General features: G+C 73.5%; 53 protein-coding genes and 1 pseudogene (2 of these 54 cut by a window edge). 40 read left to right on the top strand and 14 right to left on the bottom strand.

Features of this window, described 5'->3' with window-relative positions; all coding sequences use genetic code 11:
* The 3 genes in view from CLT72_RS15065 to CLT72_RS15055 are tightly spaced (each overlapping or abutting the next) and all read left to right on the top strand, a layout consistent with a single transcriptional unit that may run on beyond the window.
* Positions 1–1,202, top strand: the 3' end of a protein-coding gene (locus CLT72_RS15065; RefSeq protein WP_101412403.1) for a valine--tRNA ligase. 1,417 nt of this gene lie to the left of the window's left edge; the window shows 1,202 of its 2,619 coding nt (coding positions 1,418–2,619); its start codon lies beyond the left edge, outside the window; it ends in the stop codon at positions 1,200–1,202.
* Positions 1,199–2,533: a bifunctional folylpolyglutamate synthase/dihydrofolate synthase gene (locus CLT72_RS15060; RefSeq protein WP_101412402.1), complete on the top strand. Its 1,335-nt coding sequence runs from the start codon at positions 1,199–1,201 to the stop codon at positions 2,531–2,533. Before CLT72_RS15065 ends, CLT72_RS15060 begins: the two co-directional genes overlap by 4 nt.
* Positions 2,530–2,916, top strand: a complete 387-nt coding sequence (locus CLT72_RS15055; protein WP_101412401.1) for a DUF4233 domain-containing protein — start codon at positions 2,530–2,532, stop codon at positions 2,914–2,916. Before CLT72_RS15060 ends, CLT72_RS15055 begins: the two co-directional genes overlap by 4 nt.
* A 4-nt stretch (positions 2,917–2,920) precedes the next feature.
* Here CLT72_RS15055 and CLT72_RS15050 read toward each other — a convergent pair whose 3' ends face one another.
* Positions 2,921–4,318 (bottom strand): VOC family protein, encoded by a 1,398-nt coding sequence (locus CLT72_RS15050; RefSeq protein WP_101412400.1) that lies wholly within the window; start codon positions 4,316–4,318, stop codon positions 2,921–2,923.
* 143 nt (positions 4,319–4,461) lie between these two features.
* Between CLT72_RS15050 and ndk the strand changes: the two genes are divergently transcribed.
* Positions 4,462–4,887 carry a nucleoside-diphosphate kinase gene (gene ndk, locus CLT72_RS15045; protein WP_088998851.1) on the top strand — a complete coding sequence of 142 codons (426 nt, stop codon included), beginning with the start codon at positions 4,462–4,464 and terminating at the stop codon, positions 4,885–4,887.
* 89 nt (positions 4,888–4,976) lie between these two features.
* On the opposite strand, the gene CLT72_RS15040 is transcribed toward ndk, so the two are convergent.
* On the bottom strand, positions 4,977–5,417 hold the full coding sequence (locus tag CLT72_RS15040; protein WP_101412399.1) for a carboxymuconolactone decarboxylase family protein: 441 nt from the start codon (positions 5,415–5,417) through the stop codon (positions 4,977–4,979).
* Between the two features lie 517 nt (positions 5,418–5,934).
* Here CLT72_RS15040 and ileS point away from each other — a divergent pair.
* Both ileS and CLT72_RS15030 read left to right on the top strand, forming a co-directional pair.
* Positions 5,935–9,150 (top strand): isoleucine--tRNA ligase, encoded by a 3,216-nt coding sequence (gene ileS / locus CLT72_RS15035; protein ID WP_101412398.1) that lies wholly within the window; start codon positions 5,935–5,937, stop codon positions 9,148–9,150.
* Between the two features lie 154 nt (positions 9,151–9,304).
* Positions 9,305–10,000 carry a lysophospholipid acyltransferase family protein gene (locus CLT72_RS15030; protein ID WP_101412397.1) on the top strand — a complete coding sequence of 232 codons (696 nt, stop codon included), beginning with the start codon at positions 9,305–9,307 and terminating at the stop codon, positions 9,998–10,000.
* A 76-nt stretch (positions 10,001–10,076) separates the two neighbouring features.
* Here the strand turns inward: CLT72_RS15030 and CLT72_RS32830 are convergent, their stop codons facing one another.
* Positions 10,077–11,189 carry a hypothetical protein gene (locus CLT72_RS32830; protein WP_486484379.1) on the bottom strand — a complete coding sequence of 371 codons (1,113 nt, stop codon included), beginning with the start codon at positions 11,187–11,189 and terminating at the stop codon, positions 10,077–10,079.
* 583 nt (positions 11,190–11,772) lie between these two features.
* Here CLT72_RS32830 and CLT72_RS15020 point away from each other — a divergent pair.
* From CLT72_RS15020 to CLT72_RS14985, 8 genes are all read left to right on the top strand, one after another.
* Positions 11,773–13,758, top strand: coding sequence for a TIGR03960 family B12-binding radical SAM protein (locus CLT72_RS15020; RefSeq protein WP_101412396.1), 1,986 nt, complete (start codon positions 11,773–11,775; stop codon positions 13,756–13,758).
* A gap of 170 nt (positions 13,759–13,928) precedes the next feature.
* Positions 13,929–14,663 (top strand): TIGR03936 family radical SAM-associated protein, encoded by a 735-nt coding sequence (locus CLT72_RS15015; protein ID WP_199184571.1) that lies wholly within the window; start codon positions 13,929–13,931, stop codon positions 14,661–14,663.
* 131 nt (positions 14,664–14,794) lie between these two features.
* On the top strand, positions 14,795–17,968 hold the full coding sequence (locus tag CLT72_RS15010; RefSeq protein ID WP_101412395.1) for an Rne/Rng family ribonuclease: 3,174 nt from the start codon (positions 14,795–14,797) through the stop codon (positions 17,966–17,968).
* A 118-nt stretch (positions 17,969–18,086) separates the two neighbouring features.
* Positions 18,087–18,599, top strand: a complete 513-nt coding sequence (locus CLT72_RS15005; protein WP_101412394.1) for a hypothetical protein — start codon at positions 18,087–18,089, stop codon at positions 18,597–18,599.
* 188 nt (positions 18,600–18,787) lie between these two features.
* Entirely contained in the window at positions 18,788–19,102 is a 315-nt protein-coding gene (gene rplU / locus CLT72_RS15000; RefSeq protein ID WP_088975625.1) for a 50S ribosomal protein L21, read from the top strand.
* Between the two features lie 11 nt (positions 19,103–19,113).
* Positions 19,114–19,368, top strand: coding sequence for a 50S ribosomal protein L27 (rpmA, locus tag CLT72_RS14995; RefSeq protein WP_101412393.1), 255 nt, complete (start codon positions 19,114–19,116; stop codon positions 19,366–19,368).
* A 91-nt stretch (positions 19,369–19,459) separates the two neighbouring features.
* Positions 19,460–21,028 (top strand): GTPase ObgE, encoded by a 1,569-nt coding sequence (gene obgE, locus CLT72_RS14990; RefSeq protein WP_250102073.1) that lies wholly within the window; start codon positions 19,460–19,462, stop codon positions 21,026–21,028.
* A gap of 181 nt (positions 21,029–21,209) precedes the next feature.
* On the top strand, positions 21,210–21,659 hold the full coding sequence (locus tag CLT72_RS14985) for a GNAT family N-acetyltransferase (RefSeq protein WP_101412392.1): 450 nt from the start codon (positions 21,210–21,212) through the stop codon (positions 21,657–21,659).
* 12 nt (positions 21,660–21,671) lie between these two features.
* Here CLT72_RS14985 and CLT72_RS14980 read toward each other — a convergent pair whose 3' ends face one another.
* Both CLT72_RS14980 and CLT72_RS14975 read right to left on the bottom strand, forming a co-directional pair.
* On the bottom strand, positions 21,672–21,977 hold the full coding sequence (locus CLT72_RS14980; protein ID WP_250102074.1) for a DUF6766 family protein: 306 nt from the start codon (positions 21,975–21,977) through the stop codon (positions 21,672–21,674).
* Positions 21,978–22,054: 77 nt separating this feature from the next.
* Complete coding sequence (locus CLT72_RS14975; protein WP_101412391.1) at positions 22,055–22,534, bottom strand: DUF4383 domain-containing protein; 480 nt, start codon at positions 22,532–22,534, stop codon at positions 22,055–22,057.
* Between the two features lie 260 nt (positions 22,535–22,794).
* Between CLT72_RS14975 and CLT72_RS14970 the strand changes: the two genes are divergently transcribed.
* The 3 genes from CLT72_RS14970 to CLT72_RS14960 are packed head-to-tail and all read left to right on the top strand — an operon-like array spanning position 22,795 to position 24,738.
* Complete coding sequence (locus CLT72_RS14970) at positions 22,795–23,574, top strand: hypothetical protein (protein ID WP_101412390.1); 780 nt, start codon at positions 22,795–22,797, stop codon at positions 23,572–23,574.
* Positions 23,575–23,605: 31 nt separating this feature from the next.
* Positions 23,606–24,058: a phage holin family protein gene (locus tag CLT72_RS14965; RefSeq protein WP_088998863.1), complete on the top strand. Its 453-nt coding sequence runs from the start codon at positions 23,606–23,608 to the stop codon at positions 24,056–24,058.
* Complete coding sequence (locus CLT72_RS14960; protein ID WP_101412389.1) at positions 24,055–24,738, top strand: DUF3618 domain-containing protein; 684 nt, start codon at positions 24,055–24,057, stop codon at positions 24,736–24,738. The genes CLT72_RS14965 and CLT72_RS14960 overlap by 4 nt, the downstream gene beginning before the upstream one ends.
* Positions 24,739–24,844: 106 nt before the next feature.
* On the opposite strand, the gene CLT72_RS14955 is transcribed toward CLT72_RS14960, so the two are convergent.
* From CLT72_RS14955 to CLT72_RS14945, 3 genes are all read right to left on the bottom strand, one after another.
* Positions 24,845–25,945, bottom strand: coding sequence for a glycosyltransferase family 2 protein (locus CLT72_RS14955; protein WP_486484265.1), 1,101 nt, complete (start codon positions 25,943–25,945; stop codon positions 24,845–24,847).
* Entirely contained in the window at positions 25,942–26,676 is a 735-nt protein-coding gene (locus CLT72_RS14950; RefSeq protein WP_101412388.1) for a class I SAM-dependent methyltransferase, read from the bottom strand. The genes CLT72_RS14955 and CLT72_RS14950 overlap by 4 nt, the downstream gene beginning before the upstream one ends.
* 93 nt (positions 26,677–26,769) lie before the next feature.
* The gene (locus tag CLT72_RS14945) at positions 26,770–28,017 is read right to left on the bottom strand and encodes a cytochrome P450 (protein ID WP_101412387.1); all 1,248 of its coding nucleotides are present in this window, start codon (positions 28,015–28,017) and stop codon (positions 26,770–26,772) included.
* 432 nt (positions 28,018–28,449) lie between these two features.
* Between CLT72_RS14945 and CLT72_RS14940 the strand changes: the two genes are divergently transcribed.
* Both CLT72_RS14940 and CLT72_RS14935 read left to right on the top strand, forming a co-directional pair.
* Positions 28,450–28,842, top strand: coding sequence for a hypothetical protein (locus CLT72_RS14940; RefSeq protein WP_101412386.1), 393 nt, complete (start codon positions 28,450–28,452; stop codon positions 28,840–28,842).
* A gap of 368 nt (positions 28,843–29,210) precedes the next feature.
* Entirely contained in the window at positions 29,211–31,106 is a 1,896-nt protein-coding gene (locus CLT72_RS14935; protein WP_101412385.1) for a hypothetical protein, read from the top strand.
* Between the two features lie 62 nt (positions 31,107–31,168).
* Here CLT72_RS14935 and CLT72_RS14930 read toward each other — a convergent pair whose 3' ends face one another.
* The gene (locus CLT72_RS14930; RefSeq protein ID WP_088992395.1) at positions 31,169–31,387 is read right to left on the bottom strand and encodes a DUF397 domain-containing protein; all 219 of its coding nucleotides are present in this window, start codon (positions 31,385–31,387) and stop codon (positions 31,169–31,171) included.
* Positions 31,388–31,457: 70 nt separating this feature from the next.
* Here CLT72_RS14930 and pepN point away from each other — a divergent pair, with 70 nt between their 5' ends.
* The 8 genes and pseudogenes from pepN to CLT72_RS14890 all read left to right on the top strand — a co-directional run.
* Positions 31,458–33,974 carry an aminopeptidase N gene (pepN, locus tag CLT72_RS14925; protein WP_101412384.1) on the top strand — a complete coding sequence of 839 codons (2,517 nt, stop codon included), beginning with the start codon at positions 31,458–31,460 and terminating at the stop codon, positions 33,972–33,974.
* A 71-nt stretch (positions 33,975–34,045) separates the two neighbouring features.
* A complete protein-coding gene (gene nadD, locus CLT72_RS14920; protein WP_088998869.1) occupies positions 34,046–34,642 on the top strand; it encodes a nicotinate-nucleotide adenylyltransferase in 597 nt (198 codons plus the stop codon).
* Between the two features lie 110 nt (positions 34,643–34,752).
* Positions 34,753–35,163, top strand: coding sequence for a ribosome silencing factor (rsfS, locus tag CLT72_RS14915; RefSeq protein WP_101412383.1), 411 nt, complete (start codon positions 34,753–34,755; stop codon positions 35,161–35,163).
* Positions 35,160–35,786, top strand: a complete 627-nt coding sequence (locus CLT72_RS14910; RefSeq protein ID WP_101412382.1) for a histidine phosphatase family protein — start codon at positions 35,160–35,162, stop codon at positions 35,784–35,786. Before rsfS ends, CLT72_RS14910 begins: the two co-directional genes overlap by 4 nt.
* 39 nt (positions 35,787–35,825) lie before the next feature.
* Entirely contained in the window at positions 35,826–36,686 is an 861-nt protein-coding gene (locus tag CLT72_RS14905) for a DegV family protein (RefSeq protein WP_101415175.1), read from the top strand.
* Positions 36,687–36,760: 74 nt separating this feature from the next.
* Positions 36,761–37,330 carry a DinB family protein gene (locus CLT72_RS14900; protein ID WP_101412381.1) on the top strand — a complete coding sequence of 190 codons (570 nt, stop codon included), beginning with the start codon at positions 36,761–36,763 and terminating at the stop codon, positions 37,328–37,330.
* Positions 37,331–37,474: 144 nt separating this feature from the next.
* Positions 37,475–38,452, top strand: a complete 978-nt coding sequence (locus CLT72_RS14895) for a ComEA family DNA-binding protein (RefSeq protein ID WP_101412380.1) — start codon at positions 37,475–37,477, stop codon at positions 38,450–38,452.
* Positions 38,449–39,069, top strand: a pseudogene (locus CLT72_RS14890) (ComEC/Rec2 family competence protein); the annotation flags it as partial. The gene CLT72_RS14895 and the pseudogene CLT72_RS14890, both read left to right, overlap by 4 nt.
* On the opposite strand, the gene CLT72_RS14885 reads toward CLT72_RS14890, so the two are convergent.
* Positions 39,008–39,787 carry a hypothetical protein gene (locus CLT72_RS14885; protein ID WP_101412378.1) on the bottom strand — a complete coding sequence of 260 codons (780 nt, stop codon included), beginning with the start codon at positions 39,785–39,787 and terminating at the stop codon, positions 39,008–39,010. The pseudogene CLT72_RS14890 and the gene CLT72_RS14885 sit on opposite strands and share 62 nt — an antisense overlap.
* Before the next feature lie 65 nt (positions 39,788–39,852).
* On the opposite strand from CLT72_RS14885, the gene CLT72_RS31950 reads away from it, so the two are divergent.
* From CLT72_RS31950 to CLT72_RS14865, 5 genes are all read left to right on the top strand, one after another.
* Positions 39,853–39,999, top strand: coding sequence for a hypothetical protein (locus tag CLT72_RS31950; protein ID WP_158242032.1), 147 nt, complete (start codon positions 39,853–39,855; stop codon positions 39,997–39,999).
* A 473-nt stretch (positions 40,000–40,472) separates the two neighbouring features.
* Positions 40,473–41,045, top strand: a complete 573-nt coding sequence (locus CLT72_RS14880; protein WP_101412377.1) for a ComEA family DNA-binding protein — start codon at positions 40,473–40,475, stop codon at positions 41,043–41,045.
* 20 nt (positions 41,046–41,065) lie between these two features.
* On the top strand, positions 41,066–43,501 hold the full coding sequence (locus CLT72_RS14875; RefSeq protein ID WP_486484378.1) for a ComEC/Rec2 family competence protein: 2,436 nt from the start codon (positions 41,066–41,068) through the stop codon (positions 43,499–43,501).
* Positions 43,502–43,624: 123 nt separating this feature from the next.
* The gene (gene holA, locus CLT72_RS14870) at positions 43,625–44,605 is read left to right on the top strand and encodes a DNA polymerase III subunit delta (RefSeq protein ID WP_101412376.1); all 981 of its coding nucleotides are present in this window, start codon (positions 43,625–43,627) and stop codon (positions 44,603–44,605) included.
* Positions 44,602–45,123, top strand: a complete 522-nt coding sequence (locus tag CLT72_RS14865; protein WP_250102081.1) for a hypothetical protein — start codon at positions 44,602–44,604, stop codon at positions 45,121–45,123. Before holA ends, CLT72_RS14865 begins: the two co-directional genes overlap by 4 nt.
* 348 nt (positions 45,124–45,471) lie before the next feature.
* On the opposite strand, the gene rpsT is transcribed toward CLT72_RS14865, so the two are convergent.
* Together rpsT and CLT72_RS14855 are read right to left on the bottom strand one after the other, a co-directional pair.
* A complete protein-coding gene (rpsT, locus tag CLT72_RS14860; protein ID WP_101412375.1) occupies positions 45,472–45,738 on the bottom strand; it encodes a 30S ribosomal protein S20 in 267 nt (88 codons plus the stop codon).
* A gap of 144 nt (positions 45,739–45,882) precedes the next feature.
* Entirely contained in the window at positions 45,883–46,869 is a 987-nt protein-coding gene (locus CLT72_RS14855) for a phosphotransferase (protein ID WP_101412374.1), read from the bottom strand.
* A 204-nt stretch (positions 46,870–47,073) separates the two neighbouring features.
* On the opposite strand from CLT72_RS14855, the gene CLT72_RS14850 reads away from it, so the two are divergent.
* From CLT72_RS14850 to CLT72_RS14815, 8 genes are all read left to right on the top strand, one after another.
* A complete protein-coding gene (locus CLT72_RS14850) occupies positions 47,074–47,610 on the top strand; it encodes a DUF4240 domain-containing protein (RefSeq protein ID WP_101412373.1) in 537 nt (178 codons plus the stop codon).
* Positions 47,611–47,779: 169 nt separating this feature from the next.
* Entirely contained in the window at positions 47,780–49,657 is a 1,878-nt protein-coding gene (lepA, locus tag CLT72_RS14845) for a translation elongation factor 4 (protein WP_101412372.1), read from the top strand.
* 335 nt (positions 49,658–49,992) lie between these two features.
* Positions 49,993–50,280: a GlsB/YeaQ/YmgE family stress response membrane protein gene (locus tag CLT72_RS14840; RefSeq protein ID WP_088998878.1), complete on the top strand. Its 288-nt coding sequence runs from the start codon at positions 49,993–49,995 to the stop codon at positions 50,278–50,280.
* Positions 50,281–50,550: 270 nt separating this feature from the next.
* Positions 50,551–50,838, top strand: coding sequence for a GlsB/YeaQ/YmgE family stress response membrane protein (locus CLT72_RS14835; RefSeq protein ID WP_088998878.1), 288 nt, complete (start codon positions 50,551–50,553; stop codon positions 50,836–50,838).
* Between the two features lie 228 nt (positions 50,839–51,066).
* On the top strand, positions 51,067–52,356 hold the full coding sequence (locus CLT72_RS14830; RefSeq protein ID WP_101412371.1) for a sugar ABC transporter substrate-binding protein: 1,290 nt from the start codon (positions 51,067–51,069) through the stop codon (positions 52,354–52,356).
* Positions 52,353–53,339, top strand: a complete 987-nt coding sequence (locus CLT72_RS14825) for a carbohydrate ABC transporter permease (protein WP_101412370.1) — start codon at positions 52,353–52,355, stop codon at positions 53,337–53,339. Before CLT72_RS14830 ends, CLT72_RS14825 begins: the two co-directional genes overlap by 4 nt.
* Complete coding sequence (locus CLT72_RS14820) at positions 53,336–54,193, top strand: carbohydrate ABC transporter permease (protein WP_101412369.1); 858 nt, start codon at positions 53,336–53,338, stop codon at positions 54,191–54,193. Before CLT72_RS14825 ends, CLT72_RS14820 begins: the two co-directional genes overlap by 4 nt.
* Before the next feature lie 156 nt (positions 54,194–54,349).
* Complete coding sequence (locus tag CLT72_RS14815) at positions 54,350–54,991, top strand: MOSC domain-containing protein (protein WP_101412368.1); 642 nt, start codon at positions 54,350–54,352, stop codon at positions 54,989–54,991.
* Between the two features lie 85 nt (positions 54,992–55,076).
* On the opposite strand, the gene CLT72_RS14810 is transcribed toward CLT72_RS14815, so the two are convergent.
* Entirely contained in the window at positions 55,077–56,012 is a 936-nt protein-coding gene (locus tag CLT72_RS14810) for a phytanoyl-CoA dioxygenase family protein (protein ID WP_101412367.1), read from the bottom strand.
* A 189-nt stretch (positions 56,013–56,201) separates the two neighbouring features.
* Positions 56,202–56,995, bottom strand: the 3' portion of a protein-coding gene (locus CLT72_RS14805; protein WP_101412366.1) for a hypothetical protein. 67 nt of this gene lie beyond the right edge of the window; 794 of the gene's 861 nt are visible here — the last part of the coding sequence; the start codon falls outside the window, past its right edge; its stop codon occupies positions 56,202–56,204.

The following is a 56,995-nucleotide window of genomic DNA, read 5'->3' as shown; positions in this document are numbered from 1 at the left end:
ACCTGGCGAAGTTCTACCCCACCAGCGTCCTGGTGACCGGCTACGACATCCTCTTCTTCTGGGTCGCCCGGATGATGATGTTCGGCCTGTACGCGATGGACGGCCGGCAGCCGTTCGACACGGTTGCCCTGCACGGCATGGTCCGCGACCAGTTCGGCAAGAAGATGTCGAAGTCGTTCGGCAACGTGGTCGACCCGCTGGACTGGATCGACCGCTACGGCGCCGACGCCACCCGGTTCACCCTCGCCCGGGGTGCCAACCCCGGCGGGGACGTGCCGGTCAGCGAGGAGTGGTGCCAGGGCTCGCGCAACTTCTGCAACAAGCTGTGGAACGCCACCCGGTTCGCGCTGCTCAACGGCGCGCACACCGAGGGGCCGCTGCCGGCGGCCGAGACGCTCTCGACGGTCGACCGGTGGATCCTGTCCCGGCTGGCGCACGTCACCGCCGAGGTCGACGAGCAGTTCGAGGCGTACGAGTTCGCGAAGGTCTGCGACCTGCTCTACCACTTCGCCTGGGACGACGTCTGCGACTGGTACGTGGAGCTGACCAAGCCGGTGCTCGCCGAGGGCGGTCCGGCCGCCGAGGCGACCCGCCGGGTGCTCGGGCACGTGCTGGACCAGCTGCTGCGGCTGCTGCACCCGGTCATCCCGTTCGTCACCGAGGAGTTGTGGACCGCCCTCACCGGCGGCGAGACGGTCATGACTGCCGCCTGGCCGGTGGCCGACCGTACCGGAGTCGACGACGCCGCGGAGGTCGAGGTCGGCACCCTCCAGCGGGTCGTCACCGAGATCCGGCGGTTCCGCTCGGACCAGGGGCTGCGCCCGACGCAGCGGGTCGCCGCGCGGCTCGACGGCCTGGCCGCCGCCGGCATCGCCGCGCACGAGCCGCTGATCCGGTCGCTGGTGCGCCTCGACGCGGCCGGCGACGACTTCCAGGCCAGCGCGACGCTCGCCATGCCCGGCGAGGTGAGCGTCGCCCTGGACACCCGGGGGACGATCGACGTGGCCGCCGAGCGGGCCCGGCTGACCAAGGACCGGGCGGCCGCCGAGAAGGAGGCCGCGCAGGCGCGGGCGAAGCTCGGCAACCCGGCGTTCGTCGACAAGGCGCCGGAGCCGGTGGTCGCCAAGATCCGCGACCGGCTCGCCGTCGCCGAGGCCGACCTCGTCCGCATCGACGCCGCTCTGGAGGCGCTGCCCTCGTGACCGACCGCACCGATTTCGCCGCCGTCGAGGCCGAGCTGGCCGGCCGCGGCTTCACCCGCATGGCCTTCGAGCTGGACAAGATCGAGTCGCTGCTGGACCTGCTCGGCAGCCCACAGCGGGCGTACCCGTCGATCCACCTGACCGGGACCAACGGCAAGACGTCGACGGCCCGGATGATCGACTCGCTGCTGCGGGCGTTCGGGCTGCACACCGGCCGCTACACGAGTCCGCACCTGGAGAGCGTCCGGGAGCGGATCAGCCTGGACGGCGAGCCGGTGGACGAGGGGCGGTTCGTCGCCACGTACCGGGAGATCGAGCCGCTGGCCCGGCTGGTCGACGAGCGTTCGGCGGAGCCGCTGACGTACTTCGACATGACCACCGCGCTGGCCTTCGCCACGTTCGCCGACGCCCCGGTGGACGTGGCGGTGGTCGAGGTGGGCCTGGGCGGGGCCGAGGACGCGACCAACGTGATCCAGGCCGGGGTGTGCGTGCTCACCCCGGTCGGGCTGGACCACACCGAGTGGCTGGGCGACACCATCCAGGACATCGCGCTGGCCAAGGCGGGGATCATCCACAAGGGCGCGACGGTGATCTCGGCGGCCCAGGAGGAGGAGGCCGCCGGGCCGATCCTGGAGCGCTGCGCCGAGGTCGGCGCGACCATCGCCCGGGAGGGCGCCGAGTTCGGGGCGCTGCGGCGGGCGGTCGCCGTCGGCGGGCAGGTGCTCACCCTCCAGGGCCTCGGCGGCGTCTACGAGGAGGTGTTCATCCCGCTGCACGGCGCCCACCAGGCGCAGAACGCGGCGGTGGCGCTGGCGGCGGTCGAGGCGTTCCTCGGCGCCGGGGCGAAGCGGCAGCTCGACGTCGAGGCGGTCCGGGAGGGCTTCGCCACCGCCAGCTCGCCGGGGCGGCTGGAGCGCGTACGCAGCGCGCCCACCATCCTGCTCGACGGGGCGCACAACCCGCACGGGATGGCCGCCACGGTGACGGCCCTCCAGGAGGAGTTCGCGTTCAGCAAGCTCGTCGCCGTGGTCGGCGTCCTCGCGGACAAGGACGCGGCCAGCCTGCTGGAACTGTTGGAGCCGGTGGTCGACCAGGTCGTGGTGACCCGCAACAGCTCGCCCCGGGCGCTCCCGGCCGATGAGCTGGCCGCGCTGGCGGCCGAGGTCTTCGGGCCCGACCGGGTGGAGGTGGCCGAGGAGATGCCGGACGCGATCGAGGCGGCGGTGGCGCTGGCCGAGGAGGACGTACCGGGGGAGCTGAGCGGGGTCGGGGTGCTGGTCACCGGATCGGTGGTGACCGTGGCCGACGCCCGCCGGCTGCTGAAGCGATGAGCGGGCCGCACCGGCCGGGCGGCACCCCCGGCGGGCGGCCGCCGCGACGCTCCGGGCTGCGGAACCCGGAGCGGGCGGTCCGTGGCCTCGGCGCCGGCACGCTGAGCCTGGAAGCGCTGGTGCTGGTGCTGGCCATCCAGCCCATCCGGGTCGTCGGCGGCGACCTGGGTGGCGCGGCGATCGGGGTGGTCGTGGCGCTGGCCGTGGCGGCGGTGCTGTTGGCCGGCATGATGCGCCGGCCGTGGGCCTGGCACGCCGGCACCGTCCTTCAGGGGCTGCTGATGCTGGCCGGCCTGCTGCACTGGTCGCTGTTCGTGCTGGGCGTCGTCTTCGCCCTGGTGTGGGCGTACGCCCTGCACGTGCGCCGGGTCATCCTGGGCTGACGGGTCAGGCCTCGGCGCGTTCCCGCCACTGGGTCAGGGCGATGCCGTGGCCGTCCGGGTCGCGGAACGCCGCCGCCCACACCTCCAGCTTCGTGCCCCGGTTGACCACCCGGGGGGCGTACGTGAACCGGACGCCCGTCCCGCGCAGCCGCTCGTAGGCGGAGCCGATGTCGTCGACCTCGAGGTTGACGTGCACCAGGCGGCGGCTGATCGGCGCCGCCTCGGTCACCTCCCGCAGCACCAGGCGGGTCGTGCCCGAGGAGAGGACCGCGTTGCCCGAACCCCGGTCGACCTCGGCGAAGCCCAGGTCCCGGTAGAAGTCGAGCGAGCGGGGCAGGTCGGTGACCAGCAGGGTCAGGCCCACCCCGGCGATCGGCGCCCCGAACTCGTCGCCGGCGGCGGTCTCCCCGTCGTCGGCGCCGGTCGCCGGCCCGGGGCCGAAGATCGCCTCGTCCAGTTCCTCCGGGCTGATCCGCTGGTCGCGGACCCGGTCGCGTGGCGGGGCGGGATCGTCCAGGGGCAGGTCGATCGGGTCCGCCGGCGGGGGCGGGTCGAGGCGCTCCCTGGGTGTGTCGAACCGCTCCTCGGCGGGCGGGCGGGGCGTCGGGGTGGCCCGGCGCGGCAGGGTGCCGGCGGCGGGCTGCTCGACGAGCGTGCCCTCCAGCACGACCGGCCCACCCGGGCGCTGGTGCACCACGACGGGCTCGCGCTCCTCGGGCTGCCTGCCCCGGTCGTCGCCGAGCGGGTCGCCCAGCGGGTCCCCGACGGGGTCACCCAGGGGATCGCCGGCCGGGGGCCGGAAGTCGTCGCGGAAGTCCTCCCGGAAGTCGCCGCGGAAGTCGTCCCGCAAGTCGTCGTCCGGCGCCCGGTCCGCCCACGGCGGGGCCTCCTGCTGGATCAGCACGTCGTCCAGCGGCTCGGCGCCCGCGTACTCCGGCGGCAGGTCGGCCGCGACGGCGGCGGCGGCGGTCTCGGCGTGGGTGGGCACGTCGTCCCAGAGCACCCGGACGTGCCGCTGGTCGTCCAGGGCCACCCGGATCGGCAGCGTCTGGCCCAGCGAGGGCCACTTCGCCACCGGCACCCGCGGCTCGATGATCTTCTTGGACCGGGGCGGCAGCCCCGGGGCGTCGATCACGAGCTGGAGCTCGCAGCGGCCGAAGGCGTACTGGGTGGGCGGCTCGGAGGCGCTGTGCACGTGGCCCTCGCCGACCACCCAGGTGCGCCCGCCCCCGCGCACCGTGGCCAGCGCGATGGCCAGCACCAGCAGGGCGACCCCCAGCGCCACGATCGCCCAGCTGGTCATGCCGAGGCCGAAGAGGACGACGAAGGTGGCCACGGTGCCCAGCACCGCGGCGATCAGCTTGCGTACCGGCGCGATGGGTCGGTTCCCGCCATTCGCCACAGTGGACCTCCCGAGGGTCAAGGGCCAGGCTAGGCCGGATCGGCCGCCGGAGGAAGGACCGACCGCCGCGCCGGCGCCGGGACCGGGTCGCTAGGCTGACCGTACCCAGCCCGACCGTCTTGTGCGCACAGGAGGAACCCAGCGTGTCCAGCAGCAGCCCCGATGAGCGCACCCTCGTACTGATCAAGCCCGACGCGGTCCGCCGTGGGCTGGTCGGCGAGGTGATCTCCCGTTTCGAGCGCAAGGGGCTGCGGATCGACGCCATGCAGGCGCGCACGCTGGACGGCGACTTCGCCGACCAGCACTACGCCGAGCACGTGGACAAGCCGTTCTACCCGCCGCTGAAGGACTTCATGACCGGTGGCCCGCTGGTGGCGCTGGTGCTCTCCGGCGACCAGGTGATCGAGGTCGTACGCGGCATGATCGGCGCGACCGACGGCCGCAAGGCCGCTGCCGGCACGATCCGCGGCGACCTCTCCCTGTCCAACCGGGAGAACCTGGTGCACGCCTCCGACTCGCCCGACAGCGCCAAGCGCGAGATCGCGCTCTGGTTCCCCGAGCTGGGCTGATCCACCCGGGAGCGCGGCACCGGCCGGTGCGCGTCGCGCACCGGCCGGTGCGCGTCGCGCACCGGCCGTCGGCGTCGCGTCGGTGACCGTCACGCCTCCGCGGGCAGTTCGGTGCGGCAGGTCACGGCGATGCGGTTCCACACGTTGATGGTGGCGATCGCCATCAGCAGGTCCGCGAGTTCCTTCTCCGGCCACACCTTCGCCGCCGCGTCCCAGACGTCGTCGGGCACGCCGTGCTCGCCGAGCCGGGTCACCGCGTCGGTGAGCGCCAGCGCGGTCCGCTCCCGCTCGTCGAAGAAGGGCGCCTCCCGCCACGCGGCGACGGCGAAGAGCCGCCGGTCCGACTCGCCCGCCGCGAGCGCGTCCCGGCTGTGCATGTCGACGCAGAACGCGCAGCCGTTCAGCATCGACGCCCGCAGCTTCACCAGCTCCAGCACGGTGTGCCCGACGTTCGCCCGGACGTACTTCTCCAGCCCCAGCACGGCCTGGTACGCCTGCGGTGCCACCTCGGCCACGTTGATCCGTTGCATGACGGCCCTCCTCGGTCCGGTCTGTCTCGACACCCACACGACGGCGCGCCCAGGCGCGGCGTGACAGCGGCGGACGTGAGCCCGGTCACGCCGTTCGGCGGCGGGTCGGCTCCGCCGGACGGCCAGGAGAGCCCAGCGGCGGAACCGGCCGCGACGGAGCTGCCCCGAGCCGCCGGCGGACCTCGTGGGCCTGCCGGACGGCGTCGGGGCAGATCCCGACCCCGCCCGGGCGGGTTTACTCGGCGGCGATCTTTCGGGGTGGTCGGGTAACCTTGGCGGTCGTAAGGCGATGACCCGGCCATCACCGGTGAGCCTCCGGAAGAACAGCCGGCTGACGCCGGCCCAGTAGAACCGGACGGGTCCGGCCCGTCACAGCCGGCCAACGAGCGGGCGGTCGATCCTGACCGTCAAGCGGGGTGGTACCGCGGGCCTGCCCGGGGGCGCCGTCGAGGCGCGTCCGAGAAGGCTCGTCCTCGCAGACCACATGACCAGTGAGCTGCGAGGAGAACGACCCGCGATGGCCTATCCGTTGCACGACCCGACCGCCGCCGGCGTCCCGGCGAGCCCGGACCTGCCCGCGGTCGAGCGCCGGGTCCTGGAGCACTGGACGGCCGACAAGACCTTCGAGGCCTCGGTCGAGGCCAGGCCGGCCTCCGGCCGGCGACCGGAGACCACGGACGCAGCCGGAGGCGGCGTCGCAGGCGACGCCGACAACGAGTACGTCTTCTACGACGGCCCGCCGTTCGCCAACGGCCTGCCGCACTACGGGCACCTCTTCACCGGCTACGTCAAGGACGTGGTGCCGCGCTACCAGACGATGCGCGGTCGCCGGGTCGAGCGGCGCTTCGGCTGGGACTGCCACGGCCTGCCCGCCGAGGTGGTCGCCGAGAAGCAGCTCGGCATCACCAGCAAGGCGGAGATCCTCGACCTCGGCGTGGCCCGGTTCAACGAGGCGTGCCGCAGCTCCGTGCTGGAGTTCACCCACGACTGGGAGCGCTACGTCACGCGCCAGGCCCGCTGGGTCGACTTCGCCAACGACTACAAGACCCTCGACCTGGACTACATGGAAAGCGTCATGTGGGCCTTCAAGACCCTGCACGACAAGGGCCTGGTCTACGAGGGCTTCCGGGTGCTGGCGTACTGCTGGCGGTGCGAGACGCCGCTGTCGAACACCGAGACCCGGATGGACGACGTCTACCGGGACCGGCACGACCCGACGCTGTCGGTGTGGTTCGCGCTCACCCCCGACGAGGACGCGCCGGAGCTGGTACGCGGGCCGGTACGCCTCGGCGTCTGGACCACCACGCCGTGGACCCTGCCGTCCAACCTCGCGCTCGCCGTCGGCCCCGACATCGAGTACGCGGTGCTGGAGCGCGACGGGCAGCGCCACGTCGTCGGGGCGGCGCGGCTGGCCGCGTACGCCAAGGAGCTGGAGGGCTACGAGCAGGTCGGCACCGTCTCCGGCCGGGACCTGGTCGGGCGCCGCTACACCCCGCTGTTCGACTTCCTCGTCGAGCAGGCGGGCCCGAACGCCTACCAGGTGCTCGGCGCGGAGTTCGTCACCACCGAGGACGGCACCGGGATCGTCCACCTGGCTCCGGCCTTCGGCGAGGACGACCAGAACGTCTGCAACGCGGCCGGCATCCCCACCATCGTCACGGTGGACGACCACACCCGGTTCACCGCGCTGGTGCCGCCGTACGAGGGTGAGCAGGTCTTCGACGTCAACAAGCCGGTGATCCGGGAGCTGAAGGAGCGGGGGGTGGTGCTCAAGCAGGACACCTACACCCACTCCTACCCGCACTGCTGGCGCTGCGACACCCCGCTGGTCTACAAGGCGGTGTCGTCGTGGTTCGTCGCGGTGACGCAGTTCAAGGACCGGATGGTCGAGCTCAACCAGCAGATCAACTGGACGCCGGGGCACATCAAGGACGGCTCGTTCGGCAAGTGGCTGGCCAACGCCCGCGACTGGTCGATCAGCCGGAACCGGTTCTGGGGCTCGCCGATCCCGGTGTGGAAGTCCGACGACCCCAACCACCCGCGGGTCGACGTCTACGGCTCGCTGGCGGAGATCGAGCGGGACTTCGGCGTACGCCTGGGCGACCTGCACCGGCCGGCGGTGGACGAGCTGGTCCGCCCCAACCCGGACGACCCGACGGGGAAGTCGACGATGCGCCGGGTGCCGGAGGTGCTGGACTGCTGGTTCGAGTCCGGCTCGATGCCGTTCGCCCAGGTGCACTACCCGTTCGAGAACCGCGAGTGGTTCGAGCACCACTACCCGGGCGACTTCATCGTGGAGTACATCGGCCAGACCCGCGGCTGGTTCTACACCATGCACGTGCTGGCCACCGCGCTGTTCGACCGGCCGGCGTTCCGCAACTGCCTGAGCCACGGCATCCTGCTCGGCTCCGACGGGCGCAAGATGTCCAAGAGCCTGCGCAACTACCCGGACGTCTACCACGTGTTCGACTCGTACGGTTCGGACGCGATGCGCTGGATGCTGATGTCCTCGCCGGTGCTGCGCGGCGGGGACATGGCGGTGACCGAGGGGAACATCCGCGACTCGGTGCGCCAGGTGCTGCTGCCGCTGTGGAACGTCTGGTACTTCTTCTCGCTCTACGCCAACGCCGACGGGTACCGGGCCAAGCGGAAGACGGACGCGGCGCCGACGGGCGGCGCAGCCGCCGGCCACCTGCTCGACCGGTACGTGCTGGCGAAGACCAACGAGCTGGTGTCGACGGTCCAGGAGCAGATGGACGCGTACGACATCTCGGGCGCCTGCGCCACCGTCCGGTCCTACCTGGACGCGCTGACCAACTGGTACGTCCGGCGGTCCCGGGACCGGTTCTGGTCCGGTGACGCGGAGGCGTTCGACACCCTGTGGACGGTGCTGGAGACGCTGTGCCGGGTGGTGGCGCCGCTGGCGCCGCTGACGGCGGAGGAGATCTGGCGCGGCCTGACCGGCGAGCGGTCGGTGCACCTGACCGACTGGCCGTCGGCGGAGGACTTCCCGGCCGACCACGAGCTGGTCGCCGCGATGGACGCCACCCGGGAGGTCTGCTCGGCGGCGTTGTCGCTGCGCAAGGCCAAGGGCCTGCGGGTGCGGCTGCCGCTGGCGAGGCTCACCGTCGCCTCGCCTGTGGCGGTGCAGCTGCGCCCCTTCGGCGACCTGGTCGCCGACGAGGTCAACGTGAAGGCGGTGGAGTTCACCGACGAGGTGTCGGCGTACTGCCAGCAGGTGCTGACCGTGGTGCCGCGCGCGCTCGGCCCCCGGGTCGGCAAGCAGGTGCAGCAGGTCATCAAGGCGGTCAAGGCGGGGCAGTGGGAGCTGGTCGACGGCGCCCCGGTCGCCGCCGGCGTCACCCTCGCCGAGGGCGAGTACGAGCTGCGCCTGGTCGCCGCCGACGCCGAGCACTCCGCGCCGCTGCCCGGCGGGGAGGGCGTGGTCGTGCTGGACACCGAGGTCACCCCCGAGCTGGCCGCCGAGGGTCTGGCCCGCGACGTCGTCCGGGTGGTGCAGCAGGCCCGCCGCGACGCCGACCTGGACGTCTCGGACCGGGTCGTGGTGGCGCTGTCGGCCGGCGAGGAGGTGCGCGCGGCGGTGGCGGCGTACACCGACTTCGTGGCCCGGGAGGTGCTGGCCGACTCCGTCGACTTCGCCGACGGGGTCGACGGCTTCACCGGTGAGGTCGGCGAGGGCGAACGGGTGACGGTGGCCGTCCGCAGGGTATGAGTCCGTGCGGTGGGGGGGGCGGTCCGCCGGACCGCCCCCCACCAGCCCCGACACGCCCGCTCACCTGGCGGTCGACCCGCCACCCCGACGACGCCGCGTGGACCCGTCGGTTACCGTGACACCGCCTGTTCGCACACACTCCGCCGGAGGACCAGTGCCCCTGCTCTACACCATCGGCAAGCTCACCGTGGCGCCCGCGCTCCGGCTGGCCTTCCGTCCGACCGTGGAGGGGTTGGAGCACATTCCGGGCACGGGGGGTGCGATCTTCGCGGGCAACCACCTCTCGGTCGCCGACGAGCTGTTCCTCGGCACCGTGGTCCCCCGGCACCTGGCGTTCTGGGCGAAGTCGGAGTACTTCAAGGGCACCGGCCCGAAGGGCGCCCTCTCCAAGCACGTGCTCACCGGCCTGGGCGCCATCCCGGTCGAGCGGGCCGGCGGGCGCGCGGCGCTGTCCGCGTTCGACGCCGCCATCCCGGTGCTCAAGGCCGGCGACCTGGTCGCGGTCTATCCGGAGGGGACCCGGTCGCCGGACGGCCGGCTCTACCGGGGGCGCACCGGGGCGGCCCGGCTGGCGGTGGCGGCCGGCGTGCCGATCATCCCGGTCGGCATGACCGGCACCGACAAGGCCCAGCCCATCGGGACCCGGGTGCCCCGCCCTGGCCGCGCCAAGATCACCATCCGGTTCGGCAAGCCGCTCGACTTCACCGGCCGGCCGGACGACCGCACGTCGCTGCGCGAGATGACCGACGAGGTCATGGCCGAGATCCAGAAGCTCACCGGCCAGGAGTACGTGCCACGCTACGCCCCGCCGCGCGCGCACTCCGCCACCCCCGGTGACACCCCGGCCTGAGCCGGTCACGGGGGGCGGCCGAGCCGCGCCGCTGCTCCAGCGTCGACGGCGTGGAGCCGGTCGAGCCGCGAAGACCCTACTTCTGGTTGGTCGTGACCACCTGCTCGCGCAGGGTGCCGAGCAGGGTGGCGCTGTCGTCGAGGGAGAGCCGGGTGAAGACCGCGGTGGCGATGCTGCCGTGGTCGACCGAGGTGCACACCACCACGTCCTGGCCATCGGCCCGGCCCACCGCGCAGCGCTGGTGGCGGCCGCGTACGCCGGTGTCGACGACCTGTGCCTCGCCGAGGGAGTACTGCCCGGTGAGGCGGGTCATCTCGTCCTCCGCGTCGGACTCGGGGGTGAACCGGAAGCCGGTGCCGCCGAAGACCGTCACCCGCTTGCCGGCGGGCGTGGCGTAGACGCCGGCGAAGGTGTCCTCGGCCAGCCAGTGTGCCTTGCGCACCTCCGTCTCCAGTTGCTTGGCGGTCGCCTTGCTGGTGTTGTCGTCGCGCAGCCGCAGGTCGGCCACCTCGGCGGGCAGGGCGGCGTCGGCCGGGTACTGCGACGCCATCGGCACGCCGTAGTAGGCCGGGCAGCCGCAGCAGCAGGCCAGCATGAGCAGCATGATCCACGGCCACCGGCGCCGCTTGCGGGTGGGCTTCGGGGCGTACCCCTGGGGGGCCTGCGGTCCGGCCGGCGGCGCGGACGCCTGACGCTGCTGGGGCGGCGCGGGCGGCGTCGGTGGGGGCGGCGCCGGACGGGCGGGCGCCGGCGGCCGGGAGGCCGGCGGCGGCGAGACGGGGTAGGCCACGGGCGGCGGCGAGACGGGGTACGCCGGCGGCGCGGCGGCCGGGTAGGCGACCCGGGGCGGCGCGGGCCGCGGCGGCTCCGGCGGCGCGGGGGAGTGCACGGGTGCGGCCGGCGGCCCGGAGTGGGGCCGGGGCGACGGCGCCACGGGGTAGGGCAGCGTCGGTGTCGGCGGCGGGGGTGGCGGCAGGTCCCACCCGCCGGTGTCCGCGCCCGCCCACGGGTCGACCGGGGTGAGGTGCTCGGGTTGCTCCGGCGGGGGCGGGGGCGCCGGTGCCGGCACCGGGGGGAGCACGGCCGATTCGCCCCAGGCCCGCTTGCGTGGCTTCGGCGGGGGGACCGCCGCCGAACCGCTCCACCGGGGCGCGGGCGGCTCGGCCGGCTGCTCGTCGGCGGGGAACATCCGGGTGCCCTGCGGGCCGACGGCCGGCGGACCGTCGCCGGGCAGGAGCCGGGTGCCCTCCGGGCCGACACCGGCCGGGTGCTCGGGCGCGGCGGCGCGCGTGTCGTCCGACCCGGCGCCGTCGGCGTCCCTCGGCCCGCTGCCGTCCGTGCCCCGCCCGGCGTCGCCGGAGCCCCGCGACCCGGCGTCCGCGTCGTGCGGGACGTCGGCGGTCGCGGTCGACCCGGGGTCGTCGGTGGGCAGCTCACGGGTGCCCTCCGGGCCCGTGCCGCCGGTGGGGGCGGGTGCTGCGGGGGAGGTCGGGGGCTCCTCGGTGACCGCCGGATCCTGAACCTGGTCCTGACCCGGGGGGCTCCCGTCGGCCGGCCGGTCCGTGCCCGGCTGCGGCTGCGGCATCGCGGCAATCTCCTCTCGCGCCGGTCCGAGGTTAGTACCGACGCGCCAGCGGGGCGATCCCGGCCACCGCCGTCGCCGGCACCGCACGCGGCCGGGCGGACGCGTCGCGGGGCCGCCGCGCCGTCGCGGCGCGCGACGCCCGCCGTGCGCGCGGTGGCCGCCGCCGGGCCGCGTACCCTTGGGCATCATGAGCGTCCCGTCCACCACGCCGCGCCCCGCCGCGGCCAATTCGATCTGGCCCCGGCTGGAGCCGCTGCTGCCCCAGGTGACCAAGCCCATCCAGTACGTCGGTGGCGAGCTGGGCGCGGTGGTCAAGGACTGGGACGCGGCGGCCGTGCGCTGGGCGTTGATGTACCCCGACGCCTACGAGGTCGGCCTGCCCAACCAGGGCGTGCAGATCCTCTACGAGGTGCTCAACGAGCTGCCCGACGTGCTCGCCGAGCGGACGTACGCGGTCTGGCCGGACCTGGAGAAGCTGATGCGCGCGCACGGCGTGCCGCAGTTCACCGTCGACGCGCACCGTTCGGTACGCGACTTCGACGTCTTCGGCGTCTCCTTCTCCACCGAGCTGGGCTACACGAACCTGCTCACCGCGATCGACCTGGCCGGCATCCCGCTGCTCGCCGCCGACCGCACCGACGCCGACCCGGTGATCGTGGCCGGCGGCCACGCCGCGTTCAACCCGGAGCCGATCGCCGACTTCGTCGACGCCGCCGTGCTCGGCGACGGCGAGGAGGCGGTCCTGGAGATCACCGGGATCGTGCGGGAGTGGAAGGCCGAGGGCTCCCCGGGCGGGCGAGACGAGCTGCTGCTGCGCCTGGCCCGCACCGAAAGCGTCTACGTGCCGCGCTTCTACGACGTGGACTACCTGCCCGACGGCCGCATCCAGCGGGTCGTGCCGAACCGGCCGGACGTGCCGTTCCGGGTGCACAAGCGCACGACCATGGATCTGGACGCCTGGCCGTACCCGAAGAAGCCCCTGGTGCCGCTCGCGGAGACCGTGCACGAGCGGTACGCGGTGGAGATCTTCCGGGGCTGCACGCGGGGCTGCCGGTTCTGCCAGGCCGGCATGATCACCCGGCCGGTGCGGGAGCGCTCCATCACCACCGTCGGGCAGATGGTGCGCGAGGGGCTGGAGTTCTCCGGCTTCCACGAGGTGGGCCTGCTGTCGCTGTCGTCGGCGGACCACTCCGAGATCGGCGACATGTGCTCCGGCCTGGCCCAGCAGTACGAGGGCACCAACGTCTCGCTCTCGCTGCCGTCCACCCGGGTGGACGCGTTCAACATCGACCTCGCGCAGGAGCTGTCCCGCAACGGCCGGCGTACCGGCCTGACCTTCGCCCCTGAGGGCGGCTCGGAGCGGATCCGCAAGGTCATCAACAAGATGGTGTCGAAGGAAGACCTCATCCGCACCGTCGTCACCGCGTACACGAACGGCTGGCGGCAGGTGAAGCTGTACTTCATGTGCGGCCTGCCCACCGAGACCGACGACGACGTCCTCGAGATCGCGGACATGGCCCACGAGGTCATCCGGGCCGGCCGGGCCGCCACCGGCTCGAAGGACATCCGCTGCACGGTCTCCATCGGCGGGTTCGTGCCGAAGCCGCACACCCCGTTCCAGTGGGCGCCGATGGAGCGGCCGGAGGTCATCGACGGCCGGCTCAGGATGCTCAAGCAGGCGATCAACGCGGACCGCTCGCTCGGCCGGGCGATCGGCTTCCGCTACCACGACGGCGAGCCGTCGCTGATCGAGGGCCTGCTCAGCCGGGGTGACCGCCGCGTCGGCGCGGTGATCCGCCGGGTCTGGGAGAACGGCGGCCGGTTCGACGGCTGGAGCGAGCACTTCTCCTACCAGCGTTGGGTGCAGGCGGCGGCCGAGGTGCTGCCCGCCTTCGGGGTCGACCTCGACTGGTACACGACCCGCCAGCGCGACGAGCTGGAGGTCCTGCCCTGGGACCACCTGGACTCGGGCCTGGACAAGGACTGGCTCTGGCAGGACTGGCAGGATTCGCTCAGCGAGTACGAGCAGGACGACTGCCGGTGGACCCCGTGCTTCGACTGCGGCGTCTGCCCGTCGATGGACACCGAGATCCAGATCGGCCCGACGGGGAAGAAGCTGCTCCCGCTGACCCCGGTCAACGGCCTGAAGCTGCCCACCCCCGCCCAGCCCTGACCCGACCCGGACCCCCACCCAACCCCGGGCCCCCATTGCGTCGATCATGAGGTTGTCGCCACCGCGACGGCGTGTCGCCGGCGACAACTTCATGATCAACGAGCACTGACCGGACGAGGAGCACGACGATCAGCAGGAAACCACAGCCAGAGGGCGGTCAGGCACCCGTCGTGCAGCGGGTCCGGATCCGGTACGCCAAGCGCGGCCCGCTGCGCTTCACCTCGCACCGGGACTTCGCCCGCGCGTTCGAGCGGGCGCTGCGCCGGGCGGGCGTGCCGATCGCCTTCTCCCAGGGCTTCACCCCGCACCCCAAGATCTCGTACGCCAGCGCCGCCCCGACGGGCGTGGCGAGCGAGGCTGAGTACCTGGAGATCGGCCTGCGCGAGCAGGTCGACCCGGCGGAGCTGCGCGCCGCGCTGGACGCCGCCCTCTCGCCGGGGCTCGACGTGCTCGACGCGGTCGTGGCCTCGGGGGGAAGTCTTGCCGACCGGATCGAGGCGTCGCACTGGCGCATCGAGTTGCCCGAGATCGACCCGGCCGTCCTGCAACGGGCGGTTTCCGCCTTCACGGCCGCCGAAGAGGTGCTGGTCGAGCGGATGACCAAGCAGGGCCGGCGCACCTTCGACGCCCGCGCGGCGGTGATCCGCATCGATGTCGTGGCGTCGCCGGAGACGCCTTCCGGGGCCCCGGCCGTACCGTGTGCGATACTCGAACTGGTCGTGCGGCAGGTCACCCCCTCCGTGCGGCCCGATGACGTCCTTTCCGGCCTCCGCGTGGTGGCCGACCTGGAGCCGCCGGTCTCGCCGAGGGTGATCCGGCTGGCACAGGGCACGCTGACCGCGCAGGATGCGATCGCGGATCCGTTGGACGCGGACCGCGACGGGGCAACCATCGGTGAACACTGACCGTCGGTCAGCGTTCAGGTAGGCAGACTTCGGCGGTCGCGCACCGTGCGCGCCCGGCGGAAACACTTTTGCGGCGACCCTGCGTGGCAGCGCTCACCCGCGCCCGGGGCAGCCAGAACTGGAGAACGTCCATGCTCGAGAACGAGCCCGAGGGCGGCGAACGGACCGGTTCACAGCCGGCCGGCGAGACCGCTGACGACAGCACCGTCGGGACCGCCACCGGGGCGGGCAACGCCCCCACGGCGGAGCACGCCGCCGGAGCGACGAGCGCCGCTGACGGCGGGAACCCCCCCGCGGCGGAGCACGCCGGCGCCGACCAGGGCGGCACCGGCGAGGGCGAGCAGGCCCCGGCCGCGCCGGCACGACGGCGTACCACCCGGCGGCGGGCCACGCCGCTGAACCAGCCGGAGCAGACCGAGGTGCCCGTCGAGGCGTCCACGGCGTCCGTGTCGGGCAGCGGCGAGGCGCCGCAGGCCGAGGTGTTCGCCCCCGTCTCCGGCGACCTCGACGCCGCCCCGAAGGCGACGCGCCGCCGCCGCAAGGCCACCACCGCGAAGGTCGCCGAGGACACCGCCGCGCAGACCCCGGAGGCCGCCGCGCCGGCACCCGAGGCCGTCACCCAGCCCGCCGAGGCCACCGGGGAGGCGCCGGCCGCAGCCGACCAGGCGCCCACCGGGCCGGTCGTGCCGCCGGTCAAGGCGACCCGTACCCGTCGGAAGAAGGCCGCCCCCGCCGCGGCCGAGCCAGCCGCCGAGACCCCGACCGACGTCGCCGGCGCCGCCCCCCTCGGGGTCGTGGAGCAGCCGCCTGCCGGGGTCGAGCCGGAGGCCGGCACCGGATTCGGCGCCGCCGCCCCGCCCGTCGCGGTCAGCGGCGCCGAGAGCCGTTCCGGCGAGGTCCCGCCGGGCGTCGCGGTCACCGCGCCCGCCGAGGAGGAGGAGCCGACCGAGGAGGTCGAGCCGGTCGTCGAGCCGGAGCCGGAGCCCGAGCCGCGCACCCGCCGCCGGCGGGCCGCGCTCTCCGCGCCCACCGTGCTCTTCATGGCCCCACAGCCGGAGGACGTCCCGGTCGCCCGGATCGTCGCGCCGGCACCGGAGCCGGAGCCGGAGGAGCAGCCCGCCGCCGAGGAGCCGGTCGAGCCGGCGCGCCGTCGCCGGCGTGGCCGCCGCGACGCCGAGGTGGTCGAGGCCGTCGAGCTCGAGGAGCCGGTGGAGGAGGCCGAGGAGGCCGCCGAGGACGAGGACGAGGACGACGAGAGCGCCGCGGCCCGGCGCCGGCGCCGGCGTGGCCGCCGCGGCCGTGGCCGGGGCAAGGGCGGCGCGGACGACGCCGAGGACGAGGAGTCCGAGGAGGCCGCGCAGGCCGAGGCGGAGGAGACCGAGGGCGACGAGGACGAGGACGCCGAGGGCGGCGACGCGCTGACCCGGCGCCGGCGCCGTCGCCGTCGCCGGGGTGCCGGCGACGTCGAGGCGGGCGCCGACGACGGCGTGCCGACCGTCGTCAAGATCCGTGAGCCGCGCAAGACCGTCGACGAGGTGCAGGGCGTCTCCGGCTCCACCCGCCTGGAGGCCAAGCGCCAGCGCCGCCGCGACGGCCGCGAGCAGCGCCGTACCCGGCCGCCGATCCTCAGCGAGTCGGAGTTCCTGGCCCGGCGGGAGGCCGTCGACCGGGTGATGGCGGTACGCCAGCGCGGCGACCGTACCCAGATCGCCGTCCTGGAGGACGGGGTGCTCGTCGAGCACTACGTCACCCGCAACTCCTCCGGCACCATGGCCGGCAACGTCTACCTCGGCAAGGTGCAGAACGTCCTGCCCAGCATGGAGGCGGCCTTCGTCGACATCGGGCGCGGCCGCAACGCCGTCCTGTACGCCGGCGAGGTCAACTGGGACACCACCGGCCTGGAGGGGCGGGCCCGCTCGATCGAGCAGGCGCTGCGCTCCGGCGACTCGGTGCTGGTGCAGGTCACCAAGGACCCGATCGGCCACAAGGGCGCGCGGCTGACCAGCCACATCGCGCTCTCCGGCCGGCACCTGGTCTACGTGCCCCACGGCAACGCCTCCGGCATCAGCCGCAAGCTGCCCGACACCGAGCGCAAGCGGCTGCGCGACGTGCTGAAGAAGCTGGTGCCGGACGGCGCGGGCGTGATCGTCCGGACGGCCGCCGAGGGCGCCAGCGAGGATGAGCTGGCGCGCGACGTCAAGCGGCTCCAGGCGCAGTGGGAGGACATCCAGGCCAAGGCGACCGAGGGCGGCGCCCCGGTGCTGCTCTACGAGGAGCCGGACCTGGTCATCCGGGTCGTCCGGGACCTGTTCAACGAGGACTTCCGCGAGCTGGTGATCGAGGGCGAGCAGTCGTACGACATCGTCGAGTCGTACCTGTCGCACGTCTCGCCCGACCTGGTCGCCCGGCTGCGCCGGCACGTCGGCACCGCCGACGTCTTCGCCGAGTACCGCATCGACGAGCAGATCATCAAGGGGCTGGACCGCAAGGTCTTCCTCCCCTCGGGCGGCTCGCTGGTGATCGACCGGACCGAGGCGATGACGGTCATCGACGTCAACACCGGCAAGTACACCGGCTCCGGGGGCAACCTGGAGGAGACGGTCACCCGCAACAACCTGGAGGCGGCCGAGGAGATCGTCCGCCAGCTCCGGCTGCGCGACCTCGGCGGCATCGTGGTGATCGACTTCATCGACATGGTGCTGGAGTCCAACCGTGAGCTGGTGCTGCGCCGGCTGACCGAATGCCTGGGCCGGGACCGCACCAAGCACCAGGTCACCGAGATCACCTCGCTCGGGTTGGTGCAGATGACCCGCAAGCGGATCGGCGCGGGCCTGCTGGAGGCGTTCAGCGAGACCTGCGAGTGCTGCAAGGGCCGGGGTCTGATCATCCACACCGAGCCGGTGCCGGAGAAGCCGCGTACCGGCGGTGGCGGCGCGGGGGAGAAGGTCAAGGCGGTCGCCTCCGCCGTGACCGCCCCGGCGGCGGAGCCGGCCGCCGGAACCTCCCGGCGTCGGGCGCGTAAGGGCGCGCCGGCCGAGCGCACCGTGGCGGAGGTCACCGAGACCGTCGCCGACGCGGCCCCGGACGCCGAGTACCACGACACCATGGGCTACGATCTGTCCCGCTACGAGGCGGACACCACCGCCACCGGCGAGGCCGCCGACAGCCAGACGGGTGAGTCGGCCCGGCTCGCCGCCCCGGACGACCCGGACGCGCTCTCCGACGCCGAGGGCGACGACTCGGAGGGCGGCTCCGGCCGGCGCCGGTCCCGCCGCAGCGGCGCGCGGCGGCGTACCCGGCCGTGACCGGCTGATCGGTCCGACGTGTGACAGGGCCCCGTCCCCGGCGATGTCCGGCGGGCGGGGCCCTGTCGTATGGTCGATCCCCGGCCACGAACGGCCGCCTGCGGTCAGGAGAAGAACGATGCGCCGTCTGCTCGCCGTCACCGCGCTCACCGCCGTCCTGCTCGCCGGCTCCGGGTGCGCGGCCGAGCGGCCGGAGCGGGCCGCCCCGCCCGGCGGCGCCCCGACGGGCCCGGCGACGGGCGGACCCGCCGGCGGCGCGACGACGGGCGCCCGCCCCGGCGCCGGCAGCGGGGCGGCGGGCGGCAACGCGCCCGAGGTGTGTGCCGCGGCACAGCGGGCCGGCGAGACGGCCGTGCGGACGTACGTCGAGGAGCTCGGCAAGATGGTCGCGGCGGTCGGGGCGGACGACGCGGCGGCGGCCCGGACCGCCCGTGAGCGCATCTCCACCGCGCTGACCGACTGGCGCAGCACGCTGCGGCGCGAGTCGACCCGGGCCGAGGACGCGCAGCTCAAGACCCTTCTCGCGGACATGGCGGCGGAGGTCGGCACGCTGGGGACCGACGTCGACTCGATCGACGAGACCGAGCTGGACCGGCTCCGGCAGCGCCTCGACCAGCTCTGCGCCCGCTGACCGGCGGGCCCGGTTTGGGCGTCGGCCCTCCGATGGCGTACGCTGGCCTGCGGTGCACTTTGGTGTACCGAGTTCTCGCGTGCCCGTGCCGCCGTGCCTCTGCTACCCGGCGAGCCGCCGCGGGAACAGCCGACCGGCAACGGTGGGAAAAGACGCTAGCAGCCTCAACGACAGGGAGTGCGCCTCCGATGTACGCGATCGTCAAGACCGGCGGCAAGCAGTACAAGGTCGCCGAGGGCGACGTGATCGAGGTCGAGAAGCTCGTCGGTGCCCCCGGCGACGCGGTGAAGCTCACCGCGGTGCTCCTCGTCGACGGTGACGACCTGGTGACCGACGCGGCGAAGCTTGCCAAGGTCGCGGTGTCCGGCGAGATCGCCGCGCACACCAAGGGCCCGAAGATCCGGATCCACAAGTTCAAGAACAAGACCGGCTACCACAAGCGCCAGGGTCACCGCCAGCCGTTGACCCAGGTCAAGGTGACCGGCATCTCCAGCGGGAAGTAGGTCGTCCTCACATGGCTCACAAAAAGGGTGCGTCCAGCTCGCGCAACGGCCGTGACTCCGCGGCCCAGCGGCTCGGCGTGAAGCGCTTCGGTGGTCAGGTCGTCAGCGCGGGTGAGATCCTCATCCGTCAGCGTGGCACCAAGTTCCACCCCGGTGACCTGGTCGGCCGCGGCGGAGACGACACGCTCTTCGCGCTGGCCGCCGGTTCGGTCCAGTTCGGCACCAGGCGCGGTCGCAAGACCGTCAGCATCGTGCCGCAGCAGTAGTTCGAAGGCGTTGCGGGCCGCGGACCTCGTGTCCCGGCCCGCTTTGCTTTTTTCGTGCGGGGCGTGACCCTCGCTGGAAGGATTGACGTCCGTGGCGACGTTCGTTGACCGGGTCGTCCTGCACCTGCAGGCTGGCGATGGCGGGCACGGTTGTGCCTCGATCCACCGGGAGAAGTTCAAGCCGTTCGGCGGCCCCGACGGCGGCAACGGCGGGCACGGCGGCAGCGTGTCCCTGGTGGTCGACCCGCAGGTGACGACGCTGCTGGACTTCCACTTCCGCCCGCACGTCAAGGCCGAGAACGGCAAGGGTGGCGCCGGGTCGAACCGGGACGGCGCGAACGGCCGCAACCTCGTGCTCAAGGTGCCGAACGGCACCGTGGTGCAGGCCCCCGACGGCACGGTCCTGGCCGACATGGTCGGCGCCGGCACGACGTTCGAGGTGGCCCGGGGCGGGCGCGGCGGCCGGGGCAACGCGTCGCTGGCCAACGCCCGGCGCAAGGCCCCCGGCTTCGCCGAGTTGGGCGAGCCCGGCGAGCAGCTCGACGTGGTGCTGGAGCTCAAGAGCGTCGCCGACGTCGGGCTGGTGGGCTTCCCCTCGGCCGGCAAGTCGTCGCTGATCTCGGTGATCTCCGCCGCCAAGCCGAAGATCGCCGACTACCCCTTCACCACCCTGGTGCCCAACCTGGGCGTGGTCCGGCTGGACAACCACACCTTCACCGTCGCCGACGTGCCCGGCCTGATCCCCGGCGCGGCCACCGGCAAGGGCCTCGGCCTGGAGTTCCTGCGGCACATCGAGCGCTGCGCGGTGCTGGTGCACGTCATCGACACCGCCACGCTGGAGCCCGGCCGGGACCCCGTCGCCGACATCGACACCATCGAGGCCGAGCTGACCGAGTACGGGGGCCTGGCCGACCGCCCCCGCCTCGTGGCGCTCAACAAGATCGACGTGCCGGACGGCCGGGACCTGGCCGAGATCGTCCGCCCCGACCTGGAGGCGCGCGGCTTCCAGGTGTTCGAGGTCTCCGCGGCGACGCGCGAGGGGCTCAAGGAACTCATGTACGCCATGGCGGAGCTGGTGGAGCAGGGCCGCCGGGCCGCGCCGCCGGCCGAGGCGACCCGGATCGTGATCCGGCCCCGGGCCGTCGACGACGCCGGCTTCACCATCGAGGCCGCGCCGGACGGCGCCTGGGTCGTGCGCGGTGTGCGTCCCGAGCGGTGGGTGCGGCAGACGAACTTCGACAACGACGAGGCCGTCGGCTACCTGGCCGACCGGCTGGCCCGGCTGGGCGTCGAGGAGAAGCTCGGCAAGGCCGGCGCGGAGCCGGGCGACCTGGTCCGCATCGGCGAGCGCGAGTTCGACTGGCAGCCCACCCTCTACGCGGGCGCCGACTTCGTCCCCGGCAACCGGGGCACCGACGTCCGGCTGGAGGAGAAGTCCACCCGGGCCTCGGCCGCCGAGCGGCTGGCGGCCCGCAAGGCCCGCCGGCAGCGCCCGGAGGACGAGGTCGAGGGCACCGACGCCGACCTCTCGGACGACGTCGACCCGTTGGACGGCTTCGACGAGGCCGGGCCGGCCCGGGAGGCCGGTCCGTCCGACGGGCCTGGTCCTTTCCCCGAGCTCGACCCGTCCCGTAGCGCGGCGGCGGGCGACGCCGAATAGCCCGCTCCGGCGGGCGACGCCGAATAGCCCGCCCCGGCGGGCGACGCCGGACGGGGTCCCGCCCGCCGGAGCGACGCCTATTGCCCCGCCCCGGCGGGCGATGCCGAATGGCTCGTCGCGCTCCGTGAGCGGGTCGGCTGCCGGAAACCTGCCGGAAATCCCCGCCACCTAGCGTGGCCTGATGCTGATCGAGTCACGTCCCGCCACCGACCCGGAGATCGACGCGCTGGTCACCGCCCAGCAGCGCGAACTGCGGGTGGCCGACGGCGGGCTGGACGGCCAGGTGACCGTCACCCACGACGACATCCGCTACCTGGCGGTGGTCGCCGGCGGGCGGGCGGTCGCCTGCGGCGGGATCCAGGGGATCGACGCCGGCACCGGCGAGGTCAAACGGATGTACGTCCGCCCGGCGTACCGGGGGCGGGGCATCGCCCGGCAGTTGCTGACCGCGCTGGAGGAACTGGCCTTCCAACAGGGGTACGGGGTGGTGCTCCTGGAGACGGGCACGTACCTGCCGGCCGCCATCGCGCTCTACACCTCCAGCGGGTACGAGCCGATCCCGGTCTACGGTGAGTACGTCGGCAACCCGTACAGCGTCTGCTTCGCCAAGCGGCTGCGCGTGCCGGCCTGACGGTGCCGGCCGTCAGTCGCCGGTGTGCGCGTGTTCGGCGGTGACCGGCTTCGACTCCGCCGACCCGCGCTGCACCAGGTAGGCGGTGAGCAGGACGTAGCCGCCCATCTGGAGGAACTCCGACTCCCAGTTCTCGAAGACCGACTCCATGAAGTGCCCGCTGCCCAGGTACGCCGCCCAACTGGTCGGGGCGGCCCCGAACTCGGCCAGCTCCTCGTTGTGCGTCTGCCATCCGAACACGCTCTGTAGCACCAGGAAGACGAGGAACGCGCCGAACATCGTCACCGTCAGGGCGTTGTCACGCAGCCACCTCGGCATGAGGACCCCCTCGTCGACGGACCTCCGACCTCCGTGCCCGCAGGTCACGGCAGGCAAACGCCGCGCCCGGCGGGTCGTCAGGGGCGGTCGAAGGGGGCGTCCGGCCGGGTGCCCGTGCCGACCTGGTTGGAGAGCAGCAGCCCGAGGGCGAGCATGCCGAAACCGAGGACCAGGTGCAGCCAGTTGTCGGCGTCGTTGACCGGGATGAAGTTCGCCGCGCTCTCCCGGTCGATCGCGAAGCCGTACAGCCACAGGCCGAGGTAGAGGGCGCCGCCGCCGGCGAGGAAGACCCGGGCCCCGGCGACGCTGCGCGCCATCAGCAGGCCGGCCAGCCCGAAGCCGAGGTGCAGGGCGTTGTGCAGGATCGACACCTGGAACAGGCCGAGCAGCCGGGCCTCGGAGTGGTGGCCGGCGAACGTCATGTCGCCGTAGCCGGTGGTGATGCCGGGGATGAACCCGAGCACCCCGATCAGGGCGAAGATCCCGGCTGCGGCCACGGCGGCGTACTGCACCCGCTGCTTCGGGGCCCGCGCCGCCCCGCGTGCGTACCGTGCCATCGATTCACCTCCGTGGACCCGCGGAACGCCCTGCCCGCGGCGCCGGCTGGCGAGGGGCGGCCGTCACTGTGCGCGACGGAGCCGCCACCCGATCCGGCGATCCTCCATTTTGCAGCGGCCCGGTGCGGGCGCGCAGGGAAAGTCACGAACGAGGTATGGAACCGGCGACGCAGGGTAGGTCAAGAGATGCGACGGCAGGAACGGCCGACGCAATCCCCCCAGCACAGACCCGCGAAGACTTTCCGAGCGGAAGGGAAATCATGACCTACGATCTGTCACCCACGACTTCCACGTACGGGCAGGAGTCGACCAACGGCAGTGGTGTCCGTGAGCAGGCCCGTCAGGTCGGCTCGGAGGCCAAGCAGGCCGGTGGCGCCGTCGCCGAGACCGCCAAGGAGCAGGGCCGGGAGGTCGTCGGCGAGGCGAAGCACCAGGCGCGCAACCTCTACGGCGAGGCCCGCAGCCAGCTCGCCAGCCAGACCGGTGAGCAGCAGCGACGGGCCGCCGGCGGGCTCCGCTCGCTGGCCGACGAGATGCGCTCGATGGCCGACCAGGGTGGCCAGGCCGGCCCGGTGAGCGAGATCGCCCGCCAGGCCGCCGACCGGGTGCACGGCGTGGCCGGCTGGCTGGAGCAGCGTGAGCCCGGCGACATCATCGCCGAGGTGCGCTCCTACGCGCGCCGCAACCCGGGCACCTTCCTGGTCGGCGCCGCCGTGCTGGGTGTGCTCGCCGGCCGGCTGACCAAGAACATCTCCGCCGCCGGCGACGACCAGGGCGCCAACGGCTACTCCGCGTACAACTCGGGTGCGGGCTACGACCCGGAGCGGACCGCGGTCATCCCGACCCCGCCGGCCCCGCGCGCGGTGCCGGACGCCGTGCCGCCGGGCGGCTACCTCGACCCGACCCCGGGCGCGTACGCCGACCCGCAGACCACCACCAGCTACGCCGACCCCGCCGGTGGCGTGGGTCAGCCGCTGCCGCCGGTGACCCAGACCGACCCGCTGCCGGGCGTGCCCTCGACCGGGACCCCGCGTCCGTGAGCCTACGAATCACCCGAAGGGAGGCGGCGGCATGAGCATGCCGACGCAGGGGGCGGGGCTGGACTCCGGCTACCACCCCCACGACGCGGACGAGGTCAGGGGCAGCTCGATCGGTGAGCTGATGCGCCAGGTCACCAGCGACCTGTCCACGCTGATGCGGCAGGAGGTCGAGCTGGCCAAGGCCGAGATCCGCCAGGAGGGCAAGAAGGCGGGCAAGACCGCCGGCTTCTTCGGCGGCGCCGGCTTCGGCGGCTACATGGTGGCCCTCTTCCTCTCGCTGGCCCTCTGGGCCGGGCTGTCCAACGTGATGGACGCCGGCTGGGCGGCGCTGATCGTGGCCGTCATCTGGGGCGCGATCGCCGCGGTCCTCTACTCCAAGGCCAAGAAGAGCGCCGAGCACATCCGCGGCCTCAAGCAGACCAACGACAGCGTGCAGCGCATCCCCGACGCGCTCAAGCCCCACCCGCAGGAGGTCACCCGATGAGCACCGACCCGGACCAGATCCGCCGGGAGATCGAAGCCACCCGGAGCAACCTGAGTTCCGACGTGGACGCGCTGGCGTACAAGGTCAGCCCCGCCCGCATCGTCGACGACCGCAAGCAGCGGGCCCGCAACGCACTGCAGAATGTGAGGGACAAGGTGATGGGAACCGCTTCCGACCTGGGTCACAGCACCAAGCACGGCGCCCACGCGGTGGGCGACCACGCCTCCTCGACCGCCTCCACGGTCAGCGACAAGGCCCACTCGGCGGCCTCGACGGTCAGCGACAAGGCCCACTCGGCCGCCTCGACGGTGAGCGACGCCGCGCAGCGCGCCCCGCACGTCATCCGGCAGAAGTCCGAGGGCAACCCGCTGGCCGCCGGCCTGATCGCCTTCGGCGTCGGCTGGCTCGCCTCCTCGCTGATCCCGGCCACCAGCCGCGAGCAGCAGATGGCGTCGCAGGTCAAGGAGAAGGCCGGCGAGCACGCCGGGGTCGTGAAGGAGAAGCTGGGCGAGGTCGCCACCGAACTGAAGGAGGAGCTGCGCGAGCCGGCGCAGCACGCCACCGAGTCGGTCCGGTCCACCGCCCAGGACGCGGTGCACGCCGTCAAGGACGACACCCGTTCCGCCGCCCACGACGTGAAGGACCATGCGCAGCAGTCCCGCGAACAGGTGCGGTACTGACCAGCCCGGTCACCGCACGCCGCAGCTCGCGGCCACTCCCGGAGCACCGTCCGGAGAGTGGCCGCGAGCTGTCGTGTGCGTCCCGGGCGCGTACCGGCGCGGGGACTCAGCGCAGGTGGCGGCGCAGGGTGCGTTCGAAGTGGGCGGCGCGGCGCATCCGGCCGCCGGCGTAGCGGACCCCGCCGAAGAGCAGGCGCCGGCCGACGGCGAGCCAGCCGCACACGCCGCGCTCCAGCACCCAGAGCGGGGCCGCCAGGGCGGTCGCCGGCGGGAAGACGGCGGTGCCCCCGCCCCGGCGCCGACCCGCCTCGGCGAGCGCCACCGTGGTCGCGGCCGCCCCGAGCAGCAGTCCCGGCCGCCGGTTCGCGACCGCCGTCGCCAGCGCCGGCAGGACCGCGAGCGAGGTGACCAGGCGGGCCGGCTGGGCCAGGTCGTCGTACGCCTGACGGACCCGCTGGCCCAGGAAGTGGGCGGTGCCGGGCGGCAGCCGGCGTACGTGCAGCCAGGCGGGCGCGGCCTCGGTGCCCCCGTACGCGCGCACCGTGCGGATCAGCTCCAGGTTCTCGAAGAGCACGTCCGGGTCGTACCCGCCCATGGCGAGGAAGGTGCTCCGGCGTACCGCCAGGGTGCCGGGGTAGTCGGCGCCGAGCGCCCGGTTGAGCAGCGTGCGCCCGGTGTCCCACCACGCGTGCCAGGGCAGCGGGTCGAAGTAGTTCTGCGGCCGGACCAGGTCCACCCGGTCGAGCAGCCGGTGCACGACGCGCAGCCCCGCCCCGTCGTACCGGACGTCGTCGTCGGCGATCACCACGTGCTCGTGGCGGGCCGCGCCGACGCCGGTGAGCACCCCGGTCACCTTGCCGTTGACGCCGCGCAGGGCGGGATCCGGCCGCAGGTGCCGGACCAGCCCCCGCCAGGCCCGCGCGTGCCGGTCGAACACCTCCGGCGGCGACCCGTCGACCACGGTCACGTCGACCAGGGCGCTCAGCCACCGCAGGTAGCCGGTCAGTTCGGTCAGCCCGGCGTCGTCGGTCCAGCGCAGCGGCAGCACGTACGCCAGGGGAAGCCGGCACCGCTCGGCTCCCGACGGCGGGGCCGTGCCGCCGCCGAAGACGGTCGTGCCGCCGCCGTGGGGTGCGGCCCCGCCGGCCCCGGCCGTGTCCCCGCCGTCCCCCGGCGCGGCGCCGGGCGGTCGGGCCGGCGCGCTCACGCCGGTGGCCGGCGGTACACGGAGACGTGCTCGCGGCTGTGGTCGGTGAACGGGCGGCCGGACCAGTCCTCCCAGCGGTGCTCGCGGCGCAGCCCGGCCAGCTCGGCCATCAGGTCCAGCTCCGCCGGCCAGGCGTAGCGGTGGTTCGCCGGCAGCAGGTGCACCCCGCCGTCGGTGAGCCGGACCTTCGTGGTGGTCATCCGCTGCTCGGCCGGGTGCAGCAGGGCCGCCTCCAGCAGCACCACGTCCTCCGCCACCCGCACCGGGCGCAGCGCCCCGCCGGCGCGGAAGGCACCCGGATCGGGCACCCACGCCTCGACGACGAACCGGCCGCCGGGACGCAGGTGGGCGGCGGCGTTGCGGAAGCAGGCCACCTGGGAGGCCTGGTCCGGCAGCGCGAAGATCGTGTTGAACGCGAGCACCACCAGGGCGAACTCGCCGGGCACCCGGGTCCCGGCGAAGTCGCCGACGGCCACCTCGACCGCGTCCCCGCCTGGTTTGGCGCGCAGCCCGGCGGCCATCTCCGGGGAACCCTCGACACCGGCGACGGCCAGCCCCCGGGCGGCCAGCGGCAGGGCCAGCCGGCCGGTGCCGATGCCGAACTCGCACACCGGGCCACCGTCGGCCAGCTCGGCGAGCCGCTCCACCGCCGCGTCCGGCGTCAGGTGCGCGTACGTCTCGTCGTAGACGTCCGCGGCGCGCCGGCCGTACTCGCTGGCGTCGAAGGACACGGTGCCTCCCGGTGACGGTGGGTGCCCGCAGCAGGTGCCCGGTTATCGGGCGGCCAAACCGACGTGTCGTTCCGGCGGTTGCTCCCGTGTCGTTCAGGCCGTGCGGCGGACGTTGGTGATCAGGAACCCGCTCGGCGGTAGCGCCGGCATCGAGCGCAGGCTCAGCGCCAGGTTCTGCGGTGGTACGTCGTACCGCATCGTCGTGGTCAGGTTGGTCACCGCCCGCTTCATCAGCTCGATCGTGATCCATTCGCCGGCGCAGCGGTGCCCGGTCAGGTGCTCGCCGCCGCCCTGCGGGACGAGGGCGAACGGGTCGCCCCGCCAGCCCGTGAAGCGCTCCGGCAGGAAGCGCTCCGGTTCCGGCCAGAGCGCCGGGTGGTGGTTGGTGCCGTACAGGTCGAGCAGCACCCGCCGGCCCCGAGGGAAGTGGTATCCCTGCCAGTCGAACGAGCGGCGCACCCGGGCGGCGGCCACCGGGAAGAAGGGGTAGTAGCGCCGTACCTCCTGCACGAAGCTCCCGGTGGCCTCGTCGCTCTCGCGGACCCGCTGCCGCCAGGCCGGGTGGTCGTGCAGGGCCAGCGCGGCGAAGACGACGAAACGGTCGACGGCGACCGTGGGGCGCAGCACGTTGAGCAGTTCGACGGCCGCGATCCGGCGGGGGAGCAGCCGTCCCCGGTCGTCCCGGTGCTCGGCGATCACCCGCAGCGCGCTGCCCTCGGGGGCCGGGAGCGTGCCGGCGCGCTCGCGTTCGACGACCTGGCCCATCCAGCGTTCGCCCCGGCGGCGGCCCCACAGGCCGCGCCAGTGCAAGGGGCCGAGCGCCGCCGGCCCCTCGATCATCGCGTGCAGTTCGGCGGTACGCCGGTGCACCTCGGAGCCGGCCAGCGGCACGCCCGCCCAGGCACAGACCGTACGGGTCAGCATCCGGCCGATCTCGTCGTAGAGCACCACCGGCCCGCCCGCCTCCCAGGCCGGGACGCGGGCCCGCCACTCGTCGTCGAAGAGTTGCCCGAGGTGCCGGACCGCGGCCGGCGTCATGATCGACATGAACATGGCCTTGCGGTCGGCGTGTTCCGCACCGTCGAGGCCCTGCACGCCGCCTCGGCCGGTCAGGGTGCGCTGCGCCCGCTTCGGCATCGCGCCCGCCCGGACGAAGCGCTCGGGGTCGTAGAACAGCTCCGCCGCCGGCCGGCCGCGCAGGCAGATGGTGGGCTCCAGCAGCAGCCGGGCCTGGAAGATGTCGGTGCCGTGGCGGTCGCAGCGCCGGCCGACGAAGCGGTAGCCGTCGCGCAGGAACGCCACCGAGCTGTCCGGGCTGCGCTCTGTCGGGATGGTGGCCATCGGGCCTCCTGACCGGGATCCTGTCCGTACCTCTGCGTCTACCCAGGCCGGCGGGCCTGAACCCCGGCGTCCGGTCGACGCCACGACGTGGCTCGGCGCCGCCCGGGTCGCCGCCCGCCGGGCCCGGGCCGCCGCCCGCCGGGCCCGGGCCGCCGCCCGCCGGGCCCGGGCCGCCCGAGAACCTGCCGCCCGGTCGCCGCCCTTGGCGGGAACCGCGTCGCCCGGGTGGCCCGTGGCGGACGGCGGAGCCGGGCGGGGAGGGGGCCAGCGGATGCCACGTCTGCTGGCCCCTCCCAGGGACGCGGAGAGCTGGTTTCCTCGGGGGAGCGGTCCGGCCGGGTCGCCGGCGGCAGGTCGCCGGCGACCCGTCGGAGCGGACCACCGGCGGTCCACCGGAGGCGGGGCCGCCCACGATCGTCACGGGGAGGACGCATGCGCGACAACAGGCCCGCGTACTGGGGACAGCGGCAGGCGCGGGAGGCGCTCGGCACGGCCCGGGATGTCGCCGGCACGTCGTTGATCACGGCGGCGCGCCGGCCGGCCCGGCCCGGGCGCTTCTTCACGGTGCACCTCGGCTTCACCGCCCCCGATCTGGCGTCGGCCCGGGAGTTGGCCGTCGGCTACGCGGAGGCGCTGAGCGTGCTCCGGCCGGAGGTGGCCCTGGGCGCGTCGGCGCTGTCCCCGGCCGAGGCGTGGCAGCAGGCCGAGCGGCTGTTCTGCGGCGCTTCCGGCCCGGACGGCGAGCGCTGCGCCGACGTCGCCGACCACCCCGGTTTCCACCACGCCCCTGGGCCGGGCGGGCTCGGCTGGGGCGACGGCGACTAACGCGTCGATCAAACCCCGGCTCGGCCCGGCCGCGCCCCTGCGGCGCGATTCGCGGGACGTACGGTGCGATTCACGGAACGCACGGAAATTGCTTCCGTGGGAATCGCGCGGGTGGCTCATCCAGACGTCGGAACCCGCTTCTGAGGAACTGATCTCAAATCTCGTTTCAGCGCAACCTCTTTGGCTGTGCCGGTTTTGTGGCTGTTTATCGGCTCAATCCGCACCGCCGTCGGTGCCGAAAGGTCGTCCCCAATCACCAATGCCGGAAGTACCTCGTTTGTTCACCGAGGCATCCGCGCCAGGTAACGGGGAGGTTAACTCCCTTCTGGACGGACACATCCGATCCGGCGAGTTCGGGGGAATCGCACATGCACGTCATGCTGGCCTGGTTCGCTGACGACAATCTGTCGGACAGCGCCCGGAGCGCCGCCAGGCAACGCTTTGAAACGGCCGCCGCAGACCTGGTGCCCGACACTTTCGTACGACACGAATTCGGCGCCGACGACTGGGGCGTGACCGTCCTGCACCACAGCGACCAGGGCCCCTACCGGTGGCCGACCGTCGACACCGTCGGGCCGGTCACCGCCGTCTCCCTCGGGCTGCCCGTGGGGGTGGACGTCACGGGCGGCCCGGCGGCGCTGGCCGGGCGCCTGCTGGCGGGCCAGGAGGTGCACCGCGAGGTGGTGCCGCCGTTCGGCCTGCTGGCCCTCGACGCGGCCGGGCGCTTCGCCCTGCAACAGGACTGGATCGGCATGTGCCGGGTCTTCACGGGCGGAGCGGGCGGCCTGACGGCCTTCTGCACCCGTCCCGGCCTGCTGGCCGCGTTCCTGCACGGCGACCCGCGGCCCGACCTGGACGGCTGGGCGTCATACATCCTCTGCGGGCACTTCGGCGGCGACAGCTCACCGGTGGCGGGGGCCCGGCTGCTGCGCCCCGGTGAGCGGGTGACCGGCCGTCGGCGCGACGGCGGCGGGTGGGAACTCGTCACCACCACGCGATACGCCACCGACGACGTCGTAAGCGACGGGCTGGCGGCGCAGGACCGGCCGGTGGGCGAGCTGCTGGACCGGGCGGCCGAGGCCATCACGACCACCGCCGCCGGCATCCACGGCCTCTACGACGACGACATCACCCTGGGGCTGTCCGGCGGGAAGGATTCCCGGCTCATCGCCGCTGCGCTGATCGCGGCCGGCCGGACCCCCCGGTTCCTCACCAACGAGGACACCCGGGCCGAGGGCGAGGTCGCCCGCGAGCTGGTGCGGATCCTGCGCGACAAGCGGGGGCTGCACCCCGAGCACACGCTCCGGCTCGCCGGGGCGCGCGCCAACGTGCTCGGCACCGGCCTGCACGAGCGGGCCCGGCGCCTGCAACGGCTGACCGACCACCAGTTCCCCTCCAGCTACCTGGTGCGCCCCGCCGGCCCCGGACGCCTGGTCGACCAGGCCAGCCCCGCCACGTTCACCGGCGCCGCCGGCGAACTCGCCACCGAATACTGGTATCCCCCGACCGACGACGGCGAGCCGTCCCCGCGGGAGACCGCATTGGCCCGGCTGCTGAACGCCGTGCCGGCGGGCGTCGCCGACCCGGCCGTGGTCACCGCCGAGCGGGAGCGCATCGGCGTCCTGCTCGACCACGGCAGCGGGCTCGGCCTGCACGACCTGCGCCTGGTCGACTACATCTACCTGGTGGAACGGGTCCGCCGCTGGTACACCTCGGCGTACGCGATCGGCATGGTCACCCCGTTCCTCTCGCCCGGCTTCGTCGCCGCCACGTTCGCGTTGACGCCCGCGCAGAAGCGCGAGCGGCTCATGCACACCGGGCTGATCGCGCGGCTGGTGCCCGAGTGGGCGCAGGTCCCGTTCGTCAGCGTCTCCACCGGCCCGTCCACCGCCACCCGGGTGTGGGAGGGCGACGGCCTCCAGGCCATGGCCGAGCTGCTGGACACCGCACACGGCCCGCTGACCCACCTCGTGCGCCGGCCCGCCGTGGAGAAGGCACTCCGCACCGCCGCCCGGGGCGGCCGGCCCGATCAGCGGACGCTGCAACAGTTCACCTGGCTGGCGCTCGCCTCCGAGCGGCTCGAACCGGGCACCACCCGGCCCGCCACCGGTGCCGCGTACGCCCGGATCACCGCGCCTCCGCAGCAGCGCCAGCCGGCCGGTGGCGCGGTCGCCCGGCTGCGCTGGATCAAACGCACCCGGCTCGGTGGCCGGCTCTGGTCGGCCGTGGCCAGGCGGGTGCGGCCCCGGCCACCGGCCGAGTGAGCGGACCCGCCCGACCCCGCCCGGCCAGGCCGGCCAGGCCGACCGGGCGGGGCGGTCGGCAGTCAGTCCAGGTCGAACTCGCCGTCCTGGGCGCCGGCGACGAAGGCGTCCCACTCGGCCTGGGTGAAGACCAGGACCGGCCCGTCCGGCTCGGCGGAGTTGCGCATGCCGATCAGGTCGTCGACGAAGGCGACCTCCACCGCGCTCTCGGAGGTGTCGCCCTCGGCCCGCTGCCAGACCGCCCGCGAAAGGTCGAAGTCGCCCTTGGGGTGCGAAGCCATCGTCAAGTCCTCCAGTGCACACGGGTGATGGGGGAGACACGTACGGTTCCCCATCGGGCAGGATAAGCGGATGCCGAGCCTGACCCGTGTAGAGGCGACCGCGCGTGGCGCGGCGATCACCGTCGAGTCCTATCAGGTGGACCTCGACCTGACCGGCGGCGGCGAGCGCTTCCGTTCCGACGTCACCATCCGCTTCCGGGCGGTCCCCGGCGCGCAGACCTTCGTCGAGGTCCAGCCCGCGAAACTGCTGGCCGTACGCCTCGACGACCGCGACGTCGACCCGGCCACGCTGGTCGACAACCGGCTGCCGCTGACCGGGCTCGCCGCGACCAACACGCTCACCGTCTCCGCCGAGATGGCGTACTCGAACACCGGCGAGGGGATGCACCGCTTCGTCGACCCGGCCGACGGCGAGACCTACCTCTACGCGATGTCCTTCCTGGACAATGCGCAGCGCATCTTCGCCGCCTTCGACCAGCCCGACCTCAAGGCCCCGGTCACCCTGTCGGTCACCGCCCCGCCGCACTGGGTCGTCGCGGCCAACGGCCAGCTCGCCGCCACCCCGCGTCCCGGGCGCTGGGAGTTCGCCCCGACGGCGCCGCTGGCCACGTACTTCGTCTCGCTGATCGCCGGTCCCTGGCACGTCCGGCGCGGCGAGCACGACGGCATCCCGCTCGGCGTCTACTGCCGGCGCTCGCTGGCGGAGCACCTGGACGCCGACGCCGAGGAGATCCTCACCGTCACCGGGCAGTGCCTCGACCGGTTCCACCAGCTCTTCGCCGAGCGCTACCCGTTCGGCAAGTACGACCAGGCGTTCGTGCCGGAGTTCAACGCCGGCGCCATGGAGAACCCGGGGCTGGTCACCTTCCGCGACGACTACGTCTTCCGCTCGGCCGTCACCGACACCGAGCGGGAGCAGCGCGCCACGACCATCGCCCACGAGATGGCGCACATGTGGTTCGGCGACCTGGTCACCATGCGCTGGTGGGACGACCTGTGGCTGAACGAGTCCTTCGCGGAGTACCTCGGCACCCGGGTGACCGCCGAGGCGACCCGCTTCGACCGGGCCTGGACGACCTTCGCCCTGCGACGAAAGGCCTGGGGCTACGCGGCCGACCAGCGCCCCTCGACCCACCCGGTGGCCCCCGAGGAGGTCGCCGACGCCGCCGAGGGCCTGCTCAACTTCGACGGCATCTCGTACGCCAAGGGCGCCAGCGTCCTGCGCCAGCTCGTCGCCTGGCTCGGCGACGACGCCTTCCTCGCCGGCCTCAACGCCCACTTCGCGAAGCACCGCTTCGGCAACGCCACCCTGGCCGACCTGCTCGGCAGCCTCGCCACCTCGGCCGGGCGCGACCTGTCCGGCTGGGCGGAGCGCTGGCTGCGCTCGGCGCAGGTCGACACGCTGCGCGCCGAGGTCACCGTCGACGCCGAGGGCCGCTACACCGAGGTGGCGATCGGGCAGAGCGCCCCCGACTCGCACCCGGTGCTGCGCCCGCACCGCATCGGCGTCGGCCGGTACGCCGCCGACGGGTCCGTCGCCCGGGTCGAGGTCGACCTCGACCCGGACGCCGACGGCGGCCGGACGGTGCTGACCGGGCTGGCCGGCGAGCCGGCGGCCCGGCTGCTGCTGCCCAACGACGGCGACCTGACGTTCGCCAAGATCCGGCTGGACCCCGCCTCGGCGGACGCCGTGCCGCTGGTGCTGCCCGGCCTGGCCGACCCGCTGGCCCGGGCGCTGCTCTGGGGCGAGGCCCTGGACGCCGCCACCGACGGGGAGCGTCCGGTCGCCGGCCTGGTGGCCCTGATCGCCGCCGCTCTCCCCGCCGAGACCGAGGTGATCATCGCCGAGGACGTGCTCGCGCTCAGCCGCTCGCTGGTCGACCGCTACCTCGACCCGTCCGCCCGCGAGGCCGCGCTGGCGCAGGTCGCCGCCGCCTGCCGGAGACTGCTCGACGGGGCCCCGGCCGGCGGCTCGCTCCAGCTCGCGGCGGCCCGGGGCTGGATCGCCGCCAGCACCGACGCGGAGGGCCTGGCCGGCTGGCTCGCCGGCCGGGACGTCCCGCCGGGGCTGGCGGTCGACGCCGAACTGCGCTGGGCGCTGCTGCTCCGGCTGGTGGTGCTCGGCGCGGCCGGCGCGGCGGAGATCGCCGCCGAGGCCACGGCCGACCCGAGCGCCGCCGGCGCCGAGCGAGCCGCCCGCTGCCGCGCGGCACTGCCCGACCCGGCCGCCAAGCGGGCCGCGTGGGAGATCGTCGTGTCGAACACCGAGCTGTCCAACCGGCTCGTCGAGGCGACCGCGGAGGGGTTCTGGCAGCCCGAGCAGGCCGAGCTGACGGCCGGCTACGTGGCGCGCTACTTCGCCGAGATGCCGGCCGCCGCGCGGTCGCGTACGCCCTGGGTGGCCGACCAGGTCGCGAAGCTGGCCTTCCCCCGCTACGCCGTGGCGCAGCCCACCCGGGAGGCGGCCGCGGCGCTGCTGGCCCGCGACGACGTCACCCCCGGCCTGCGCCGGGTCGTGACCGACGCCGACGACGACCTGCGCCGCGCCCTCGTCGCCCGGACGGCGGTCGCCGCGGCGGCGGCCTGACGCCGTCCGCCGGACGGGACGGTCCGGCGACCCCGGGCGGTCGCCGGTTCCGTCCGGCCTAGGATCGCGGGGTGGAGGAAGACATCCGGCGGGTCGGGATCATGGGCGGCACCTTCGACCCGATCCACCACGGGCACCTCGTCGCGGCCAGCGAGGTGGCGGACCGGTTCGGGCTGGACGAGGTGGTCTTCGTCCCCACCGGTCAGCCGTGGCAGAAGGCGGACGAGCCGGTCAGCCCGGCGGAGGACCGCTACCTGATGACGGTCATCGCGACCGCCTCCAACCCACGCTTCCAGGTCAGCCGTGTCGACATCGACCGGGGCGGGCCCACCTACACGGTCGACACCCTGCGCGACCTGCACGCCGAGTACGGCCCGAAGGTGCAGCTGTACTTCATCACCGGGGCGGACGCGCTGGAGCGGATCCTCTCCTGGAAGGACCTGGACGAGATCTTCGAGCTGGCCCACTTCATCGGGGTGACCCGGCCGGGCTTCGAGCTGACCGACGCGCACCTGCCGGCCGACACGGTGAGCCTGGTGCAGGTCCCGGCCATGGCCATCTCGTCCACGGACTGCCGGGCCCGGGTCGCCAGGGGGGAGCCGGTCTGGTATCTGGTGCCGGACGGTGTGGTGCAGTACATCGCCAAGCGGCGCCTCTATCAGTCGTGATTCGCCCCGGTCTGGGGTGGTTCGGGCGGGTAACGCGCCAGAACTGACGAGTCGGGATTCCACCGGGTATGAGACGCTTGGAGGATCGCACGGTTGATCGAAGGAGAACGGTGACAATTTCCGAACGCGCCCACGAGTTGGCTCTCGCCGCCGCCCAGGCCGCGGCCGACAAGAAGGCGCAGGACATCGTCATCATCGACGTGGGCGACCAGCTCGCCATCACCGACGCGTTCCTGCTCGCCGCGGCTCCCAACGAGCGTCAGGTGCTCGCCATCGTCGATGCCATCGAGGAGCGGCTGCTCGAGCTGCCGGAGAAGGCCAAGCCGGTCCGGCGCGAGGGCGAGCGGGGCGGCCGGTGGGTGCTGCTCGACTACGTCGACATCGTGGTGCACGTCCAGCACACCGAGGAGCGCGAGTTCTACGCCCTCGACCGGTTGTGGAAGGACTGCCCGACGATCCCGTTCGTCGACCGCGACCTCGTCGACGCAGAGTCCGGCACCGGCTCCACCACCGCGGAATGACCCGCCTGATCATCTGGCGGCACGGCAACACCGACTGGAACGCCGCCAGCCGGGTCCAGGGGCAGACCGACGTACCGCTGAACGACCTCGGCCGCGAGCAGGCCCGCAGCGCCGCGCCCCTGCTCGCCGGCCTGCGGCCGGACGCCATCGTGTCCAGCGACCTGAGCCGCGCGGCGGACACCGCCGGCGCGCTGGCCGCGCTGACCGGGCTGCCCGTGCGCACCGACCCCCGGCTGCGGGAGCGGCACTTCGGCTCCTGGCAGGGGCTCGCCCTCACCGAGGCCGCCGAACGCCACCCCGACGAGTTCGCCCGCTGGCGGGCCGGCGACCCGGACCCGGGCGCCGGCCTCGAAACCCTCGACGACCTCGGCAAGCGGGTCGGCGCGGCCCTGTCCGACGCCGCCGACGCCGTGCCGGGCGGCACCGTGGTGGTGGCGACCCACGGCGGCGCGGCCCGGCAGGGCTGCGGCCACCTGCTCGGCTGGGAGCACGCCGTGCTGCGCACCATCGGCTCGTTGCAGAACTGCCACTGGACGGAGCTGCGCCACGACGACGTCCGGGGGTGGCACCTGCGCGCCCACAACGTCGGCCTGATCACCGTGCCGGCCACCGAGGCCGTCTGACCCCGGCGTTCCCCGGCCACATCGGCTAGCGTGCCGGGCATGCCCGTCGCGGTCGTCACCGACTCCACCGCCTACCTTCCGTCCGAGTTGCTGCGCGCCCACCGGCTGACGGTGGTGCCGCTGACCGTCGTGCTCAACGGCGCCGAGGGGCTGGAGGGGGTGGAGACCACCCCGGAGGACGCCACCCGGGCGCTCGGCGGCCGGCGCGTCTCGGTGAGCACCTCCCGCCCGGCGCCCGAGCAGTTCGCCCGCACGTACCGGGAGCTGTTCGACGCCGGCGCCGACGGGATCGTCTCGGTGCACCTGTCGGCAGAGCTCTCCGGCACCGTCGAGGCCGCCCGGCTGGCCGCCGCCGGCTTCGACGACCGGGTCGCCGTGGTCGACAGCCGCTCGACCGGCATGGGCCTCGGCTTCCCCGCCGTCGCCGCCGCCACGGCCGCCGAGCGGGGGAAGGACCTGGCGGGCGTACGCGACGCCGCCGTCGACGCCATCGCCCGCACCAGCATCTGGTTCTACGTCGACACCCTGGAGTTCCTCCGCCGGGGCGGCCGCATCGGTGCCGCCGAGGCGCTGCTCGGGACCGCCCTGTCGGTCAAGCCGATCATGCACATGCCGGACGGCGCGATCGTCCTCAAGGACAAGGTGCGGACCGCCAGCCGGGGCGTGGCGCGGCTGGTCGACCTGGCCGTGGAGGCCGCCGGCGACGCCGAGGTCGACCTGGCCGTGCACCACCTCGCCGCGCCGCAGCGGGCCGAGGCGCTGCTGGAGACGCTGCGGACCCGGCTGGGCGACCGGCTGCACGACTCGTACGTCTCGGAGGCCGGCGCGGTGGTCGCCGCGCACGCCGGGCCCGGCCTGGCCTGCGTCGTCGTGCACCGCCGGCCCCCGGTCAGCGGCTAGGGTGTCCTGTCGTCCACGATCTCCGTCGATCACGCGGGCAGCGCCGACACCCGTCCGGATGCCATCGTGACCCGATGAAGGACGACCTGCACGGTTACCTGAGGGGCGGCCGTGACGCGCTGCTGTGGAAGCTCGACGGGCTCAGCGAATACGATGCCCGGCGCCCGCTGACCCGGACCGCAACCAACCTGCTCGGCCTGGTGAAGCACGCGGCGGCCATGGAGATCCTCTACTTCGGCGTCGTGTTCGCCCGGCCGTTCGGGCAGGAGCTGCCGTACGTCGGCGACGCCGCCCAGACCGGTGCCGACATGTGGGCGACCGCCGACGAGACCCGCGAAGAGATCGTGGGGTTGTACCGTCGCGCCAGCTCCCACGCCGACACCACCATCGGAGCCCTCGCGCTCGACGACGTCGGCCGGGTGCCGTGGTGGGGCGATGCGGCGGTCACACTGCACCAGGTCCTGGTCCACGTCGTCGCGGAGACACAACGGCACGCCGGCCACGCGGACATCGTGCGCGAGCTGATCGACGGCGCGGCCGGGCTGCTGCCCGGGAACGACAACCTGCCACCCGCTGACGAGCCGTGGTGGCGGGACCACCGTCGGCGGGTGGAGCAGGCCGCCCTCGACGCCAGCAACCGCTAGTTTTCCCTATGCGTTGAGCTGCGATTATTCGCTGCCCTAGCACATCACCCGCATGATCAGGCGGTTGTCCACAAGCGGCGCCGTCATCCACAGCCCGCCCTCGGCCGGCCGCGCGCCCCGGGCTCGCGGACCTAGCTTCGCGTCGTGTCAGAAGACGAGGAGACGGTGGTCCGGGAACGACTGCGCCGGTTGATGGCGGGCCGGCCGTCGAGCGCCGTACGGGCGCACCCCGGCGGGCCCGCCGATCCCCTGGAACGGCCCGGTGAACCCGCCGGGCCGTCCGTCGACCGTCAGGGGCCGGCCGGGCTGTCCGGCGATCATCGGAGGTCCGCCGGGCTGCCCGGAGATCGTCCGGGCTCGGTCGGGGTGCCGGAGCCGGTCGTGGCGCTGCCGCCCCGCACACCGGCGTCGCCGGTCGGCGCGGCGGCGCTGCCGGAGCCCGACCCGCCGGCCCGCGCCCTGGGCGCGGCGTCCCGGTTGCCGGGTCCGGGGGCGTTCGATCCGGGCCGGCGGGGGGTACGGGCGCTGGCCGCCGTCGCGGTGCTGGTGGTGCTCGGGGCCGGCTTCTGGGCGTGGCGGTCCCGGCCGCAGACCGAGCCGGTCCGTCCGGTGGCCACGGCGGAGGCGTCCGGGGCGGCGGTGACCGGCCTCGCGGAGCCAGCCACCACCACCGACGCCGGAGAGCTGGTCGTCGCGGTCGCCGGCAAGGTACGCCGCCCCGGGCTGGTCCGCGTGCCGGCCGGCGCCCGGGTCGCCGACGCCTTGGCGGCGGCCGGCGGGGCGTTGCCGGGGGTGGACGTCGCCCTGCTCAATCCGGCCCGCAAGGTCACCGACGGGGAGCTGATCCTGGTCGGCGTCACCGCGCCGCCGGGCGCGGCCGCCCCGCCCGGGGCGGCGCCCGGCGGCGCACCCGGGGCCCCCGGTGCCGGGGGCAAGCTCAACCTCAACACCGCGACGCTGGCGCAGCTCGACGCGCTGCCGGGCGTCGGGCCGGTGCTCGCCCAGCGCATCCTCACCCACCGCGACCAGCAGGGCGGCTTCCGCTCGGTCGGCGACCTGCGCCAGGTCGACGGCATCGGCGACGCCCGCTACGAGCAGCTCAAGGACCTGGTGACGGTGTGACGGCGCGCGGGGTGCCCGGCCCGTCCGGCCCCGGAGCCGCTGGCGTCGACGCCGGGGGCGAGCGGGCCGCGGCGGCCATCGACCTGCGGCTGGCCGGCCTGGCGGTGGCCACCTGGCTCGCGGCGTTGGCCGGGCTGCACCTGACCGTCGGCGGGACCCTGCTGCTGGCGGCGGTGGCTGCCGGGGCGGCAGGGCTGGGCGGGCTGCACCTGTCGGGCGTCCTCGGGCGGCCGGCCGGCCCCGTCCGGCGGTACGGCTGGATCGCCGTCGCTGTCCTGCTCGGCGTGGTCTGCGGTGCGACGGCGACCGCCGCCCGGCTGTCCGTCCGCGACGCCGGACCGGTCCGCGCCCTGGTCGAGGAGCGCGCCGTCGTCACCGCCGACCTGGCCGTCCGCGACGACCCCCGCCCCGTACGCGGCGTCGCCGGGCGCCCGGCCACCCTGCTCGTACCGGCCGAGCTGACCGGGCTCACCGGCCCGGACGGGCGGCGGGTCACCACCCCCGCCCGCGTGCTGGTCGGCGCCTCCGCCCGTCGAGAGGGGCGCGGACAGGTGGTCAGACCGGCCGGGCGAACCCGAGCCAGACCAGCGCCGAGTCCGACCGGTTACCCCGGTGGTCATAGCACCTGATCCGGATGCCGGTGAGGTGATGCCAGAACGCCACCTTGCAGTGCCCCAGGGAGGTCCTCTGTGGGGCACCCGTGACCTGCACCGTGCCGCCCGCGAGCGGGAGCGGCACCCGCACGTCGAACTCGCCGGTGCCGACGTCCTGCACCGTGACCGGCTGCCCGTTCGTGCTGAAGCCGTAGCCGACGACGGTGCACGCGGTGCCGGGGCTGCAGTAGACCTTTGCGACACCGACGTGCTGGGAGCTCAGCGAGGCGAACAGGTGACTGCCCTCGACGTGGGTGAGGATGAACCGGCTGTCCGTTGCGACGCCCGCGGAGTTGTAGCACCGCACCTGGAAGTCGGCGTACGGATCGGTGCGGTAGTCCCGACCGTAGGCGCACCAGACAGCGGGGTCGGGCGACGGAGAGCCGAAGGCCGTCACGTGTACCTGCCGTTGGTAGCCGTCGCCGTAGGGAATGCCGAGCCCCGCCAGCCGGACCCGGTAGTCACCCACCCCCTGCCGGACGATCGTGTTCGTGCCGCCCAGGGAGTTGTACTGGTACTCCCGGGTCGGCGTGTACCACGAGCCCAGCGGTGCGGAGGTCACGTCGTTGCGCACGTATGCGCCGCGCTGCACCGCGCCCGGTGCCGGATTGGTGTAGGCCGCCGTGAACTGTGAGTCCACCGCGACGCCGTACCGGTTGAAGCAGCGCACGTGCAACTCCACGCGGGGGTTGTCCCCCCCCCCCGAACGGGAACCAGTCGTGGACCTTGCACCGGTCGTCGGGCCGCGTGGCAACGCCCCCGTACGCGGTGACCATCGCCGTACCGAACGGACCGAGGTTCGGCAACGTCACGACGTACTGGCCGGTGTTCAACCGGACCACGGTGTTCGCCGCCCCGCTGGAGTTGGCCTGGTATCCCAAGCTGGGCACGTAGGGGATCCACAGGGTGCTGTCCGAGTCGTTCGCCCAGACGTAGCCGTAGCCGTAGAGGGCCGGGCCGGCATTCGCCGGCGGCGCGACCGCCACCAGCGCACCCGCCACCAGCGCCGCGGCCATTGCCACCCGAGCCGCGGCCCGGCGCGCCGGGATCCACACGCCGCCGTTCCCAAACCGCATCCTCATTCCGGCCTCCCGCCGTCCCATGTGCCCGAGCGCCACGCGCGGAGTCCGTAGGTCGGCGTGGCACTGGCGACGGTAGGTGCCGACGTCAAGGTCAGGGGCTCGATCCCGCACGGGGATCAAAGGCATGGTTCCCGGTACGGGTACGCGAGGGCAACTTCCCGGCCAGGTCGAAGGGCATAGCACATCCGAGGCTTGATCAGGGCGTTGTCCACAGACCGCTGAGCTGTCCACAAGTGGTTGTCAGGAACACACGTCGGTCACCGTCGCGCGCCTAGCGTACGGCGCGTGTCCGATGACGACGAGAATCTGTTACGGCAGCCGCTGTTCCGGCTGCTCGATGGCCGGGCCGGCGCGGTGCCACCACCGGCGGTGCCACGACCCGTGGTGCCTCGGCCGGCGGTGCCTCAGCCGATCGGGTCCGGGTCGGTCACGCCCCTGCCTGCCGTGCCGCCGGCCGCGGGGTTTCGACCAACCGACGGTCTACCGTCGCCCGAGGACGGCATTCCGACGGTCACACCATCCCGGCTGCCTGGTCCGGGGGCCTGCGATCCAGGTCGGCGAGGCGTCAAGGCGCTCGCCGCGGTGGTGGTGCTCGGCGCCGCTGGCTGGGCGTGGAGTTCCCGCCCGCAGGCCGACCCCGTAACGGCGACCACCTCCGTCGCCGAATCCGGTGCGGCCGTCCCGTCCGATGTGTCGGAACCCCGGGCCGGAGTGCCCGGGGTGGGACCGGTGCTGGCGCAGCGCATCCTCGACCATCGGGCCAAGCGCGGGGCGTTCCGACCGGTGAGCGACCTGCGGCAGGTCGACGGCATCGGCGACACCCGCTATGAGCAGCTCAAAGACCTGGTGACGGTGTGACGTCGACAGCCGGCGGCTCAGTGTCCGGGGTGCGGGTGATCGCAGGCCGGCAGCCGCCGGATCTGCGACTGGCCGGGCTCGCCCTGGCCACCTGGCTGTCCGCGCTGGCCGGGCTGCACCTGTCCGTTCCCGTCACGGTGGCGATGGCGCTGCTTGCCGCGGTCGGGGCGATCGCCGGCTACGGATACCTGAGCCACGGCCTGTGGGCGACACCCGACCGTGCCGGGGGGAGATCCAATCGCGCTGACCGTGCCGGTGCGGCCGACCGGCTGGTCGAACGCCACCGTTGGCTGGTCATCGCGGTGCTGCTCGGCGTCGTATGCGGGGCCGCGGCCACCGGCGCCCGGATGGTGGTGCGCGACGCCGCCCCGATCGCCGAGCTGGTCCGGGAGCGTGCCAGCGTCACCGCCGAGCTGCTCGTCCGTGACGATCCGCGCGCGGTCGCCGGTGCCACCGGTCGCCCACCGGTATACCTGCTCTCCGCCGAGCTGACCTGGCTGCGCGGGCCCGACCAGCAACGGGTGGCGGTACCGGCCCGGATTCTCGTACTCGCCAGCGATCCGGCCTGGCGGGGCCTGCTGCCCGGCCAACGGATCAGGACCACGGGCCGCCTCGGTGCGCCCCGAGGTGGTGACCTGACCGCAGGCGTGTTGTCCGCCAACGCTGCCCCGGTGCGCGTCGGCCAACCATCCTGGGCGCAGCGGGCCGCCGGCTCACTGCGCGCCGGTCTGCAACGGGCCTGCGTGCCACTGCCCGACGAGCCAGGTGGGCTGTTGCCGGGGCTGGTGGTGGGCGACACCAGCCGGCTCGACCCGGCCGTGGAGGAAGACTTCCTGACCACCGGCATGACCCACCTGAACGCGGTCTCCGGCTCCAACGTGGCCATCGTCGTCGGGGCGGTGCTGCTGCTGGTCCGCTGGGCACGGGCCGGGCCCTGGCTGGCCGCCGGGCTCTGCGGGCTGGCCCTGGTGGGCTTCGTCATCCTGGTCCGGCCCTCGCCGAGCGTGGTGCGGGCCGCCACCATGGGCGCCATCGGGCTGGCCGCGTTGGCGGCCGGGCGTCCACGGGCGGCACTGCCCGCCCTCTCCGCCGGGGTGACCGTGCTGGTGCTGGTCGACCCGGAGCTGGCCGGCGACGCCGGTTTCGCGCTCTCCGTGCTCGCCACCGGCGGCCTGCTGCTGCTCGCCCCGAGGTGGCGCGACGGGCTGCGGCGTCGGGGGGTGCCGGCCGGGCTCGCCGAGGCGCTGGCCGTACCAGCCGCCGCGCAGCTCGCCTGCGCCCCGGTGGTGGCCGGGATCTCGGGCACGGTGAGCCTGGTCGCGGTGCCGGCGAACCTGCTCGCGGTGCCGGCCATCGCGCCCGCCACGGTGCTCGGCGTGCTGGCGGCGGCGGTGTCGCCCCTCTGGCCGGCCGGGGCGGAGTTCCTGGCGTGGCTGGCCAGTTGGCCGGCCTGGTGGCTGGTCACGGTGGCACGGCACGGGGCGCGGCTGCCGGCGGGCACGCTGCCGTGGCCGGGCGGGGCGACGGGCGCCCTGCTGCTGGCCGGGCTGACCGTCGCGCTGCTCGTCGCTACCCGGCACCCGGTGGTCCGCCGGTTGGTGGCGGTGGTCGTCGTCGCCGTGGTGGCCGGCACGCTGCCCGTACGACTGGCCGCCCCCGGCTGGCCCCCGGCCGGGTGGGTGGTCGCCGCCTGCGCGGTCGGCCAGGGCGACACCGTGGTGCTGCCGGTGGCGGCCGGCCGGGCGGTGGTCGTCGACGCCGGGCCGGACCCGGGGGCGGCGGACGGCTGCCTGCGGCGGCTGGGCGTACGGGAGGTCGCGCTGCTGGTCATCAGCCACTTCCACGTCGACCACACCGGCGGCGTCGCGGGCGTGTTCCGGAACCGGCCCGTGGGCGCGGTACTCACACCGCAATGGCCGGAGCCCGCCGCCGGGCGGGGACTCGTCCTGGCCGAGGCCGCGGCGCACTCCGTCGACGTGGTGGCGGGCGCGGCCGGCTGGCGGTACCGGGAGGGTGGCGTCGAGTTCACCGTCATCGGCCCGTCCCGTCCGTTGCGCGGCACCCGGTCGGATCCCAACAACAACTCGCTGATGCTGCTCGCCACCGTCTCCGGCGTACGGATCCTGCTCGCGGGGGACGCCGAGACCGAGGAGCAGCGGGCGCTGCTGGACGACACGGCGCCGGGCGGCCTGCGGGCCGAGGTGCTGAAGGTCGCGCACCACGGATCGGCCTACCAGGACCCGGCCTTCCTGGACGCGGTCCGGCCCCGGATCGCCCTCGTGCCGGTGGGGACGGGCAACGCCTACGGGCACCCCAATCCGGCGGTGCTCGGGCGGCTGGCCCGGGGCGGGGCGCGGGTGCTGCGTACGGACACGGAGGGGGACGTGGCGGCGGTGCTCGGCGGGACCGGCCTCGGGGTGGTGACGCGCGGCACGCCACCCGGCAGGCGGCCGTAGGAATCGATGCCGATTATCGGCTTTAGCGGTGGACTGAGGCGAATGTCTGGATTTGCACTGAGTGCGGGCTCCGCCGCCGGAGTGCCGACGAGCAGACTGGATCAGGCCGCCGGCCGTGCGAATATGGGCGGCGTGACCGCCGCCAGCCTCGCTCCTATTCTGCTCGTCCTCGGCGACGAGGAGCTGCTCGCCACGCGCGCGGTCACCGAAGCCGTCGCCAAGGCGCGCGCCGTCGACCCCGACGTGGACGTCCGCGAATACCAGGCCGGCGCACTCCTCGTCGGCGAGATCGCCGAGATGCTCAGCCCCTCCCTCTTCGGCGGGCGGCGGGTGCTGGTGCTGCGCGCCGGCCAGGACGCCCGCAAGGACCTGGTGGCGGCCCTGCTGGCGTACGCGAAGAACCCCGACCCGGACGTGCAGTTGGTCGTGCTGCACCTCGGCGCGGCCAAGGGCAAGGCGTTCGCCGACGGGCTGAAGGCGGCCGGCGCGACGGTGGTGCCGGCGGCCAAGCTGAAGGGGCACCGTGAGCGGGTGGCCTTCGTCCGCGACGAGATCCGCCGGGCCGGCGGCAAGTGCACCGACGACGCCGCCGAGGCGCTGATCGCGGCGGTCGGCAACGACCTGCGCGAGCTGGCTGCCGCCTGCTCCCAGTTGATGGCCGACACCGACGGCCGGATCGGCGCCGACACGGTCTCCCGCTACTACCGGGGCCGGGTCGAGGTGACCGGCTTCACCGTCGCCGACGCCGCGATGGTGGGCGACGTGCCCGCGGCGCTGGAGGCGCTGCGCTGGGCGCTGCACGTGGGGGTCGACCCGGTGCCGATCGCCGACGCGATCGCCGACGGCGTCCGCACCGTGGCCCGGGTCGCGTCCGCCGGGCGGGGCGACCCCTTCCAGTTGGCGAGCACCCTCGGCATGCCGGCGTGGAAGGTCAGGTCCGCCCAGCAGCGGGCCCGTGGCTGGACGCCCGAGGGCCTGGTCCAGGCGATGCGGGCCGCCGCCGAGTGCAACGCGGCCGTCAAGGGCGGCTCCGACGACCGCGCGTACGCGCTGGAGCGGGCCGTCTTCTCGGTCGCCGCCGCCCGGCAGGGTGGCGCCCGGTGAGCGGATCGCCCCGCGGCTCGTGGGCCACGATCCCCGCCGACGAGGAGCGTTACCGTCCGCTCTACGCGCGCGTACTCGGGCTGCGTTTCGTCAACCCGGGCGGGGTGCTCTGCTTCCTCTTCTTCGAGGGCGCCGTCGCGCTCGCCGCGCTGCTCGCCCTCGCCGAGCTGGTCACCTGGTGGGCGGTGCTCATCCTGCCCGCCACGGTGGCCGCCATGGTGAAGCTCAACGACATGGTGGCCGCGGCGGTGGTCCGGTCCGCCGCCCTCGTACCCGAGCAGGAACGGGACCGCTTCCGCCAGCAGATGGAGCCCGTGGTCGGGCGGGCCAGGGTCGACTGGGTCAGGCACAGCGTGCCGGGCGTCGTCGTCACCGTGTCGTCGGCGCCGCGCGGCGCCCGGGTCGTGGGCGACCGACAGGTGCACCCTCATCCGCGGCACGGCACGGGGGAGCGCGACGGTGGCCGCGCGGACGCCGAGTTCGGCCCGCAGCGCGCCCACCCGGATCCGCTGGGCTGACGCCCGGCAGCCGGCCGAAGGCCGGGCACGGCGACGACCGACCCGGCGATCGCTGGGTACCCAGCAGTCCGACGGCCCACCCGGGGTCGCCCCGCTTGAGACCTTGGAAGGAATGGCCCTGATGGGGGCCCGTTTTCGCCAAGATCCGGCGTGCGGACGACTGGGAGCCACAGCGAACGGCGGGCGGCCGCAGCGAACGACAGTGAGCCACGGGAGCCGCAGCGACTGACGGCGCGCCATGGAGAGCTGTAGCGCACCGTTAGGACCAGCGGGAGCGGCGTGAAACGCAGACAGCCGGAAGCCCCGGGGCGGGCCCGGGGCTTCCGGTCAGGTCTTCAGGTCGCCTCGTCAGGCGGAGAGCGCCACCACGCGCTTGGCGATCGCGGACTTGCGGTTCGCGGCCTGGTTCGAGTGGATCACGCCCTTGCTGACCGCCTTGTCCAGCTTGCGCGACGCGTCCCGCATGAGGATGGTGGCCTTCTCGACGTCACCGGCCTCAGCGGCCTCGTTGAACTTCCGGACGGCGGTCTTCAGCGACGACTTGACCGACTTGTTACGCAGCCGGCGCTTCTCGTTCTGCCGGTTGCGCTTGATCTGGGACTTGATGTTCGCCACGCGACAGCCTCGTCTTGATAGCTCGGGTTGGTCTGCTTCCGCGCGCGACGAGCATGCGTCATCGCTGCGCGAAGAGCCAGGTTACCAGGTCGCCCGGGACGAGCCAAAACGGCTCGGTCTCCGCCCTGGCCGGCGGGCTTCCGCTCAGGTCCAGCCCTGCCGGCGGGCGAGCCAGCCGAGTGACTGTTCGCCGCTCCACCGCTGGTGCGCCGGCAGGTGCGGCGACGCGGTTCCGGGCGCCGAGGCGGCGGTGGTGAGGAAGTAACCGGACAGGGCGGCGAGGGTGGCGTCCAGGGCGTCGGGGGGCGCGCCCGCCGACGCCGGGTGCCGGACGAAGAGCGCGTCGGCGTCGAGACCGTCGGCGTACGCGGTGAGCAGCAGGGTGACCAGGTCGAACCAGGCCGGCCCCTGGCAGAGCCACGTCCAGTCGCAGAACCAGGCCCGCCCCGCCCCGTCGATGAGCACGTTGTCCAGCCGCAGGTCGCCGTGGATCAGGCCGGTCGCGCCGGCGGCGTACGCCGGGAGGCGGGACTCCAGCGTGACCAGGTCGGGCAGGCGGTCCCGGATGGGCGCGGGGAGCGGCGGGGCCGGCTCCCGGCCGGCGACAATCTCGCCCCACCAGAGGATGTCGTCGCGGGCCAGGTCGGCGAGGTGGGGCGGCCCGAGCCCGAGCAGTGCGGCCGGGGCGGTGGCCAGCATGGCGGCGACGTCGGCGTACCCGGTCAGGGTCGCGGTCAGCTCGGCCGCGTCCCAGGGCAGCCGGGGCGTGTGCCCGTCGACGGCGTCGAGGCAGAGCGCGAACCAGCCCGCCTCGTACAGCGTCCACCGGGGGCGGGGCGATGGCAGCCCGGCCGGGAGCCGGTCGAGGATCGCGGCCTCCCGGGCGTACCAGTCGACCAGTCGCGGATGCTCGGCGGTGGCCGCGGCCTTCACGAAGGCCCGGTCGCCGGCGGCGGTGCGGAGCACGGCGGCGAAGCCGCGGGTGAAGCCGGCCCCGGCGACCCGCGCGGCGACCACGGGCGCGCCGAGCCGGTCGCCGATGGCGGTACGCAGCGCCGCCGGCAGCGTCGCCCACTGCGGCCGGTGGGCGGTCGCGTGGTACGGCACGGGCGGCGGGGACGTCGACGTCACGCCACCATGCTGCCGGGCCGCCCGCCGCGCCGCACCCGCCGCGCCGCACCCGCCGCGCCGCCACGGCGTCCGGTGCCCGCGCGCGTCAGGTCACGCCGCCGGGCCGCCCGCCGCCCGTGCCGGCACGGCCCCGGCGCCCGCGACCCGCCGGGTGGTGCCGTGGCGGGGCGGGGGCGGCGGCGCGGTCTGCCAGACTGCCAGGCCATGAGGACCGACGACTTCTGGCAGTTGATCGACCGGGCCCGGGCCGACGGCGGGGGAGAGCCGCACGCGGTCGCCGCGCGGGCCGTCGCCCTGCTCGCCGAGCGCGCCCCGGAGGACATCGTCGGGTACGCCCGCCACCAGGCGCGGGTGCTGTCGGCCTCGCACCGGGTCGACCTCTGGGGCGCCGCCTACCTGATCAACGGTGGCGTGTCCGACGAGGGCTTCCACCACTTCCGGGGCTGGCTGATGACCCAGGGCCGGGAAATCTTCGCGCGCGCCGTCGCCGACCCGGACTCGCTGGCCGCGCTGCCGCAGGTCAGGGCTGCCTCGCTCAGCGGTGAGGAGTTCTCGGCCGCGCAGATGCTCGCGGTGCCGTGGGACGCGTACCGGCGGGCCACCGCCGCCGAGCTGCCGGCGGACCCGGCGCCGGTACCGGTGCCGGACCTGAACGACTTCTGGGACTTCGACGACGAGGAGGAGGCGAAGCGGCGGCTGCCGAAGCTCGCCGCCCTCTTCGTCGAGCCGCCCGCCGAGTGACCCGGCCGGGCCCGCACCGGTCGGCGTGATCCCGCGCGGGGCGGCGTTCCCGGGGTGCTCCCCGCGGCGGGGATCGCCCGCACAGCGGACGCGCGGCGGCGACGTGGGAGCATAGAGGGGGCCGGCGTCGTGCCGGCCCGCTCACGTCAGCCGACCAGAACGGACCGCTGTGCCACCGACGCTCGATTCCGGCGCGAACGCTCCTGGTGCCACCGACCCGGCGCGCATCCGGAACTTCTGCATCATCGCCCACATCGACCACGGGAAGTCGACCCTGGCCGACCGGATGTTGCAGCTCACCGGCGTGGTCGACCCCCGGCAGATGCGTGCGCAGTACCTCGACCGGATGGACATCGAGCGCGAGCGCGGCATCACGATCAAGAGCCAGGCCGTCCGGATGCCCTGGACCATCCGGGAGGGCGACCGGACCGGCGAGACCGCCGTGCTCAACATGATCGACACCCCGGGCCACGTCGACTTCACCTACGAGGTGTCCCGGTCGCTGGCCGCCTGCGAGGGCGCGGTCCTGCTGGTCGACGCCGCGCAGGGCATCGAGGCGCAGACCCTGGCGAACCTCTACCTGGCGCTCGAGAACGACCTGCACGTCATCCCGGTGCTCAACAAGATCGACCTGCCGGCCGCCCAGCCGGAGAAGTACGCCGAGGAGCTGGCGCACCTCATCGGCGGCGACCCGGCGGACTGCATCCGGGTCTCCGGTAAGACCGGTGAGGGTGTGCCGTACCTGCTCGACGAGATCGTCCGGCAGTTCAAGCCCCCGATCGGCGACGCGGAGGCGTCCGCCCGCGCCATGATCTTCGACTCGGTCTACGACGTCTACCGGGGCGTGGTCACCTACGTCCGGGTCATCGACGGGCGGATCAGCGCCCGCGACCGGATCAAGATGATGTCCACCGCCGCCGTGCACGAGCTGCTGGAGATCGGCGTCATCTCGCCCGAGATGGTGAAGGCCGACGCGCTCGGCGTCGGCGAGGTGGGTTACCTGATCACCGGCGTGAAGGACGTCCGCCAGTCCCGGGTGGGTGACACGATCACCATCAACTCGCGGCCGGCGAAGGAGGCCCTCGGCGGCTACAAGGACCCGAAGCCGATGGTCTACTCGGGCCTCTACCCGATCGACGGCTCCGACTACCCCAACCTGCGCGAGGCGCTGGACAAGCTCAAGCTCAACGACGCCGCGCTCGACTACGAGCCGGAGACGTCCGGCGCGCTCGGCTTCGGCTTCCGGTGCGGCTTCCTCGGCCTGCTGCACCTGGAGATCATCCGGGAGCGGCTGGAGCGCGAGTACAACCTCGACCTCATCTCCACCGCCCCGAACGTGGTCTACCGGGCCATCACCGAGGACGGCGAGGAGATCGTCGTGACGAACCCGAGCGAGTACCCCACGGGCAAGATCGCCGAGGTGTACGAGCCGGTCGTGCGCGCCACGGTGCTCACCCCGAACGACTACGTCGGCGCGGTGATGGAGCTCTGCCAGGGCCGCCGGGGCAGCCTGCTCGGCATGGACTACCTCTCCGCCGACCGGGTCGAACTGCGCTACACGCTGCCCCTCGCGGAGATCATCTTCGACTTCTTCGACCAGTTGAAGAGCCGCACCAAGGGCTACGCCTCGCTGGACTACGAGCCCTCCGGCGAGCAGGCGTCCGACCTGGTGAAGGTCGACATCCTGCTGCACGGCGAGCCCGTGGACGCGTTCAGCGCGATCGTGCACAAGGACAAGGCGTACAACTACGGGGTCACCATCGCCACGAAGCTGCGCAACCTGATCCCGCGCCAGCAGTTCGAGGTGCCGATCCAGGCGGCGATCGGCAGCCGGGTGATCGCCCGGGAGACCATCCGGGCGATCCGCAAGGACGTGCTCGCCAAGTGCTACGGCGGTGACATCAGCCGTAAGCGCAAGCTGCTGGAGAAGCAGAAGGAGGGCAAGAAGCGGATGAAGATGGTGGGCCGGGTGGAAGTCCCGCAGGAGGCCTTCATCGCCGCGCTCTCCTCCGACTCCGGCGACGCCAAGGGGCCCGGCAAGAAGTGACCCGCCGCCGGTGGCGGCCGGCGCAGGACGACGTACGACGGCCGGTGCCCCGGCCGGGCTGCGGACCCCTCGTGGTCCCGCCCGGCCGGGGCACCGGCCGTTCGCGTCGAAGGTTTTTTCCGGCCCCTACGGCCCCGCCGCAACTCACCGCAGGCAAGGGCGCGACCTGCGCGGATGATCGCCCGGGGCCATTCGGCGCGCGGTGCGCCATTGACGTGCGACGTCGTCCTCCTCGGTCGAACCGGTTTGGGTTTTTGGCGGGTCGGGAACTTAGCGGTCACGACAGGAACACCACGGACAGTGGGAACTGATTCTTTTAGAAGGAGGAGGGCGACGTGGAGCTCACCGTTTGGGGCATCGTCACCGCGCTCATCGTTGGTCTTATCGTCGGCGCTCTGGGTCGCCTGCTCGTGCCGGGCCGCCAGAACATGCCGATGTGGCTGCACATGCTGATCGGTGTGGGCGCCGCGCTGCTGGGCACCGTGCTGGCTCGGGCGATGGGTATCGCCACTTCGACCGCTGGCATCGACTGGGGCGAGCTGCTGGTCCAGGTCGTGCTGGCCGCGATCGCCGTGGCCCTGGTGGCCGGTGTGGGTCGTCGCCGCAGCGTCACCCACCGGTAGTCCCCGTACCGCTCGACGGGCGTCCGACCGCACAGGTCGGGCGCCCGTTTCGCGTACGCCCGGGTCCCGTCGCGGGGGTTCCCGGGCGCGCGTGCGCCCGGCCTCCGGTCGACCGGAGCGTCGTCGCGGCGGTGCCGGAAGTACGGTCCGGGCGCCCATCGGAACGGTGCCCCGGAAAGTCGGTTTGGATTTTCGGGCGGTCGGGAACTTAGCGGTCACGACAGGAACACCACGGACAGTGGAACTGATTCTTTCAAGGAGGAGGGCGACATGGAGCTCACCGTTTGGGGCATCGTCACCGCGCTCATCGTTGGTCTCATTGTCGGCGCTCTGGGTCGCCTGCTCGTGCCGGGCCGCCAGAACATGCCGATGTGGCTGCACATGCTGATCGGTGTGGGCGCCGCGCTGCTGGGCACCGTGCTGGCTCGGGCGATGGGTATCGCCACTTCGACCGCTGGCATCGACTGGGGCGAGCTGCTGGTCCAGGTCGTGCTGGCCGCGATCGCCGTGGCCCTGGTGGCCGGTGTGGGTCGTCGCCGCAGCGTCACCCACCGGTAATCCCCGTACCGCTCGACGGGCGTCCGACCGCACAGGTCGGGCGCCCGTTTCGCGTGCGCCCGGATGGTCTCGGTGCGCCCGGTTTCATCCCCGCGCCGGGCCGCGCATGATCGATCCGCTGCGGTACCGTCGCCTCTCTTCCGCCGACCGCCCACTGTCGTAAAGGAATTTTTCCTACTAAGGTGCGGCGGAGAAGGTTAGTGCCAAGCGGCGCGAGGGAGATGTGGCGTGAACAGGTGGAAGCGGCTGGCCCCGGTCACCGCCGTCGTGGCCTCGGCCGCGATGGTCCTGGCCGGTTGCGGTGGCTCCGATGACGACAAGGCTGCCGACAACAGCAAGCTCACGGTCTGGATGATGGGCGAGGGCAGCGAGGCGCAGACCAAGTTCCTCGACGGCGTCGAGACCGAGTTCCGGCAGAAGCACCCGGACACGGACGTGGTGGTCCAGTACATCCCCTGGCTCGAGGCGCCGAAGAAGTTCCAGGCCGCCCTCGCCGGTGGCGAAGGGCCGGACGTCACGGAACTGGGCAACACCGAGACCCAGGGCTGGGCGGCGCAGGAGGCGCTGGCCGACGTGACCGACCGGATGAACGGTTGGACCGAGGGCAAGGACATCCTCCCCGACCTGGTCAAGAACGCCCAGCTCGACGGCAAGCAGTACGGCGTGCCGTGGTACGCCGGCGTGCGGGGGATGTACTACCGCACCGACTGGTTCGCCGAGGCGGGCGTGAAGCCGCCGACGAACTGGGAGGAGCTGGTCTCCGCCGCCAAGACCGTGCAGGCCAAGAAGCCCGGCACCTACGGCATCGCCCTGCCCGGCAACTCCGAGCTGCCCTTCTACTCGTTCCTGTGGGGGGCCGGCGCGGAGATCGCGACGCAGCAGGGCGACACCTGGAAGTCCGGCTACAACACGCCCGAGGCGCAGAGGGCCGTCAAGTTCTGGACCGACCTGGTGACCGTGCACAAGGTGGCCCCGCCGGCCGCCGCGGGCTGGAACGAGATCGACGCCCGTACGCAGTTCGCCACCGGCAAGGCGGCGATGGCCTTCGGCGGTAGCTGGCAGCAGGGCGCCATCAAGAAGGACAACCCGGAGATCGAGAAGGTCTGGGGCACGTTCCCGATCCCCGGCCCCGACGGCAAGGCGGCGCCCGGCTTCGCCGGCGGCTCCGACGTCGCGATCTGGAAGGACAGCGAGCGGCAGGATCTCGCCTGGGACTACCTGACCGTGCTGCTGAACAAGAAGAACGACCAGGCGTTCGCCGACAGCCTCGGCTTCTTCCCGGTCTACAAGGACCTCGTCGGCGGCGACAAGTACGCCAGCGACAAGATCATGGCGGCGTTCGCCACCACGATGCAGAACACCAAGCTCACGCCGCTCACCCCCAAGTGGGTCGAGGTCAGCCGGACCAAGACGGTGACCCAGGCGATGAACAGCTCGGTCATGAAGGGTCAGAAGACGGTCGAGAAGGCTACCGCCGACGCGGCCGCGGAGATGGAAAGCATCCTCAACGCCAAGTGACCACGCTGACCGAGGCGCCGGAGACGGCCGCCGCGCGGGAGACCCCCGCGCGGCGGCGTCGCCGGGTGGACCGCCTGCCCTACCTGCTGCTCCTGCCCTGTCTGGTGATCATCGGCGTGCTGCTGCTCTGGCCGCTCGGCCAGGTGGTGGTGATGTCCTTCCACCAGCTCAACAACGTCCGACAGTTGCGCGGCGACCGCGAGTGGCCGTGGGTGGGCCTCGGCAACTACGCCGAGATCCTCAGCGACCCGTTCTTCCTGACGGTGCTGCGCAACACGGTCCTCTTCGCCGTGGCCAACGTCGCGCTCACGATGGTGCTGGGCACCCTGGTCGGGCTGCTGCTCAACCGGCTCGGCAAGCGGATGGCCGCCTTCGTGGCCAGTTGCGTGATGCTCGCCTGGGCCACCCCGGCGCTGACCGGCACGATCGTCTGGAAGTGGATCTTCGACGACACGAGCGGCCTGGTCACCTGGTTGTTCAACGCGCTGCCCGACGGGCTGTCGCAGAGCCTCTTCGGGCGCAGCGACTGGACCGGCTACGGCTGGTTCAACTCGCCCCTGCTGTTCTTCTCGATCCTGACCCTGGTGGTGGTCTGGCACTCGTTCCCGTTCATCGCGGTCAGCGTGCTGGCCGGGCTCAAGAGCGTGCCGAGCGAGCTGCACGAGGCGGCCCGGGTCGACGGGGCCGGACCGTGGAAGGTGTTCTGGAAGATCACCTTCCCGCTGCTGCGGCCGGTCTTCGGGATCCTGATCGTGCTCTCCACGATCTGGGACTTCAAGGTCTTCACCCAGCAGTTCGTGCTGGCCGGCGGCACCCAGGACCGGCCGACGTTCATGCTCTCCATCTACTCGTACGCGGAGGCGTTCTCGCCCCCGCCGAAGTACGGCCTCGGTGCCGCGATCGCGGTGATCCTCACCCTGATCCTGCTGGTGGTGACCGGCCTCTACGTCCGCATGGTGCTCAAGCAGGAGGAGGACGCGTGACGCGACGCGGAGGCGGCGGGGGCGCGAAGCGGCTCGCCCTCAACGGCGCGGGGCTGCTGGTGGCGCTCTTCGCCGCGTTCCCGGTCTACTGGATGATCGCGACCTCGCTGAAGCCGAGCTCGGAGATCTTCTCGTCGACCCCCCGGCCGGTGCCCAGCGAGCCGACCCTGGAGCACTACCGGCAGATCCTCACCGGCAACCTGATCCCGGGCGTCACGTTCGCCGACTTCTTCCTCAACAGCGCGCTGGTGGCGGTCTCCACGGTGGTGCTCAGCGGCCTCGTGGCGCTGCTGGCCGCCACCGCGGTGGCCCGGTTCCGGTTCAAGCTGCGGACCACGTTCCTGATCATGCTGCTGGTGGTGCAGATGATCCCGCTGGAGGCGCTGGTCATCCCGCTGTTCCTGATGATCCAGCGGCTCGGGCTCTACAACACCCTGCCCAGCCTGATCCTCACCTACCTCGGCTTCTCGCTGCCGTTCGCGGTCTGGATGCTGCGGGGCTTCGTCGCCGCCGTGCCGAAGGAACTGGAGGAGGCCGCCGCCATCGACGGGGCCAGCCGGGCGCAGACCTTCCGCAAGGTCCTCTTCCCGCTGGTGGCGCCCGGGCTGGTGGCCACGAGCATCTTCTCGTTCATCACCGCCTGGAACGAGCTGATCTTCGCGCTGACCTTCATCAACGACCAGGAGAGCTACACGCTGCCGGTCGCGATGACGTTCTTCTTCGGCCGCGACGACACGGCCTGGGGCCCGGTGATGGCCGCCTCCACGCTGTTCACCCTGCCGGTGATCGTCTTCTTCCTGTTGGTGCAGCGGCGGATGGTCTCCGGGCTGGTGGCCGGAGCCGTCAAGGGCTGAGCCGCGCCGGAGCCGGTCGAGGGCCGGGCCTGGCCGGAGCGGTCAAGGGGCTGAGCCGCGCCGGGGAGGTGGAGTCCCTCGCCGCCGCCGGGCGTGTCGACGAGGGGCCCTTCCTCGCCCCAGTCGCCGACGGCCGCGCGGGCTAGGCTGACCGCCATGACGGGCAGGCTGGCTTCGGTGAACATCGGCATCGTGACCGAGGCGCAATGGGCGGGCGACGCGAGCGGCCGCAGCGGCATCGACAAGCGGCCGGTCGACGGCCCGGCGCTGCTGCGTACCGACGGGGTGGCCGGCGACTTCATCGGCGAACGCGCCCACCACGGCGGCCCGGACCAGGCGGTCTACGCGTACGCCGGGGAGGACGCCGCCTGGTGGGCGGGGGAGTTGGGCCGCGACATCGGCCCCGGCGCCTTCGGGGAGAACCTCACCACCCACGCGCTGGACGTGACGGGCGCCGTGATCGGGGAGCAGTGGGCGGTCGGCTCGGCGCTGCTCCAGGTGACCAAGCCGCGTACGCCCTGCCGGACGTTCGCCGGCTTCTGGGGCGTGCCCGACCTGATCAAACGGTTCACGGCGCGGGCGGCGCCCGGGGTGTACCTGCGGGTGCTGCGTGAGGGGGAGGTCGGCGCGGGCGACCCGGTCGCGGTGGTGGACCGGCCCGCGCACGGGGTGACGATCGGCGAGGTGTTCCGGGCCCTGAGCCTGGAGCCGGAGCTGCTGCCCCGGCTGCTCGACGCCGCCGACCTGCCGGAAGGGCTCCGGGAGAAGGCACGCCGTCGGCTCGCCGGCCCGGGCTGACCGGCGCGACCCACGCGAACGGACGGGCCCTGTCCCGTGGGGGAGGGGGCCCGTCCGGCGTCGGCCCGGGCGCGCCGGGTGCGGCTCAGCGCAGCCAGGGCACGCTGCGGTCGAGCAGACCGCGCTGCTTGAGCTCCTTGCGCAGCGGGATCTCGTCGTCGATGTAGCCGTCCCAGTTGATGCCCCAGTAGTTGGCGGTGTGGGTGCCCTCACCGCAGAGCTGGCGCTGCACCGGCGTGCGGTTGGCCCACCACTCGCCGTCCTTGTCGATGTGCAGCTCGTCCAGCGGCCGGATCCACCGGTAGGTGTAGCCGACGAAGAGCATCTTGCGGGTGATGGTCGACAGGTTGGTCGACCGCGAGTGCCACTGGCGGCGGTCGAAGATGAAGGCGTCACCGGGGTTGGCGGTGATCTCCACCGTGCCCTCCGGGTCCGGGTTGTGCACGGAGGTGTCCGCCGGGCGGGGCAGCGAGTTCCACAGGTGGCTGCCCGGGATCACCTTCGTGGCGCCCCGGCCCTTCTCCGACAGGTCGGACAGGACGTAGGCCACCTTCAGCGAGAACATCGGCCGGGGCAGGTTCGGGTCCATCGTCTCCGGGTCGGAGTTCTGCCGGTACCCGTCCTGGTGCCACCCCCAGTAGGGCTTCTCCGGCTCCGCCGCCGGCGGGGTGACGTCCAGGTGGTTGTGGTGGGTGTAGATGTTCCAGCCGGCCAGGCCCCACATGTACGGGAAGGCGATCGGGTGGGTCAGCAGGTCGCCGAAGAGCTCGTCGCGCTCCAGGAAGCCCAGCAGGTGCAGGGTGCCGTCCTTGGTGGTGGTGCCCTTCGCCTGCTCCTCGGCGTAGACGCGGTCCACCGCCGCCTCCAGCGCCGCCCGGTGGTCCTCCGTCAGCACGTTGCGCAGCAGGAGGAAGCCCTGCTCGTGGAACTCCTTGCGGTCGGTGTCACTGATCGGTTCGTAACCGGTCCGGTCGCCGTAGTCGAACACCTCGACGTACCCCTCCCCATGAGGCGAAACCATTGCTGGCACAGGCCGCCGATCGTAACGCGCTGGTTCCGGGGCGAGGTACTGCCCGGCCCGATATGCGACCGTGGCGCGGACCCAGGGGAGCAGTGCGGTTACGCCACGCAGCGCCTCGGGGATCCGGCGGGGCTTATCGGCCATAATGCCGGTTTGCGCGGTGACTGCCGGTAAGGAGATCGAGGGCCACTACGCCTCGGCGAAGACCTCCGCGACCACCCGACCGTCGGCCGGGGCGTCGTCGGTCCGGTTCCAGGTGCCCGCGCGGGCCGTCCACTCCAGGTCGCCGAAGCGCACCCGCTTCACGCCGTGGTCCTGGGCGTGGGAGACCAGCCAGTGCGCGTACCGCCAGCCCCGACGCTCGTCGGCGGCGGGGACCGTCAGGCCCGTCAGGCTCGCCGCGGTGCTGGCGCCGGCCAGGCCCCAGTCCAGCGCCAGGCCGCGGGTCAGCGCGATCGCGGCGGCCTCGCCGCGCATCGCCGGGTCGCGGCCCACCGTGCAGGCGACGGCGCCGGTGGCGTGCCCGACGAGGGCCCGGGTCAGCACCTCGGACTCGTCCGCCCACTTCTGGTACGCCTCGGGGAAGGCCGAGCGCTGCACCTTCTGCGCCGCGTCGGTGACCCGCATCCGCTCCCAGCCGCGCACCTTCTTGAGCCCGGCGTAGAACTTGCCGGCCGCGTAACGGGGGTCGCGGATCTGCTCCGGGGTCCCCCAACCCTGGCTCGGGCGCTGCTGGAACAGCCCGACCGAGTCGCGGTCGCCGCCGGCGAGGTTGCGCAGGCCGGACTCCTGGTAGGCGGTGGCCAGCGCGACGACGACGGCCCGCTCGGGCATCTTGCGCTGGATGCCGATGGCCGCGATCGTCGCCGCGTTGGCCATCTGGTCGGCGTCCAGGTTCACCCGGCCGTCCGCCTGCACCGTGCACGTCCGGCTGGCCAGGGGGAGGCGCAACTGCCCACCCATCTGCCGGACGACGACCCAGA

The sequence above is a fragment of the Micromonospora sp. CNZ309 genome, from assembly GCF_002846525.1.
This window is presented reverse-complemented; position numbering and strand designations above follow the sequence as displayed.

Excerpts from the sequence above, each read along its gene's own strand:
- CLT72_RS14970 (WP_101412390.1), top strand. The coding sequence starts at position 22,795 with ATGACCTACGATCTGTCACCCACGACTTCCACGTACGGGCAGGAGTCG.
- pepN (WP_101412384.1), top strand. The coding sequence starts at position 31,458 with ATGCCGAGCCTGACCCGTGTAGAGGCGACCGCGCGTGGCGCGGCGATC.
- CLT72_RS32830 (WP_486484379.1), bottom strand. The coding sequence starts at position 11,189 with ATGTTCCCCGCCGACGAGCAGCCGGCCGAGCCGCCCGCGCCCCGGTGG.
- CLT72_RS14810 (WP_101412367.1), bottom strand. The coding sequence starts at position 56,012 with ATGGTTTCGCCTCATGGGGAGGGGTACGTCGAGGTGTTCGACTACGGC.
- CLT72_RS14965 (WP_088998863.1), top strand. The coding sequence starts at position 23,606 with ATGAGCATGCCGACGCAGGGGGCGGGGCTGGACTCCGGCTACCACCCC.
- CLT72_RS14935 (WP_101412385.1), top strand. The coding sequence starts at position 29,211 with ATGCACGTCATGCTGGCCTGGTTCGCTGACGACAATCTGTCGGACAGC.
- CLT72_RS14900 (WP_101412381.1), top strand. The coding sequence starts at position 36,761 with ATGAAGGACGACCTGCACGGTTACCTGAGGGGCGGCCGTGACGCGCTG.
- CLT72_RS14905 (WP_101415175.1), top strand. The coding sequence starts at position 35,826 with ATGCCCGTCGCGGTCGTCACCGACTCCACCGCCTACCTTCCGTCCGAG.
- CLT72_RS14960 (WP_101412389.1), top strand. The coding sequence starts at position 24,055 with ATGAGCACCGACCCGGACCAGATCCGCCGGGAGATCGAAGCCACCCGG.
- CLT72_RS14975 (WP_101412391.1), bottom strand. The coding sequence starts at position 22,534 with ATGGCACGGTACGCACGCGGGGCGGCGCGGGCCCCGAAGCAGCGGGTG.
- holA (WP_101412376.1), top strand. The coding sequence starts at position 43,625 with ATGGGCGGCGTGACCGCCGCCAGCCTCGCTCCTATTCTGCTCGTCCTC.
- CLT72_RS14945 (WP_101412387.1), bottom strand. The coding sequence starts at position 28,017 with ATGGCCACCATCCCGACAGAGCGCAGCCCGGACAGCTCGGTGGCGTTC.
- rplU (WP_088975625.1), top strand. The coding sequence starts at position 18,788 with ATGTACGCGATCGTCAAGACCGGCGGCAAGCAGTACAAGGTCGCCGAG.
- CLT72_RS15005 (WP_101412394.1), top strand. The coding sequence starts at position 18,087 with ATGCGCCGTCTGCTCGCCGTCACCGCGCTCACCGCCGTCCTGCTCGCC.
- CLT72_RS15010 (WP_101412395.1), top strand. The coding sequence starts at position 14,795 with ATGCTCGAGAACGAGCCCGAGGGCGGCGAACGGACCGGTTCACAGCCG.
- CLT72_RS14835 (WP_088998878.1), top strand. The coding sequence starts at position 50,551 with ATGGAGCTCACCGTTTGGGGCATCGTCACCGCGCTCATCGTTGGTCTC.
- CLT72_RS14815 (WP_101412368.1), top strand. The coding sequence starts at position 54,350 with ATGACGGGCAGGCTGGCTTCGGTGAACATCGGCATCGTGACCGAGGCG.
- CLT72_RS14980 (WP_250102074.1), bottom strand. The coding sequence starts at position 21,977 with ATGCCGAGGTGGCTGCGTGACAACGCCCTGACGGTGACGATGTTCGGC.
- CLT72_RS14985 (WP_101412392.1), top strand. The coding sequence starts at position 21,210 with ATGCTGATCGAGTCACGTCCCGCCACCGACCCGGAGATCGACGCGCTG.
- ileS (WP_101412398.1), top strand. The coding sequence starts at position 5,935 with ATGGCCTATCCGTTGCACGACCCGACCGCCGCCGGCGTCCCGGCGAGC.
- CLT72_RS15055 (WP_101412401.1), top strand. The coding sequence starts at position 2,530 with ATGAGCGGGCCGCACCGGCCGGGCGGCACCCCCGGCGGGCGGCCGCCG.
- CLT72_RS14850 (WP_101412373.1), top strand. The coding sequence starts at position 47,074 with ATGAGGACCGACGACTTCTGGCAGTTGATCGACCGGGCCCGGGCCGAC.
- CLT72_RS14930 (WP_088992395.1), bottom strand. The coding sequence starts at position 31,387 with ATGGCTTCGCACCCCAAGGGCGACTTCGACCTTTCGCGGGCGGTCTGG.
- CLT72_RS15020 (WP_101412396.1), top strand. The coding sequence starts at position 11,773 with ATGAGCGTCCCGTCCACCACGCCGCGCCCCGCCGCGGCCAATTCGATC.
- CLT72_RS14910 (WP_101412382.1), top strand. The coding sequence starts at position 35,160 with ATGACCCGCCTGATCATCTGGCGGCACGGCAACACCGACTGGAACGCC.
- CLT72_RS14940 (WP_101412386.1), top strand. The coding sequence starts at position 28,450 with ATGCGCGACAACAGGCCCGCGTACTGGGGACAGCGGCAGGCGCGGGAG.
- rpmA (WP_101412393.1), top strand. The coding sequence starts at position 19,114 with ATGGCTCACAAAAAGGGTGCGTCCAGCTCGCGCAACGGCCGTGACTCC.
- CLT72_RS15040 (WP_101412399.1), bottom strand. The coding sequence starts at position 5,417 with ATGCAACGGATCAACGTGGCCGAGGTGGCACCGCAGGCGTACCAGGCC.